The sequence below is a fragment of the Oceanithermus desulfurans genome, assembly GCF_014201675.1.
Taxonomy (GTDB): Bacteria; Deinococcota; Deinococci; order Deinococcales; family Marinithermaceae; genus Oceanithermus; species Oceanithermus desulfurans.
The window spans coordinates 54748-111474 of the sequence record NZ_JACHEZ010000009.1 but is presented as its reverse complement, the minus strand read 5'-3'; the positions used below and the strand labels follow the sequence as shown (position 1 = coordinate 111474).

49 protein-coding genes, 1 tRNA gene, 1 pseudogene and 1 CRISPR repeat array (2 of these 52 cut by a window edge) are annotated in these 56727 nt (G+C 68.0%); of the genes and pseudogenes, 26 read left to right on the top strand and 25 right to left on the bottom strand.

The features are described from left to right. Nucleotides 1–50, bottom strand: the beginning of a protein-coding gene (locus HNQ05_RS10960) for a nitroreductase family protein (RefSeq protein WP_147148581.1). Its footprint begins 613 nt before the window's first position; 50 of the gene's 663 nt are visible here — the first part of the coding sequence; the start codon lies at nt 48–50; the stop codon falls past the left edge of the window. A gap of 83 nt (nt 51–133) precedes the next feature. Between HNQ05_RS10960 and ispE the strand changes: the two genes are divergently transcribed. Genes ispE through HNQ05_RS10945 form a run of 3 tightly spaced genes read left to right on the top strand, consistent with a single transcriptional unit; the run spans nt 134 to nt 2648 of the window. Then, the gene (gene ispE, locus HNQ05_RS10955; RefSeq protein ID WP_371862337.1) at nt 134–976 is read left to right on the top strand and encodes a 4-(cytidine 5'-diphospho)-2-C-methyl-D-erythritol kinase; all 843 of its coding nucleotides are present in this window, start codon (nt 134–136) and stop codon (nt 974–976) included. Further along, the gene (locus HNQ05_RS10950; protein ID WP_147148576.1) at nt 973–1368 is read left to right on the top strand and encodes a hypothetical protein; all 396 of its coding nucleotides are present in this window, start codon (nt 973–975) and stop codon (nt 1366–1368) included. Before ispE ends, HNQ05_RS10950 begins: the two co-directional genes overlap by 4 nt. Continuing rightward, entirely contained in the window at nt 1368–2648 is a 1281-nt protein-coding gene (locus tag HNQ05_RS10945; protein ID WP_147148574.1) for an MATE family efflux transporter, read from the top strand. The genes HNQ05_RS10950 and HNQ05_RS10945 overlap by 1 nt, the downstream gene beginning before the upstream one ends. A 48-nt stretch (nt 2649–2696) precedes the next feature. Here the strand turns inward: HNQ05_RS10945 and HNQ05_RS10940 are convergent, their stop codons facing one another. Both HNQ05_RS10940 and HNQ05_RS10935 read right to left on the bottom strand, forming a co-directional pair. After that, nucleotides 2697–3212 carry a hypothetical protein gene (locus HNQ05_RS10940; RefSeq protein WP_147148572.1) on the bottom strand — a complete coding sequence of 172 codons (516 nt, stop codon included), beginning with the start codon at nt 3210–3212 and terminating at the stop codon, nt 2697–2699. Between the two features lie 32 nt (nt 3213–3244). Beyond that, nucleotides 3245–3394 carry a branched-chain amino acid ABC transporter substrate-binding protein gene (locus HNQ05_RS10935; protein ID WP_147148570.1) on the bottom strand — a complete coding sequence of 50 codons (150 nt, stop codon included), beginning with the start codon at nt 3392–3394 and terminating at the stop codon, nt 3245–3247. 179 nt (nt 3395–3573) lie between these two features. On the opposite strand from HNQ05_RS10935, the gene HNQ05_RS10930 reads away from it, so the two are divergent. The 7 genes from HNQ05_RS10930 to katG all read left to right on the top strand — a co-directional run bounded on the left by HNQ05_RS10930 (nt 3574) and on the right by katG (nt 11634). Then, entirely contained in the window at nt 3574–4032 is a 459-nt protein-coding gene (locus HNQ05_RS10930; RefSeq protein WP_147148568.1) for a hypothetical protein, read from the top strand. Between the two features lie 56 nt (nt 4033–4088). Continuing rightward, nucleotides 4089–6755, top strand: a complete 2667-nt coding sequence (locus HNQ05_RS10925; RefSeq protein WP_147148566.1) for an ATP-binding protein — start codon at nt 4089–4091, stop codon at nt 6753–6755. A gap of 34 nt (nt 6756–6789) precedes the next feature. Then, on the top strand, nt 6790–6969 hold the full coding sequence (locus HNQ05_RS10920; protein ID WP_147148565.1) for a hypothetical protein: 180 nt from the start codon (nt 6790–6792) through the stop codon (nt 6967–6969). Nucleotides 6970–7061: 92 nt separating this feature from the next. After that, the gene (locus HNQ05_RS10915; RefSeq protein WP_147148588.1) at nt 7062–7490 is read left to right on the top strand and encodes a ferritin-like domain-containing protein; all 429 of its coding nucleotides are present in this window, start codon (nt 7062–7064) and stop codon (nt 7488–7490) included. Between the two features lie 63 nt (nt 7491–7553). Next, the gene (locus tag HNQ05_RS10910) at nt 7554–8027 is read left to right on the top strand and encodes a Fur family transcriptional regulator (RefSeq protein ID WP_183677814.1); all 474 of its coding nucleotides are present in this window, start codon (nt 7554–7556) and stop codon (nt 8025–8027) included. Nucleotides 8028–8074: 47 nt separating this feature from the next. Then, the gene (gene nhaA / locus HNQ05_RS10905; protein WP_147148561.1) at nt 8075–9328 is read left to right on the top strand and encodes a Na+/H+ antiporter NhaA; all 1254 of its coding nucleotides are present in this window, start codon (nt 8075–8077) and stop codon (nt 9326–9328) included. A 101-nt stretch (nt 9329–9429) separates the two neighbouring features. Then, entirely contained in the window at nt 9430–11634 is a 2205-nt protein-coding gene (gene katG / locus HNQ05_RS10900; RefSeq protein WP_147148559.1) for a catalase/peroxidase HPI, read from the top strand. A 530-nt stretch (nt 11635–12164) separates the two neighbouring features. Here katG and HNQ05_RS10895 read toward each other — a convergent pair. The 5 genes from HNQ05_RS10895 to HNQ05_RS10875 form a co-directional block, all read right to left on the bottom strand. Continuing rightward, complete coding sequence (locus tag HNQ05_RS10895; RefSeq protein ID WP_221266970.1) at nt 12165–12809, bottom strand: response regulator transcription factor; 645 nt, start codon at nt 12807–12809, stop codon at nt 12165–12167. Between the two features lie 8 nt (nt 12810–12817). Next, entirely contained in the window at nt 12818–14878 is a 2061-nt protein-coding gene (locus tag HNQ05_RS10890; protein WP_147148555.1) for a sensor histidine kinase, read from the bottom strand. A gap of 64 nt (nt 14879–14942) precedes the next feature. Continuing rightward, the gene (locus HNQ05_RS10885; RefSeq protein ID WP_147148553.1) at nt 14943–15425 is read right to left on the bottom strand and encodes a hypothetical protein; all 483 of its coding nucleotides are present in this window, start codon (nt 15423–15425) and stop codon (nt 14943–14945) included. A 4-nt stretch (nt 15426–15429) separates the two neighbouring features. Continuing rightward, the gene (locus HNQ05_RS10880; protein ID WP_147148551.1) at nt 15430–16017 is read right to left on the bottom strand and encodes a hypothetical protein; all 588 of its coding nucleotides are present in this window, start codon (nt 16015–16017) and stop codon (nt 15430–15432) included. A gap of 9 nt (nt 16018–16026) precedes the next feature. Next, nucleotides 16027–16785, bottom strand: coding sequence for a cytochrome c (locus tag HNQ05_RS10875; RefSeq protein WP_183677813.1), 759 nt, complete (start codon nt 16783–16785; stop codon nt 16027–16029). A gap of 429 nt (nt 16786–17214) precedes the next feature. Between HNQ05_RS10875 and HNQ05_RS12275 the strand changes: the two genes are divergently transcribed. Genes HNQ05_RS12275 through HNQ05_RS10865 form a run of 3 tightly spaced genes read left to right on the top strand, consistent with a single transcriptional unit; the run spans nt 17215 to nt 18654 of the window. Further along, the gene (locus tag HNQ05_RS12275; protein ID WP_260148099.1) at nt 17215–17349 is read left to right on the top strand and encodes a hypothetical protein; all 135 of its coding nucleotides are present in this window, start codon (nt 17215–17217) and stop codon (nt 17347–17349) included. 54 nt (nt 17350–17403) lie between these two features. Continuing rightward, complete coding sequence (gene rbsK, locus HNQ05_RS10870) at nt 17404–18324, top strand: ribokinase (RefSeq protein WP_147148548.1); 921 nt, start codon at nt 17404–17406, stop codon at nt 18322–18324. Nucleotides 18325–18381: 57 nt separating this feature from the next. Continuing rightward, on the top strand, nt 18382–18654 hold the full coding sequence (locus tag HNQ05_RS10865) for a hypothetical protein (RefSeq protein WP_147148546.1): 273 nt from the start codon (nt 18382–18384) through the stop codon (nt 18652–18654). Nucleotides 18655–18673: 19 nt separating this feature from the next. On the opposite strand, the gene HNQ05_RS10860 is transcribed toward HNQ05_RS10865, so the two are convergent. Together HNQ05_RS10860 and HNQ05_RS10855 are read right to left on the bottom strand one after the other, a co-directional pair. Then, nucleotides 18674–18895 carry a hypothetical protein gene (locus HNQ05_RS10860; RefSeq protein WP_147148545.1) on the bottom strand — a complete coding sequence of 74 codons (222 nt, stop codon included), beginning with the start codon at nt 18893–18895 and terminating at the stop codon, nt 18674–18676. Between the two features lie 23 nt (nt 18896–18918). After that, a pseudogene (locus HNQ05_RS10855) lies at nt 18919–20396 on the bottom strand (chloride channel protein). A 212-nt stretch (nt 20397–20608) separates the two neighbouring features. On the opposite strand from HNQ05_RS10855, the gene HNQ05_RS10850 reads away from it, so the two are divergent. Further along, nucleotides 20609–20932 (top strand): hypothetical protein, encoded by a 324-nt coding sequence (locus HNQ05_RS10850; protein WP_147148543.1) that lies wholly within the window; start codon nt 20609–20611, stop codon nt 20930–20932. 478 nt (nt 20933–21410) lie between these two features. On the opposite strand, the gene HNQ05_RS10845 is transcribed toward HNQ05_RS10850, so the two are convergent. The 13 genes from HNQ05_RS10845 to HNQ05_RS10785 all read right to left on the bottom strand — a co-directional run bounded on the left by HNQ05_RS10845 (nt 21411) and on the right by HNQ05_RS10785 (nt 37568). Beyond that, entirely contained in the window at nt 21411–22154 is a 744-nt protein-coding gene (locus tag HNQ05_RS10845; RefSeq protein ID WP_147148541.1) for a hypothetical protein, read from the bottom strand. 37 nt (nt 22155–22191) lie between these two features. Next, a complete protein-coding gene (locus HNQ05_RS10840; protein ID WP_147148539.1) occupies nt 22192–23163 on the bottom strand; it encodes an Ig-like domain-containing domain in 972 nt (323 codons plus the stop codon). A 44-nt stretch (nt 23164–23207) separates the two neighbouring features. Beyond that, a complete protein-coding gene (locus tag HNQ05_RS10835; RefSeq protein ID WP_147148538.1) occupies nt 23208–23888 on the bottom strand; it encodes a hypothetical protein in 681 nt (226 codons plus the stop codon). A 100-nt stretch (nt 23889–23988) separates the two neighbouring features. Next, nucleotides 23989–24213: a DUF2283 domain-containing protein gene (locus HNQ05_RS10830; RefSeq protein ID WP_147148536.1), complete on the bottom strand. Its 225-nt coding sequence runs from the start codon at nt 24211–24213 to the stop codon at nt 23989–23991. 197 nt (nt 24214–24410) lie between these two features. Beyond that, a CRISPR array of direct repeats spans nt 24411–28052; the repeat unit is 29 nt; unit sequence CGGTTCATCCCCGCATGCGCGGGGAAAAC. Nucleotides 28053–28072: 20 nt separating this feature from the next. Further along, nucleotides 28073–28468 (bottom strand): type I-E CRISPR-associated endoribonuclease Cas2e, encoded by a 396-nt coding sequence (cas2e, locus tag HNQ05_RS10825; protein WP_147148534.1) that lies wholly within the window; start codon nt 28466–28468, stop codon nt 28073–28075. Continuing rightward, on the bottom strand, nt 28422–29387 hold the full coding sequence (cas1e, locus tag HNQ05_RS10820; protein ID WP_147148533.1) for a type I-E CRISPR-associated endonuclease Cas1e: 966 nt from the start codon (nt 29385–29387) through the stop codon (nt 28422–28424). The genes cas2e and cas1e overlap by 47 nt, the downstream gene beginning before the upstream one ends. Before the next feature lie 2 nt (nt 29388–29389). Continuing rightward, nucleotides 29390–29992, bottom strand: a complete 603-nt coding sequence (gene cas6e / locus HNQ05_RS10815) for a type I-E CRISPR-associated protein Cas6/Cse3/CasE (protein WP_147148532.1) — start codon at nt 29990–29992, stop codon at nt 29390–29392. Then, nucleotides 29983–30705 carry a type I-E CRISPR-associated protein Cas5/CasD gene (gene cas5e, locus HNQ05_RS10810; protein ID WP_147148530.1) on the bottom strand — a complete coding sequence of 241 codons (723 nt, stop codon included), beginning with the start codon at nt 30703–30705 and terminating at the stop codon, nt 29983–29985. Before cas5e ends, cas6e begins: the two co-directional genes overlap by 10 nt. Next, nucleotides 30705–31853: a type I-E CRISPR-associated protein Cas7/Cse4/CasC gene (cas7e, locus tag HNQ05_RS10805; RefSeq protein ID WP_147148529.1), complete on the bottom strand. Its 1149-nt coding sequence runs from the start codon at nt 31851–31853 to the stop codon at nt 30705–30707. Before cas7e ends, cas5e begins: the two co-directional genes overlap by 1 nt. Beyond that, a complete protein-coding gene (casB, locus tag HNQ05_RS10800; protein ID WP_147148527.1) occupies nt 31850–32350 on the bottom strand; it encodes a type I-E CRISPR-associated protein Cse2/CasB in 501 nt (166 codons plus the stop codon). Before casB ends, cas7e begins: the two co-directional genes overlap by 4 nt. Beyond that, nucleotides 32334–33842 (bottom strand): type I-E CRISPR-associated protein Cse1/CasA, encoded by a 1509-nt coding sequence (gene casA, locus HNQ05_RS10795; RefSeq protein ID WP_147148525.1) that lies wholly within the window; start codon nt 33840–33842, stop codon nt 32334–32336. Before casA ends, casB begins: the two co-directional genes overlap by 17 nt. A gap of 12 nt (nt 33843–33854) precedes the next feature. Next, complete coding sequence (gene cas3 / locus HNQ05_RS10790; protein WP_147148523.1) at nt 33855–36566, bottom strand: CRISPR-associated helicase Cas3'; 2712 nt, start codon at nt 36564–36566, stop codon at nt 33855–33857. Between the two features lie 9 nt (nt 36567–36575). After that, nucleotides 36576–37568, bottom strand: coding sequence for a helix-turn-helix transcriptional regulator (locus tag HNQ05_RS10785; protein WP_147148521.1), 993 nt, complete (start codon nt 37566–37568; stop codon nt 36576–36578). 60 nt (nt 37569–37628) lie between these two features. On the opposite strand from HNQ05_RS10785, the gene HNQ05_RS10780 reads away from it, so the two are divergent. The 8 genes from HNQ05_RS10780 (at nt 37629) to HNQ05_RS10745 (ending at nt 49394) form a co-directional block, all read left to right on the top strand. Beyond that, a complete protein-coding gene (locus HNQ05_RS10780; RefSeq protein ID WP_147148519.1) occupies nt 37629–38099 on the top strand; it encodes an S-ribosylhomocysteine lyase in 471 nt (156 codons plus the stop codon). Between the two features lies 1 nt (nt 38100). Further along, on the top strand, nt 38101–38802 hold the full coding sequence (locus tag HNQ05_RS10775) for a 5'-methylthioadenosine/adenosylhomocysteine nucleosidase (RefSeq protein WP_147148517.1): 702 nt from the start codon (nt 38101–38103) through the stop codon (nt 38800–38802). Between the two features lie 18 nt (nt 38803–38820). Then, nucleotides 38821–39741: a ribose-phosphate diphosphokinase gene (locus HNQ05_RS10770; protein WP_147148515.1), complete on the top strand. Its 921-nt coding sequence runs from the start codon at nt 38821–38823 to the stop codon at nt 39739–39741. Between the two features lie 166 nt (nt 39742–39907). Continuing rightward, nucleotides 39908–40546: a 50S ribosomal protein L25 gene (locus tag HNQ05_RS10765; RefSeq protein WP_147148513.1), complete on the top strand. Its 639-nt coding sequence runs from the start codon at nt 39908–39910 to the stop codon at nt 40544–40546. Nucleotides 40547–40644: 98 nt separating this feature from the next. Further along, nucleotides 40645–41256 carry an aminoacyl-tRNA hydrolase gene (gene pth / locus HNQ05_RS10760; RefSeq protein WP_147148586.1) on the top strand — a complete coding sequence of 204 codons (612 nt, stop codon included), beginning with the start codon at nt 40645–40647 and terminating at the stop codon, nt 41254–41256. A 1363-nt stretch (nt 41257–42619) separates the two neighbouring features. Then, the gene (locus HNQ05_RS10755; RefSeq protein WP_147147920.1) at nt 42620–43591 is read left to right on the top strand and encodes a D-alanine--D-alanine ligase family protein; all 972 of its coding nucleotides are present in this window, start codon (nt 42620–42622) and stop codon (nt 43589–43591) included. Then, entirely contained in the window at nt 43588–46026 is a 2439-nt protein-coding gene (locus HNQ05_RS10750) for a helicase HerA domain-containing protein (RefSeq protein ID WP_147147922.1), read from the top strand. The genes HNQ05_RS10755 and HNQ05_RS10750 overlap by 4 nt, the downstream gene beginning before the upstream one ends. Nucleotides 46027–46232: 206 nt before the next feature. Further along, nucleotides 46233–49394: an ankyrin repeat domain-containing protein gene (locus HNQ05_RS10745; RefSeq protein WP_147147923.1), complete on the top strand. Its 3162-nt coding sequence runs from the start codon at nt 46233–46235 to the stop codon at nt 49392–49394. Here HNQ05_RS10745 and HNQ05_RS10740 read toward each other — a convergent pair. Further along, nucleotides 49379–50635 (bottom strand): glycosyl hydrolase family 8, encoded by a 1257-nt coding sequence (locus HNQ05_RS10740; RefSeq protein WP_147147925.1) that lies wholly within the window; start codon nt 50633–50635, stop codon nt 49379–49381. The genes HNQ05_RS10745 and HNQ05_RS10740 overlap by 16 nt on opposite strands. 54 nt (nt 50636–50689) lie before the next feature. Between HNQ05_RS10740 and HNQ05_RS10735 the strand changes: the two genes are divergently transcribed. Then, a complete protein-coding gene (locus HNQ05_RS10735; protein ID WP_147147927.1) occupies nt 50690–51787 on the top strand; it encodes an ankyrin repeat domain-containing protein in 1098 nt (365 codons plus the stop codon). A gap of 64 nt (nt 51788–51851) precedes the next feature. Here the strand turns inward: HNQ05_RS10735 and ftsH are convergent, their stop codons facing one another. Further along, nucleotides 51852–53708, bottom strand: a complete 1857-nt coding sequence (gene ftsH / locus HNQ05_RS10730) for an ATP-dependent zinc metalloprotease FtsH (RefSeq protein ID WP_147147929.1) — start codon at nt 53706–53708, stop codon at nt 51852–51854. Nucleotides 53709–53806: 98 nt separating this feature from the next. Between ftsH and HNQ05_RS10725 the strand changes: the two genes are divergently transcribed. The 3 genes from HNQ05_RS10725 to HNQ05_RS10715 all read left to right on the top strand — a co-directional run. After that, the gene (locus HNQ05_RS10725; protein ID WP_147147931.1) at nt 53807–55162 is read left to right on the top strand and encodes a Tfp pilus assembly protein PilF; all 1356 of its coding nucleotides are present in this window, start codon (nt 53807–53809) and stop codon (nt 55160–55162) included. A gap of 58 nt (nt 55163–55220) precedes the next feature. Then, nucleotides 55221–55297, top strand: a tRNA-Pro gene (locus HNQ05_RS10720). Between the two features lie 76 nt (nt 55298–55373). Beyond that, nucleotides 55374–56727 carry the 5' portion of a hypothetical protein gene (locus HNQ05_RS10715; RefSeq protein ID WP_147147933.1) on the top strand. Its footprint extends 35 nt past the window's final position, so the window shows 1354 of its 1389 coding nt (coding positions 1–1354); the start codon lies at nt 55374–55376; its stop codon lies off the right edge, out of view.

Here is a 56727-nt window from a genome sequence, read left to right as displayed (position 1 = left end):
TCTCCGGGTTCGGGCGGGGCGTAGGCCAGCGGCTGGAAGCGGGCGGGCATGGCCTTATTAAAGCAGAGCCCACCGGCGCGGTGTGGACCGGCGTCACATGCGAGCGGGTGACATACTGAAAGGCGTGGACGGAATCCTCGAGCGCGCCTGCGCCAAGCTGAACCTGGGCCTTGCGGTGCGCGGCCGCCGGCCGGACGGGTACCACGAGCTGCACACGCTCTTTGCGACGGTGGACGTTTGCGACGAGGTACGGCTCCGACCCGAGAGCCGCGGCGTGACGCTGACCGTGGGCGGCGAGTTCGAAGCGCCGCAGGGCCCCGAGAACCTGGCCTGGCGGGCGGCCGAGGCCTACCTGGCTGCCGCGGGCGCTCCGGGCGGCGTGGCGGTCGAGCTCGTCAAACGTGTGCCCGCGGGGGCGGGCCTGGGCGGGGGCTCGGCCGACGCCGCGGCGGTGCTGCGGGGGCTTAGGAAGATCTATCCTGCGGAAGTCGACCTTCTGGCGCTGGCGCGGGAATTGGGGGCGGACGTGCCCTTTCTGCTGCGCGGCGGCCTGGCCGAGGGGCGGGGCGTGGGCGAGGAGCTTACGTTCTTGGAGCCGCTGGAAGCCCACTTCGTTCTGGTGAGGCCGCCCTTCGAAGTACCCACGGCCGCGGCCTACGCCGCGCTGGTGCCGGGCGACTTCGGCGGCGACCTGGACGTGGCCGGCATTTTGGACGCACTGCGCCGGGGCGCGCCGCCGCCCTGGCGCAACGACCTGGAACGGGCGGTCTTCTTCGCCTACCCGCCGCTCGCCGACCTGAAGCGCTTGCTCGAGGAGCACGGGCTCGCGGGCGCGTTGATGAGCGGCAGCGGCAGCACCCTCTTCGCCCCCGTGGAAAGCCGGGAGAAGGCCGAGCGCTACGCGGACGCGCTGGCGCGGCGCTACCCGGGGTTCTGGGTGCGGGCGGCCTCGCTGACGCCGGGGGAGGGGGCTTGAGCCTCGAGCGCGTCTGGTCGTTCGCGTCGGACGCGTTCGCGCCCGCACCCGACGAGGTGGAGCTGGTCAACCCCGGTCTGGGAGGGCGCGGGCTGGCGGAGTTTCTGGCCCGCGGGCTGGCGGACCTCGGGGTAAAGGTGAACCGGCCCGTTCCCGAAGACTGGGGCTGGCGGCTGGAGCTCGTCTTCGAGGGGCGCCGATTCTGGATGGGGTGCGGCGCGGTCAGCGGCGAACCCGGCCGCTTCGTGGTGTTTCTCAAGACGCGGCGCGGTCTCGGCGGCCTGCTGGCCGCGGCCGTCTGGCGGGAGAGCTTCGAGCGTCTGGCGGACGCCGTAGAGAGCTTTTTGCGCCAGAGCCCGGGGGTCCGCGAGCTGGAAGTGGAGGGTCCCTGATGCGGCTGGGCGAGCTCGACCGCGAGATCGTGCGGCTGGCGCTGCCGGCGCTGGGGGCGCTGGCCGTCGAGCCGCTGGTGAGCATGACGGACACCGCCTTCGTGGGGCGGTTGGGGGCCGAGCCGCTGGCGGCGCTGGGGATCACCACCGCGCTCTTGAGCCTCTTTTTCGTCGTCTTCAACTTCCTCTCCTACGCCACCACCCCGCGGGTGGCGCGCTCGCTGGGCGCGGACGGCAGGGGCGCGGCGATGGAGCAGGCGGGGCACGCGCTGTGGCTGGCGCTGCTGCTGGGGCTGCTGGCCACGGCGGTGCTCGAGCTGCTGGCCCCCTGGCTGGTGCGGCTGATGGGCGCAGGGGGCGCGGTCCAGCCGCTGGCGCTCGGCTACCTGCGGCTGCGGGCGCTGGCGGGGCTCGCGATTCTGTGGCTGATGGCCGCCCACGGCATCTACCGCGGCCTCCAGGACACCCGCACGCCCTTCTGGGTCACCTTCTGGGTCAACGCCGCCAACGTGGTGCTCGACTATCTGTTCATCTTTCCGCTGGGCATGGGCCTTTTGGGCGCGGCGCTGGCCAGCGTGCTGGCCCAGAGCGCCGGCGCGGTCTGGTTCTACCTGAACCTCAAGCGCCTGGGGGCGGTGCGGCCCTGGCCGGGCGCGGCCCCGCTGCGGCCCTTCCTGAAGGTGGGCGGCGAGATGCTGGTGCGCACCCTCAGCCTGGTGGGGGCGATCACCCTGGCGGCGGCGGTGGCCGCGCGCGTGGGTACGGTGGCCGTGGCGGCGCACCAGGTGGCCTGGCAGGTTTGGCTCTTCATCGCCATGTCGGTGGACGCGCTGGCCATCGCCGCCCAGGCGCTGGTGGCGCGCTACCGTGGCGAGGACCCGGCGCGGGTGCGCGCGGTGGCCGACCGCCTGCTCGCCTGGGGGCTGGCGGTGGGCGTGCTGATCGCGGCGCTGCTGGCGCTGGGCCGGCCCTGGATCCCGCGCGTCTTCACCGACGACGCCGAGGTGCTGGCCGCGGTGGGGGGCGTCTGGGTGCTGCTTTGGGCGCCGCAGCCCCTCAACGCCCTGGTCTTCGTTTGGGACGGTATCTTCATGGCCGCCGAGCGCTTCCGCTTCCTTGCCGCGGCCATGCTGCTGGCCGCCGGCGCGGGCGCGGTGGAGATGCTGCTCGTCGTGCCCATGGGCTGGGGGCTCGCAGGGGTGTGGTGGGGGATGATCCTGATCAACGCGGTGCGCGCTCTTACGCTGGCGTGGGGGTACTGGCGGGCGCGTATGGTGTGATCGCCGGCCCCCGCGGACCGGGTCCGCGGGGGCCGGTGCGGCGCCGCGTCAGCGCACGATGGTGATGTAGAAGGCCGTGTCCGTTGCGGTGCCGTCGTAGTTGAAGCAGTTGATCGTGACGGTGTCGGTGCTGCTCGCGATAGGACTGTTGGTGCAGATCTGGGGCTTGGTCGAGTCGACGACAGCGAGCATCAGGCTAACCTGGCTCAGATCGAGGTTCTCGAAGGTGACCCGGTACGTTCCGGTGGCTTCGTAGGTTACGCTGACGTTGCCACCCGTGGAGTTAAAGGCGTAGTAGAGGTTATTCGCCGGAGCGTTGTTGTCGACGTAAGCGTAGGCGAGCACGCCGGCGTTCGAGGGCAGCGCCTTCTGCGCCGCCTGTACCGCCGAGAGCTTGGCTTCCAGCACGGTTACCGCGTCGGCCAGGGTTTGGAAGTCCTCGTTGATCTTGGCTGAGCTGATCACGTCCCCCTCCCGGAAGGTGTGGGGAACGGTAAGCGCCACGGCCCAAAGGCCGAGGAGCACGATGAAGGCTCCGAGAAATACGTACTTCAGCTGCTTCATGCTTCACCTCCCCGTTGTTCGCCCATGCGGGTTCAGGGCCCGAAGACGGTGCCGGGGTCGTCGAAGACGCAGCTCGGATGGTCGAACTCGGCGGGTTGCGGGCACCCCTTGCTCGTCGTCGGCCCGCCGCAGGCGGCGAGCACGATCGCCAGGGCCAGCCAGATCAGCGACCTACTACGCATCGTTCTCACCCCCTCATTCGTCAAGGTAGACAGCCAAGGTCACAACACCGTCACAAGCCGCGATGCCGATGGCGACGGGCCGAACGGCCGCTGCCGCCGCGAACCGGCGCGTACCTTTGCGGGGTATCTCACCTGTAAGGCGATGCGGACGTTTTACACTGGATTGGAAAAGAGACCGTATGCGACGTATCGTTTGGGTGCTGTTGCTGGCCGTTGCCGGCGGAGCCGGGGCCGTTGGCGGCGCGGGGCTGTACGGAGGCCGGCCCGAGGTCTTCGGCATCCAGTTCGTGACCCCCGAGGGGTGGCGCATGAGCGTGGGCCTGGCGCCCGGGCGGGCCGACCCCACGCGCTACTCGGTGGCCGTCTCGCTGGACCTGGTGCTGGCCGCGGGCACGCTCTACTCCGACGGCGGCGAGGCGGTCGACCTTGCCTACTACGCGGGGGCGGGGGCGACGGCTAGCCTGCTCAGGGCCGACCCCGAGGTGAACGGGCACGCGATGCTGGGGCTCGAGGCCTACTTCACCGCGATGAAGAGCGTGGGGCTGTTCGCGGAGATGCAGCTGGGTCAGCGCTTCTGGTTCACGCCGCTCGCGACCCGGCCCTACCTGGGGTTCCGCCTGGGCGTTTCCCTGCGCTAGAAGCGGAACAAGGGACGTTTGACCCGGGCGGGGCCGCGTCCGTAGAATCAGGCAAGGTGAGCCAACCGGGCGAAGTACGCTTGCTGGGGCCGCCGGAGGTGCGCGTGGGCGGTGGCTGGGTGCCGCTGGCGGGGCGCCGGCGGCCCGCGATCCTGGCCTACCTGGCGGTCGAGGGTCCCAGCGAGCGCACCCTGCTGGCCGAGTTGCTTTGGGGCAACGAGCACGCCATGCGCAACCTGCGCGTGGAGCTGCACCGGCTCGAGCAGCGCTTCCCGGGGCTGGTCGTGCGCCGCGGCTCGCAGCTCGCGCTGGGGGCCGCCGCCGACGTGCAGGCCTTCGAAGAGGCCCTCGAGCGGGCCGACTACGCCCGGGCGCTGGAGCTTTACCGCGGCCGCCTGCTCGAGGGCACGGCCGCCGACGTGCCGTCGGCGTTCGAGGACTGGCTGCTGATCGTACGCGAGCGCCTCGAGGAGCGCTACGTCGACGCCTTGGTGGCCCAGGCGGAGCGGCTGGCGGGCCGCGAGCCCCGGGCGGCGCTGGCGCTGCAGCGGCGGGTGCTCGAGCGCGACCCCCTGCGCGAGGCGTCCTGCCGGGCCGTCATGCGCCTCTACGCGCAGCTGGGCGAGGTGCGCAAGGCGCTGGAGTTCTACGAGGAGTACGCCGCCTTCCTGGAGCGGGAGCTGCAGCTGCCCCCGGTGCAGGAGACGCGCCGCTTGGCCGAGGAGCTGCGTACCGGCAAGGTGCAGGTGCGCCGCTGGAAGCGCGCCCCGCTGGCCGGCCGCGAGCGCGAGCTCGAGCGCATGGGGCAGGCCTGGCGCGAGGGGCGGCACGTGGTCCTGCTGGGCGAGCCGGGGATCGGGAAGACGCGCCTGCTGCACGAGTTCGCGCGCTCCCTGGGGCGGCGGCCGCTGCTGCTGCGGGGGCGGCCCGAGGACCACGCGGTTCCGCTGGCCACGGCGGCGCGCGGCCTGCGGGTGGTGCTGGAGCAGCGCGACCCGCTGCCGGACTGGGCGCGGCAGGAGCTGGCGCGGGTGCTGCCCGAGCTGGGCGAGCCGCCCTCGGCACCCTCGCCGCAGCGCTTCCTGGCCGCGATCGGCGAGCTGCTCGCTCCCTTCGACGACGTGGACTGGTTCTGGGCGGTCGACGACCTGCAGTTCTTCGACGAGGGCAGCCTGGAGCTGTTGATGCAGCTGCGCTCGCTGGGGCTGATGCGCCCCCTGGCCGTGGCCTACCGCAGCGGCACCCTCAGCCCCCGGGCGCAGGCCTGGATCCAGTCGCTGGTGGAGCGGCAGGGGGCGGAGCTCGTCGAGCTCGAGCCGCTACCGCTCGACGCCGTCGCCCGCATGTTCGGCGACGGCGCGAAACCCGAGGACGCCTGGGTGCGGGCGGTGCACCGCTTCACCGGTGGCAACCCCTTCTTCATCGTGCAGCTCTCCGAGTCGTGGCGGGCCCGGGGGCGGGAGCCGCCCGAGGGGGCCGGCCCTGCGCTAAGCGACCGCCTGTACGCACTGCTGCGGCAGCGCATCGGCGCGGTTCCGGCGCGGGCGCGCAGCCTCTTGCGGCTGGCGGCGGTGGCGGGCGAGGCCTACTCCCCGCAGCTCGCGGGCACGGTGATGGGGCTGGCGCCGCTGGAGGTGGCCGAGGCGGCCGACGTCCTCGAGTACCAGGGCCTGTTCCGCCGCGGCCGGCTCGCCCACGACCTGGTGCGCGAGGCCACCCTGCGCGACCTCGACCCCGAGACGGTGCGGGCGCTGCACGCCCAGGTGGCCGAGCAGATCAAGGACCGGGCCGCGCCCGGTCTGGTGGCGGCCCACTACGAGCAGGCGGGGATGCCCGAGCGGGCGGTGCCGCTGCGGCTGGAAGCGGCCGCGGGGGCGATCCGAGGCTTCGCCTACCTGGAGGCCTTCGAGCAGTTCCACCGCGCCTTCGAGCTCTCGCAGGGGAAGGCGCGCGCCCGCCTGATCGCCCAGACGCTGATCACCCGCTACCGCATCGGCGTGGCCACCGGCGACTGGCCGCGGTTGGAACGCGAGCTCGACCTGACCGAGGAGGCGGCGCGCGAGCTCGGCGACGACTACACCCTCAAGAACGTCCGGGTCGGTCGGGTGGACCTCAACTTCCGCCGTCTCGACCTCGACCGGGCGGTGCGGCTGGGCCGGCGGCTGCTCGCGGAGGGCGGGTTGACGCCCGACCAGGAGGCGATGGCGACCTACGCTCTGGCCCAGGCCCTCTTCTTCCGCGACCCCGACACCTACCCCGAGGTGGCCCGCCTCTGCCGCCGCGCCCTCGCGCTCACCGACGAGAGCTGGTACATGTGGGGTTGGCCGTTCACCACGCTGGCGCTGTGCTGCATCAAGGGGGGCGAGCTCGAGGAGGCGGAGGGCTGGTGCGCCCGGGCCGAGGCCCACTTCGGGGCCGCCGACGACCTCGCGGGGCTGGCCACGGTGCAGCGCACCCGGGCGCTGATCGCCTGGTGGTGGGGCGACGCCGCCGCAGCCGCCGCGGCCGCCGAGCGGGCGCTGGAGCTGGCGCGTAAGGCGGATTTCCGCACCATCGTCTTCATGGCCCTCGACACCGCCGTGGGTCTCTACCGCGCGCTCGGCGACGAGGAGCGCGTGCGCGAGCTGACCGCCGAGGCCCAGCGGCGGGGGTTCCGCCTCGAGCGCGGCGACCTGCGGCGCCTGCGGCTCGAGCCCCCACGGCGACCTGAAACGCTGCGGTAACGCCCGGCGTGCCAGCCTGGGTTCGGGAGGCGGTATGGAACGGCGCGTGCAGGTCTTCGTGCTCAGGTTGTGGCGCGACGAGGAGGGCGTGCGCATCGAGGTTCGGGAAACCTCGGAGGGCGTGCGCTACTTCCCCAACCTCGAACGGCTGGTCGAGCACCTGCGCAGGCGCAGCGCGGTGGAGCGCGACCCGGAGGCCGCGGACGGCCCCTGACGGGTGGATCGGGAGAGCCGGCCTCGGACGAGGGGGCCCGGGGGTTGCAAAACATAGGCATAACCGTTATGATTATATTCGAGGTGATGAGGATGACCACGAAGCAAGAACTGATCGACGGACTCAACCAGGACCTGGCCCACGAGTACCAAGCCGTAATCGCCTACACGGTCTACGCCGCCGAGGTGGCGGGCCCCTTCCGCCCCGCGCTGCGCGACTTCTTCCTTGCGGAGGCGGCCGACGAGTTGAAGCACGCCCAGGTGCTGGCCGACAAGATCTCGGCCCTCGGCGGGGTGCCCACGGCCGAGCCGGCCCCGGTGGCGGGGGCCACGACCCCGCGCGCGATGCTGGAGGCGGTGCTCGCCGCCGAAACCGAGACGATCGAGCGCTACACCCGCCGCATGGCCCAGGCCGAGGAGGCCGGCGAGCTGGCCCTGGTGGCGCAGCTGCACGACATGATCGTGGACGAGACCCACCACAAGGAAGAGGTGGCCAAGCTGCTCGAAGGTTTCCCGGAGTAAGGGCCGTGAAAAGAAAGGGGGCTTCCATTGTGGGGCCCCTGTTTTGTCATAATGGAAGTGTTTATGGCCTGTAACCGCGAGCAGTTGACCCAACTCATCGAGCAGAGGCACCTTCGGGCCACCGAGGCGCGTTGCCGCATCCTCGAGCTCCTGCACGAAACCCACGAACATTACACCCCCGAGGAGATGCTGGAGGCGCTGCGCGAGCGCGGCAAGCCGCTCTCGATCGCGACCCTCTACCAGAACCTGGCCAAGCTGGCCGAGGCGGGCCTGATCTCCCGCTTCGTGGGCCCGGACGGGCACACCCGCTACGACGTCAACACCGAGCCCCACCACCACCTGGTCTGCAAGATCTGCGGGCGCATGGTCGACGTGGGGGTCGCGGGGCCGCTCGAGCGGCTGCGCCCCACGGCGCTCTTCGAAGAAGAGGAAGACGAGGTCGCGGCCTGGAGCGTGAGCGACGTGCACCTCGAGTTCCACGGGGTCTGCCCCGCCTGCCGGGCCAAGATGGCCCACGAAGAAAAACGCACCGCGTGAGCCCGGCGACGTCCGCTTTCCTTCGATCTGCGGGGTAACCTGTAGCCATGCGTCCGATCAAACGACTGGTTGAACAATTCCTGGAAAGCGAGGCCAAGGGCGGGATCCTGCTGTTCAGCACCGCCCTGGTCGCTTTTCTGCTAAGCAACTCCCCCTGGGCCCAGGCCTACTTCGACCTCCGCGACGTCTACCTCAAGCTGCAGGTGGGCGACTGGGTGCTGAAGAAGAGCCTGCTCCACTTCGTCAACGACTTCCTCATGGCCTTCTTCTTCCTGCTGGTGGGGCTCGAGCTCAAGCGCGAGCTGCTGCAGGGCGAGCTCAAGAACCCCAAGCAGGCGGGGCTCGCCGTCGCCGCGGCGCTGGGGGGGATGGTCACCCCCGCGCTCATCTACACCGCGCTCAACTACGGGGGCGTGGGGGCGGCGGGCTGGGGCGTGCCCATGGCCACCGACATCGCCTTCGCCCTGGGGGTGCTCTCGCTCCTGGGCAAGCGGGTGCCGCTCTCGCTCAAGGTCTTCCTGACCGCGCTGGCCATCGTCGACGACCTGGGGGCGGTGCTGGTGATCGCGCTCTTCTACACGAGCAACCTCGACCCCGCCGCGCTGGGCATCGCGGCGCTGGTCTTCGGCTTCGCCCTGCTGCTGGGGGCGCTCAGGGTGCGCTCGCTGCCCGCGTACATGCTCGTCGGCCTGGTGCTTTGGTACTTCGTGCTGCTTTCGGGGGTGCACGCCACGATCGCCGGGGTGCTGCTGGCCTTTGCCGTGCCCATCGGCCGCAGCCGGCCGCTGCCCGCCCACGAGGACGGCGCCGCTGCGGACCCGGAGCTGCAGGAGGCGCGGCTCGAGCACCTCGAGGACGCGGCGCGCGCGGCCCAGTCGCCGCTGCACCGGCTCGAGCACATCCTGCACCCCTACGTGGCCTACTTCATCATGCCCGTCTTCGCCTTCTTCAACGCCGGGGTGGCGCTCGAGGGCACCCAGGTGGGGGCCGTGGCCCTCGGCATCTTCCTGGGGTTGCTGCTCGGCAAGCCGCTGGGCATTCTCCTCTTCGCCTTCCTCGCGGTGCGCCTGGGCCTGGCCAAGCTGCCCGAGGGGGTGAGCTGGCGCGCCATCGGCGGCGTGGGGCTGGTGGCGGGCATCGGCTTCACCATGGCCCTCTTCATCGCCGGCCTGGCCTTCGACGCGGCGCTTCTGGACGAGGCCAAGCTGGGCATCCTCTCCGCCTCGGTCACCGCGGCGGTCCTGGGGGTCGCCGTGCTCTGGCGCACCGGCGGGGGCGCGGCCTCCGGGGCGCGGGCCTAGGCGGAGCAAAAGGGTCCCTGCTCACACTCGCAGGTCGGGGCGGGGGCTATAGTGTAGCTACATATTCATAGCGGTAATGAATATGTACCAAGGAGGACACGATGGCTAGCGAAGCGGAAAGCAAGTGCCCGGTCACGGGCGACGCCTACAAGCACACCACCCTGGGGGGCAGCCTGGTTCGCAACTGGTGGCCGAACCAGCTCAACCTGAAGATCCTGCAGCAGAACCCGGCCGAGCTCAGGCCCACGGACCCGGACTTCAACTACGCCGAAGCCTTTGCGAAGCTCGACCTCGAGGCCGTCAAGCAAGACCTGCGCGAGCTGATGACGACCTCGCAGGACTGGTGGCCCGCCGACTACGGCCACTACGGTCCGCTCTTCATCCGCATGGCCTGGCACTCGGCGGGAACCTACCGCGTCTTCGACGGCCGCGGCGGCGGCAACACCGGCAACCAGCGCTTCGCCCCGGTGAACAGCTGGCCCGACAACGTCAACCTCGACAAGGCGCGGCGGCTGCTCTGGCCCGTCAAGAAGAAGTACGGCGACGCCATCTCCTGGGCCGACCTGATGATCCTTGCGGGCAACGTCGCCCTCGAGTCGATGGGGTTCAAGACCTTTGGCTTCGGCGGCGGTCGCGTGGACATCTGGGAACCCGAGGAGGACGTCTACTGGGGCCCCGAGTCCGAGTGGCTGGCCGACGAGCGCCACCCCGGGGGCGAGCTCGAGAAGCCGCTGGCCGCCGACCACATGGGCCTGATCTACGTCAACCCCGAGGGCCCCGGCGGCGAGCCCAACGTGCTCGCCTCAGCAGGGCACATCCGTGAGAGCTTCCGCCGCATGGGCATGAACGACGAAGAGACCGTGGCGCTGATCGCCGGCGGGCACACCTTCGGCAAGAGCCACGGCGCCGCCAGCACCGACCACCTGGGCCCCGAGCCCGAAGCGGCGCCGCTGGAGGAGGTGGGCCTGGGCTGGAAGAACAGCTACAAGAGCGGCAAGGGCCCCGACACCATCACCAGCGGCCTCGAGGGGGCCTGGACGCCCACCCCCACGAAGTGGGACAACAGCTTCCTCGAGCTCCTCTTCAAGTACGACTGGAACCTGGAGAAGAGCCCGGCCGGGGCCTGGCAGTGGGTGGCCGCCAACCCCGACCCCGAGGACATGGTCCCCGACGCCCACGACCCCGAGAAGAAGCACCCCCCCTTCATGCTCACCACCGACTTGGCGTTGCGCATGGACCCCGAGTACGGCAAGATCAGCCGGCGCTTCCTCGAGGACCCGGACGCCTTCGCCGACGCCTTCGCCCGCGCCTGGTTCAAGCTGACCCACCGCGACATGGGACCGCGCGCCCGCTACTTGGGCCCCGAGGTGCCCGACGAAGAATTGATCTGGCAGGACCCGATCCCGCCCGTGGACCACGAGCTGATCGACGAGTCCGACGTCGAGGAGCTCAAGCGCCGCCTCCTGGCTTCCGGTCTCACCGTGCCCGAGCTCGTCTACACCGCCTGGTCCGCGGCCTCCACCTACCGCGACTCCGACAAGCGCGGCGGGGCGAACGGAGCGCGCATCCGCCTGGAGCCGCAGCGCGGCTGGGAGGTCAACCGGCCCGAGCGGCTGGCGCGGGTGCTCGAGGTGCTGGAAGGCATCCAGCAGGCCTTCAACGGCAAACAGCAGGGCGGCAAGCGCGTCTCGCTCGCCGACCTGATCGTGCTCGGCGGCGTGGCCGCGGTGGAGAAGGCCGCGCGCGACGCCGGCTTCGACGTCCGCGTGTCCTTCGCTCCCGGCCGCAGCGACGCCAGCCAGGAGCAGACCGACGTCGAGTCGTTCGGTTACCTCGAGCCGGTGGCCGACGGCTTCCGCAACTACCTCCACCCCGCGTGCAAGCTGCCCGCCGAGCAGGCGCTCGTCGACAAGGCCCAGCTACTCACGCTGACCGTGCCCGAGATGACCGTGCTCGTGGGCGGCATGCGGGCGCTGGGGGCGACCTACGCCGACAACCCCCACGGCTACTTCACCGAGCGCCCGGGGACGCTCTCCAACGACTTCTTCGTCAACCTGCTCGACCTGGGGCTCGAGTGGAAGCCGGCGGACGAGGACGGCCAGGTCTTCACCGGCCACGACCGCGCCACCGGGGCGCTGCGCTGGACGGCCACCCGGGTCGACCTGGTCTTCGCCTCCAACTCGCAGCTCCGGGCCCAGGCCGAGTTCTATGCCGAGGACGACAAGAAAGAGAAGTTCGTCCGCGACTTCGTGCGCGCCTGGGACAAGGTGATGAACCTCGACCGCTTCGACCTGCGCTGGCGCTGAGCCGCGCCCCTAGGAAACGGCCCCCGTGGGGGCCGTTTCTGCTTACCATGGGGCATGGAACCCGGAAGCGTGCTGGTGGTGGGCAGCCTCAACATGGACCTGGTGGTGGCGGCGGATCGATCTACCGATTAGGAGATCGGATACCTTCCAGTGCTTGGTTGGGGTATTTCCGGATATGCCTAAACTGCGCTTAGGATCGAAAGAGGTGGACTGTAAACCATAAGGATGCCAACTTTCGTTTTTACGTGTGTAAGGGAGTAACGAACTCGACAGACCGGTCAACGCACCGGCAGCCGCGAGGGGATTGCCTCTCGAGGTAAGCGAGTTAAAAAACGGGACCATGCCGTTTACTTCAAGGTGGAGTTGGCAGCAACAAACCCTGGTGATCGGGCTTGCACCTGGGGAGGGCTATGCACAGAAAAAGACATTGACTTTCGCCTGTTTTTTCAAATTATAAAATTTAATTTCTGCCGATGCCACTTATCGCTTGCCGCTCCACCGGGAACGTTTCGCGCGAAATATGGCACAATTCATTGAGGCTCTCCACCAAGCCCCGCGGCCCTTGCACGGATCATGGCTTCCGACCGGTCCACAACTTGAAGCTTGCTGAAGATGCTGGACACGTGGTTGCGCACCGTTTTCGGTTGAATGTCGAGTGTTTGGGCGATGCGCTTGTTGCTGAATCCTCGGGCAATAAGCTCGAGCACTTCATGCTCCCGCTTCGTGAGCTCCGGAAATGCGTCGGCGGGGCTCGGGGCGGCCTGCGCGAACAAGCCGGCCAGGCGCGCCGCCACCGCGGCGCCAAACAGGGCCTCGCCCCGGGCGACGGCGCGGATCGCGCGCAGCATCTCCTCCTGGCCCGCGCCCTTAAGGACGTAGCCCCGGGCCCCGGCCCGCATTGCGGCAAAGACGGATGCGTCGTCCTCGAACATCGTCACCGCAATAACCCCGACCTGCGGGCAGCGCCGCACGATCTCGCGCGTGGCCTCGACCCCGTCCATACCTGGCATCTCGAGGTCCATGAGCACCACGTCGGGTTGCAGGGCCAGGGTCTGGGCCACGGCCTCCGCGCCGGTCGCGGCTTCACCCACGACCTCCGTCTCCGCGAGCGAGTTCAAGAGGGCGCGGAGCCCGTCCCGGAAGAGCGCGTGATCGTCCGCGATCAGGAGTCGCACCCGATCGCTCATCGCCGCGCCTCCCCGAGCGGCAGCTCCGCCCACACCCGCGTGCCCCCGCCCGCGGGCGTCTCCACGCCGAACCGGCCGCCGAGTTCCCGGGCGCGCTCGCGCATCGACGTCAGGCCGACGCCTTGCCGGGGGGCGTCGGGGAGGCCGACGCCGTCGTCGGTCACCTCGACGCGCAGGCGGTCGTCCCTCTTCGACAGGCACAGGCGGCAACGCTTGGCGAGGGCGTGGCGCACGACGTTCGTTAGCGCTTCCTGGGCGATGCGAAACGCCGCCGCCTCGACGGCGGCCGGTAGATCGCGTAGATCGCCGTCGGCGTGCACCGCGATGCGCGGGCCTCCCCGCCCGCTCAGCGAGGCCGCGTACGTCTTGAGCGCGTCGACCAGCCCCAGGGCGTCCAGCGCCGGGGGACGCAGGGCGTAGACCAGGCGCCGGACGTCGGCGATCGCGTCCTGAAGCTCCGCCCGCAACCCAGAGAGCAGGCGGTCGGCGGCCGGCGGGTCCCCGTTCAGGTGGTTGCGGGCGGCGTCCGCCATTAGCGTCAGGCTCGCGAGCCTGGGGCCGAGGCTGTCGTGGAGGTCGCGCCGGATCCGGCGGCGTTCCTCTTCCCGGGCGTCGAGGAGCCGCCGGTGCATGCGGCGCAGATCGAGCCGTAGGCGCACCGACTGCGCGATCGCCCCCGCGTGGTGCGCGATCATCGCCAGCGACCGATGGTCTTGCGGCGTCAGCCTCTCGCCGGGGCCCCGCTCCGCGACGTGCAGCTCGCCGATCGTCTGCCCCTGGTACACGAGGGGAAATGTGCGCGTGGCGTTTTGCGCCGTTCCATGGCTCGCGATGGCGTCGCTTCCCTCGCCGAGCGCGATCGCGACGTACGGGAGCTTCAAAGCCTGCGCCAGCGTATCGACAATGCCCTGGAGCGTGCGCTCGGGAGACTCCGTTCGTTGCAGGCGCTCGCCGAGCCGCAACAGCAACCCGGCAGGATCGTCGCGCTCGCCGTACATGGCCCGGTTCACCAAGGCTTGAAGACGCTGGCGTACGGGCTGGAAGAGCGCGGCGGCCGTGCCGGTGGCGAGCAGGGACGCAAGCACGCTGTCCTGGTGCGGGAGCAGAGCGCCGATCGTGCCCACGACGACGACGTAGAGCAAGAGGATCGCGAGCGTCAGGGACCCGTAGACCAGCGCGCGGTTGATGAGGACGTCGACGCCGTAGAGCCGGTAGCGCAGGACCGCGGCGGTGATCGCGGCGAGCGGAGCGATCGCCAACCCGAGCAGGAGAAGGTCCGCGAACGGGCCGGACAGGAACCCGGCCACACCTGCGAATGGGACGATGAGGGAGGCGACGACGAGCCACCGCAGCTGCCGGCGCGTCACCTCATCCCGGGCGGTGCGGTAGCGTGCGACGAGCGACGCGGCCGCCCCGAGCATGAGGAACATTCCCGTGGCCGGGACGACGCCGCGCGGATCGAGCCGCCCAAGCGGCCACGCGCGCAGGGCGTCCCACCCGAAGGGGTTGGGCAGGTCGGCGTGGTTCGGCAAGGGGCCGGGGTGGAGGACCATCCATACGGCTCCCAACGCGGTCCAGGCCACCCCGAGCCAGACCAGCGGCCGCCAGTCCCGGCTCAGCAAACGGCCATCCGGAAAGTACAGGGGGATGAAGATGGCGATCGCAGCATAGCCAAAGATCCACCACCAGTGGAACACCCCGGCTAATGGCGTGGCGAGGGGGAGCCACTCGGGCTCCACGTGCTTGGCGTAGCGCGCGAACGCCTCGCTGAATCCGGTGAGGGCGGCCGACACCCCTGCGATGAGCAGCATCCAGCCGATGGGATGACGGGGGTGGCGCCGGGCGATGAGGGCGCCGTTCGCGGTTGCGGCGATGCCCATCAGCGACTGAAACCCCCAAAAGCCCCAGCGTTCGGACCCGGGGGTGCTTCCCGTTAAGTACAGGAGGACCAGGCTGGCGAAGGCAAGGGCCATCCCGGTGACGACCACGGCAAACGCGAGCCGGGCGAAGCGGTGCTCCCTGGCCTGACCGGCATGGTGCGCGCGGGCGCTGGACATCGATCGATCCAATCCTGCGAAGTACGATCATGATACTCGATCGCGCAGGGGTATGAGGTATCGGCTAGATCACCATGCCGATCAAGGCGAGGAGCATCAGGATCGTCTCGAGCTGGCCGCCGCGGCCAAGCCGGGCCTTTAACACGGCGGCCGCGCGGGCTTCATCCGGGGAGAGCGGTGCGCCGTTCGCCGTCGCCTTGGCGTAGAGCTCCAGCAACTTCGCGCCCGTCGGTCCCTGGAAGAATACGCCAACGAGCAAGGCCAACAGGCCGGCGAACGCCCCCAGCGTCAAGGGGAGGCGGGTTTCGAACATGAGCTTCAGGTCGAAAGCGCTGGTGTGTAGAGCGTAGAGCCCAAGCCCAGCGAGGATCGTAACCAGCCCAGCCACGGTCATGGCCCGGTGGATGCGCGGGATGAGCCGGACCATCACCTCGCCGTTCTTCGCGCCGAGCCCCGCGAGCACGGGCTCGAGCACGAACCCGAAGAAAAGCGTGCCGCCCATCCAGAAGATCGCTGCCAGTACGTGCACCAACAAAAGAACGAACATACGGCTACCTCCCGTGCCCTAGAGCGCTGAGCGCGCCTGCAAGGCGCCAGCACCAGACGAAGTAGAGCAGGATGCCCGACGCCGTCGCCAAGTAGAGCCCCCAGGTGGCCGGCGCCGGGACGACCCGCAGGCCGAGGTCCGGCCCGGCGATCAGGCCGAGGCTCATCAGGGCCCCTGCGGTCGTGCCCAAACGACCTAGGCCTCGCATCCAGGTCCCTTTGCTCCCGTGCGATGCGCCGAGCAACCAAGCGCCGAGCAGGCCGTACCCGAACCCCGTGACCATGCCCCCGGTCGTCCAGTGCAGGACACCAAGCGCAACCGGTAGTGCACCGAGGATGAGAGCAAGCCCGCCGGCGCTCCCCAGCCCTACGAACAGCCCGGGCTTGGTCGGACCGAGGAAGCCGTGGAGCTGACGAACGAGCAAGAGGCTAAAGAGGCCGATGGTCGCGTTTGCCAGGTCGTTCAGCGGGCCGGCGACGGGAAGTCCGGCGTAGAGCAGGCCGAGTGTGACCAGGGACACCCCGGCCGCGTACACGATCGCCCGCGCCGTCCTGCGAATACCCACCGTGCGATCCACCGTTACCTTCGTCATCTTCCCCTCCTATTGAGCTGACGTCCCGTTCATCGCGCTTTGCAGGTAGGCGTAGATCGCAGCGAGATCGTCGTTGCTCAGCCGGGCGTAGTCCCTCCAGGGCATGTAGCGGGGGTCTAGGGCATGTCCCTCCGGGTTGACCCCCGTGCGCATGGTTGCGATGAACCCTGCTTCCCCCCATTCGGCGAGGTGCTTTCCGGTGAGGCCCGGCGCGAAGGGCGCTCCGGGCTCCGGTGGTCTTCCCCCGGTGAGCGCCGCCCCGTGGCAGAGCCGGCAGTCGCCGACGTTAACAAGGTAGGCCCCATAGGCCGGGGTGACGCCGGGGGCCGGCGCCGCGGGCCGCTTGGCGTCGTGAACGATGCGGTTGGCCGCGAACTCGAACAGGCCGAGACCGACCAGAATTCGCCCGAGCGGCCGGAGCTCGGCCTTGGCGACCCTTCGATCGACCGGAGGGGCGCTTTTGATGAACGCGATCAGGGCGCCCAGGTCGTCGTTGCTGAGGTGCCAGTACGCCTGCGACGGCATGATCGCCAGCGGCGTCCCGTCCGGGCGCAGCCCGTGGCGTATCGCGCGAACGTAGTCCAGGTCGTCGTAACGTTGTCCAACGCCTCCCGCGCCGGACGTCAGGTTGGAGGCGGCAATGGAACCAATGGCGGGGTCATCCAGGATCACATTCCCCGCAAGGTCAAGGCCGTGGCAGCCAGCGCAGAACGCGCTGAAAAGGTAGCCGCCCCTTTGACGCGCCTCAGTCCCCTCGGGTACCTCCACGGGGACAACGCGCACGGTAAACGTCCGGTTGACCTTCGCCGTGCCCCGAAGGAACAAGAACCCTGCCGCAAGGCCCGCAACTAGGACGCTACCAACTATGAGGCCTAGGAGCCATTTAACCAATCTCTTCACTGCTCACCTCCGGAAATGCTTTCCACCAGTGGACGGTGGGGAACGTCCCGTTGTCATGAGGCCGTGGTCCCAAGCACCGGGATGTGGTGTCCTATTTCCTATGCCTGGCGAACGTCTGCCCGGTGAATCGAATAGAACCCGCGGCCCACCGGATGCAACAGGTCGTGGCGCTCAAGCTGCTCCGTGAGTTTGTAGGCGAGCGACTTGTCCAGTTTGGCGCTGCTGCGCGCTCGAACACCCCGTTTGCTCAGCGGTGTTGGAGAGAGCCTTCGTGGTGAATATTGGCGATTGGCGCCTATGCCCGGCGTGCAGCTGCGGGCCCAGGCCGAGTTCTACGCCGAGGACGACAAGAAGGAGAAATTCGTCCGCGACTTCGTGCGCGCCTGGGACAAGGTGATGAACCTCGACCGCTTCGACCTGCGCTGGCGCTGAGCCGCGCCCCCAGGAAACGGCCCTCGCGGGGGCCGTTTCTGCTTACCATGGGGCATGGAACCCGGAAGCGTGCTGGTGGTGGGCAGCCTCAACATGGACCTGGTGGTGGCGGTCGAACGCCACCCCAAGCCGGGCGAAACGGTGATCGGCGGCGACCTGCAGCGTTTTCCCGGCGGCAAAGGGGCCAACCAGGCGGTGGCCGCGGCGCGTCTGGGAGCGCGGGTGCGGATGGTGGGCCGCGTGGGGGCTGACGCCTACGGCGCCGAGCTCAAACGGGGCCTTGAGGCCGAGGGGATCGAGACCGCGGAGGTGGCCGAGATCGAAGCGCCCACCGGCGTGGCGCTGATCAGCGTGAGCGCCGACGGCCAGAACGCCATCGTCGTCTCGCCCGGGGCCAACGCCCGTCTGCGGCCGGAAGACCTGAACCCCGAGCGCTTCGCGGAAGCCGCGGTCGTCGTCCTGCAGCTGGAAACGCCGCTCGAAACCGTGCGGCGCGCCGCCGAGCTGGGCCGGGCGGCGGGGGCGCGGGTGCTGCTCAATGCCGCCCCGGCGCAGGAGTTGCCCGCGGAGCTGCTGGCCGCCGTGGACGTGCTGGTGGTCAACGAGTTCGAAGCGGCCCGGGTGGCGGGCGCGCCCGAGCCCGAAACTCCGGAAGAGGCGCTCGCGCTGGCCCGCGAGCTGGCGCGGCGGGTGCCGCTGGCGGTCGTCACCCTGGGCGCGCGCGGCCTGGTCTGGGCCGGAACCGAAGGCGAGGGAGCGCTGCCGGCCTTCAAGGTGAAGCCAGTCGACACCACCGCCGCAGGCGACGCCTTCGTGGGCGGGCTGGCGGCAGCGCTGGCCGCGGGCGAGCCGCTGGAAGCGGCACTGCGCTTCGCCAGCGCCGCCGGGGCGCTGGCGGCCACCCGGCCGGGGGCGCAGCCCTCGCTGCCGACGGCGGACGAGGTGGCCGGGTTGCTGAGCCGTCGGGCAGGGTGAAGGCCGCAGGGGAGTGCCTTTCTTGCGGCCGCGAGTCCGCGCGCCTAAGATATTAACGTGGAAAATGACCAAAACGCCCTCTGTGCGGCCGGATCCGGCGAGGTGAAAAAGCGCGAAGCGCAGATCGCGCGGTTGCTCCGGGCCATTGGCCACCCGGAGGCCTGGGTAAGCGACGAAAGCTGGCTTTCTGACTTTTGCATGACCCGGCGAGAGGAGCAGGGATTGATCGCCGCGGTGCGCCGTGAATACGGCGTCGGTCTGTCCGAAGGCGACCTGGACGTCCCGCTTTGGGTTCTGGTCGACGAGCTCGAGCGCCGGCCGCGGGCGTAACGCCAGCGCTCGCGGTTAGTTACACGTAGAGCTCGCTCACGTCCAGCGTCAGCCGCCCCAGCTCCGCGGCGGAGACCACCCCCACCACACCGCCGTTCGTTCCGCCCAGCACGAGCGCTACCGGAGCGCCGTGGCGGCGCATTGCGGGAACGAGGTTGAACAGCCGGCGGCGTTCTCCCGCCAGTACGAAGTCCCGTTTCAGGTAAGCGGCGACCCGTTCTTCGGGGTCGGCCTCAAGCACCAGCTCCAGCGCGTCCTGCGGGCTCAGGTAGCCCTGCGGCCGCCCCTCTGCGTAGGCCAGAACCAGTGCGTTGCCAGTTGCTCGCGCTGCGCGTCCAGGAAAGCCGCGACCGCGGTGTCGGCCTGGAGGCGTGCCACCCGCTGCTCCATGATCTGGGCCACCGGCTGCATGTAGGCGAAGTTGGTCTGCAGCGCGTCGGGCATGGGGTGGCCGCGGCGCTCGAGCTTCATGGTGTAGATGCTCTCCGAAAGCAGCGCCTTTCGCAGGCCGTAGCTGTCCGCCACGGTGATCGCCATCGGCAGCACGGCGCTGTAGTCCAGGGTCATCTCAAAGATGATCACGATCGCGGTCACCGCAGCGCCGGTAGCTCCGCCGATGACCCCCGCCATGCCGGCTACCGCAAAGGCCGGCGGGCTGAGGTTCAGCGCGGGGAAGACCTGCGCGAGGATCAGACCGTAGGCGCCGCCGAGGGCGGCCCCATGAAGAGCCCGGGCGAAAAGATGCCGCCCGATGCGCCGGAGCCCAGGGTCAGACCGGTGGAGACGAGCTTGAGGACGAAGAGCAGCAGCAGGAAGCCCCAGACGTCCAGACGCCCCATCAGCACGTCCTGCACCGTCGCGTAGCCCACGCCCTGGGTGTAGTAGTGGCCGGTGGATCGCGCCATGAGAACGAAGATCACGCCCACCAGCGTCATCCCGAGCGCGTGGCGCAGGTAGGGCCGGAGGCGGAAGCGGCGGTGGAAGAAGTCTTCGAAGCCGTAGATCGTCCGGATGTAGAGCGCGGCGGCGGCGCCCGCGAGCAGCCCCAGCCCCAGGTAAGCGAAGAGCACCCAGGGGTTGGCGAGCTCGAAGTACGGGGTCTCGAAGCTGGGGATGACGAAGGAGGGGTGGGGCCCGAAGAAGAGCTGGCCCAGGTAGGTGGCGGTGGCCGTGGCCAGCGCCACCGGTACCAGGGTGCGAACGCTGACCTCGTGCAGCAGGATCTCGAGCGCGAAGAGCACGCCGCCGACCGGGGTGTTGAACGTCGCGGCGATTCCTCCGCCGGCGCCCGCCGCAATCAGGGTGATTCGCTGCGGCAGCGGCAGCCGCAGGCAGGCCGAGGTGATCGAGCCGAAAGCAGCCCCGATCTGGATGATCGGCCCCTCCCGGCCCACCGACCCGCCGCTGCCGATCGAGAGCGCCGAGGCCAGCGCCTTGATCACCGCCACGATAGGCCGGATCCTTCCCCGCTGGTAGTAGACGGCGTCCATCACCTCGGGTACCCCGTGGCCGCGGGCTTCGGGTGCGTAGTTCTGGGTGAGGAAGACGACGAGCAGCGCCGCCAGCACCACCGCGGCCAAGATGCCGAAACCCAGCGTGCTCAGGGCGGTGTGCTGGTTGGCGTCGTAGTAGGTGGAGAAGCGCCCGGGGAAGACGAGGTTGTGGACCAGGGCGATGAGCGCGCGAAAAACGACGGCCCCCAACCCGGCCACCACGCCGATGACGATAGAGGTCAGGGCCATGGCCAGCGGGTGGAGGGAACGTTCGTTTGTCACACCGGGCCTCCCTTTCCACCCTAGCACCGCCCCGCGCGGACGGGCGTCCTAAAAGCTCATCTACGCGAACTTTGCGGACTTCGAGCCCCAAGTCCAACCGGCCTTTTTGGGCCGGAGCCGGACGTGGCTTGCGAAGAGAGAGGGTCCGGAGTAGCATACGAACCATAATGGATATGCAAATGATTCTCTTTCTACACCTTGCTTTTGCCGCTGTCTGGGTCGGTGGGTGGTTTGTGCTGGCTCACGGCAATCGTACCGGATGGCTCGTGGCGTTTGGTCTGGTTTCGGCGGCAGCCATGTTGCTGACCGGCGGGCACCTGCTCTTCAGCAGCCGACCCGATCTGCTGAGCCAGGGGCTGTTTCACCTCAAGCTCGCAGCCTATGCCGCTATGGTGTTGCTGGCGCTCGTGGCCTGGATGCGCCCTCGCTGGCATCGGCGCGTGGCCTGGGCCGGATTTACTTCGGGGTTGCTGGCCCTGTACGCAATCGCTGCGCTTCCGTAGTCGCAGAACTTTCTGGTCTGGACGGGGCAACGCAGCCACCGCTTTGGTAGGGGGCTGCGGGCCCTCTTCCGGAGCGGTATCCACCGCGTCCCCTTACCCGTGGAACCAATGCCGTAGCGTCGGGCCTTGATCGGCCAAGCGAAAAGATTACGGTCTCGCGAGCCCCGTTGACGGCGCAGGTCGTTCTGGCGTCCTCTGCCACCCGTGGGTCGAGCGCTCGACGTGGTTCCGGGTTGCGCGAAATTCGTGGTGTGCTTGCCTGCGGCGACGGCCCGACTCCTCTCTCCGGACGAGCAGAGCGGGATACGGGGACCCGCGGGTGCAGGCGGCCTGCTTCCCGCACGGCTTCCTGATGTCGCAAAGAACCCCAGTGAGTATGACCATGCCGCAAGTGCGGGTGAGACCGTGCCGAAATCGAGAAGAACCCGGCGGTTCTCACCGCGGATCCGGCTGACATCGCCAGCGCGCTTAAGCGACCTTATGCTTTGTGGCTTTCACCGGGGATGCGGCCTTGGTAGAGCTCCCGGACGGGCCGGTTGAGCCGCCGGCCCTTGCTCAGGTGCCAGAGGTAGAAGCGCAGGTGCCACAGGGGGTGGGCCAGGGTGTGTTCGGCGTGGACGCGCAGGTGGCGGCGGACGTGCGCGAGGGTGTCGCCCGGCTCGAGCGGCTCCAGGCCGGTCTGTTCACGGATCCAGTGGGAGGCCTTCTCGTGCAGGGCCTCGAGCTCGCCTGCGCCCTTGCCGGGGAAGACCTGCGCGGGGAACCGGGGCGGACGTGGCACCACCGCGCCGTCGGGGTGGTTGGAGGTAGTCAATTCGTACTCGGGCCGCCCGGGCTCGCGCCCGAAGGCGGTGTCGAAGTCGTGGAAGACCTTGCCCTCTGCCTCGGTGATGGAGTAGACGCAGCGCTTTTCGGGGTGCCACCAGAAGGCCGATTTGACCCACCAGGGGCTGCCGTCGGGGTCGGCGTGGCCGTGGGTGCGAACCAGGTCTTCTTCGGAAACCAGGGAGAAGTGAACGATCTCGCGCCGGTGGTAGCCGTGCTCCACCGCCCAGGCGTCGGCCTGCCGGTAGGCGGCGACGAAGCCGTCACCGACGGGAAAGGGGAGTTCGCGCACGGCGTTTGCGCCCTTCAGCATGGTAAGCGTGGTCTTGCGGGCGCTCTCGGCGATGAAGTAAAGCACCAGGACGACGAGCAGCACTCCAATGGTTAACCAAAGCATAGGTATTACTTTACTTTAACTAAACCTATGGAAAGGTTTAGGGGCCGTAGTACACGACCTCGAGGGTGGGGGGACGGCTCGCGTCGTCGCCCGAGTAGAACATGACCGAGTCTTCGGAGCCGTTGCCGTCGGTGTGGATGGCGAAGCGGAGGCGGAACTGGCTGCGTCCGTTGCGCTCGAGCCAGTGGTCCACGTCGTCCTGCACGGCCACGGCCTTCCAGCAGAGGAAGAGTGAGCGGGAAACGTCGGTGAACGCGCAGGGAGGGTCGGGCGTGAGCGGCGCGAGCTCGAGCGCCCTGGCGCCCAGGCGGCTCAGGCTGGGGCCGAAGTAGACGTGTTCGACGAGCAGGTCGCCCAGGTTCTGGCTGGGGTGGCCCATGACCAGCTCCTTGGTGAGCGAAAGCTGGGAGGTGACGATTTCGACGGGGTCGGGGTTGAGCTGGCTCAGGTCGAACGAAAGGAAGGCGTGGGCGTACTCCCCGTTCGGACCGTCGCCCGCGCCCAGGTCCCGCCCGGCGGTGTCCACGCGGCCGGTGTTGAAGACGTAACCGTCGATCGCGGCTTCGCTGGTGAGGGTGCCCTGTAGCTTGCGCAGCACGTAGAAGCGCACCACGGTTTGCGCGGGCAGGGGGTTGCCCGCAAGGTCGCAGGCGGTCTTGTGGATGGTGAAGGTGTAGACCTTGTCGTTCGCGTCGTCGCTGTAGGCGAGCGGGTCGTTCGGGGTGATGACCAGCGTTTGCGCGTCCGGCCAGCTAAAGGTCACCTCACCGGGTTGCAATCCCGCGTCGTAGGAGCCGTAGGCGTCCTCGGTGCAGCTTGGGTCCATGGGTTCGCTGAAGTGCACCTTGAGCACCACGTCTTTGAGCACGCCGCGCGCCCCATCGGCGGGCTCGGTGAAGAGCACCGTGGGCGGGGTTTCGTCCGGAGGGGGCGGCGCGCCGCCGCAGCCTCCCAGCGCCAGCATCAGCCATGCGGCCGCTACCATGACGAGCATGAGCCTGTGCGCCATGATGACCTCCAGCCTCAGGATGCACCGGCCGCGTCACAACCGCGTCACAAACGTGGCGGTTCGGGAAACGCCGCCGGGCCCGGCCGCTTTCGGGGCGCTTGGGGCGGATTGGCCGCCTGCCCGGCTTCGTGATCCGGGCGAACCGGGTTGGCAACGATGCTGGGGTGCGGCTCCATCCGGTATGCCCGGGGAAGACCGGCATGACCCGCTGGGCGGCGCGTCCCTGCGGTCCACTGCCGCATGCACGGGATAAACAGGCTCCCGCCTACGAGGGAGCGGCGAGGAGTAGGTTCATCCCTGCATGCGCGGGGAAATTGGAGCTCGACGCCCACGAGCGCGAGCAGGTCTTCGGCGACGTGGAAGCCGGCGACGGCCATGGTGCCGAGGCCGGCGAACTTCGCCATCTTGTCCTTCGGGCCGATGTAGACGGACGCGCCCGCGAGGGCCAGGCCCGTCTTTGCCAGTAGCCGCATGATCGGAGCAATCTCCAGCGGGTTCTCGGGGTCGGGATTGCCGCTCGCTTCGGGGGCCACGTAGACGGTGCGGCCGTCCTTCTCGATGGCGTACCCGAAGAGGCCGCGCATCGAGCTAAAGAGCAGCTTTTCGAGCGCCACAGCGGCGCCCGCCCCGAGCACCGCCCCGTAGCCTTCCGGCTTGGAGAACTCGCCCGCGGCTTTCTGGACGGTCTGCGTAGAGATCCCGCCCAGCGCTAACGTTTGTGCCATAACGCCTCCTTCACGCCCCCAGCGTTAACGGGGCGAGGTCGGAGACGCTACAGTAAACCCCGCGCGGGGTTTACGCGCGGGGTTCAAGAGTGAGGGCCGATCAGGCCGTCTTCGTGGCGTAGGCGAGGCGCAGAATCCTGTCGGGCAGCTTCAACTCCCCGCCCTTCGTGTACTTGCTGACGCCAAGAACCTCGATTCCGATCGGGTTTCCCAGCCGGTTGTAATCGACGAAGACGCCCCGCTGGACCTCGCGGGTTTCCACGACCCGACCGTCTTTGAGGCGCAGGTAAAGCGCATCGGCTTCTTGATCGAATTCGAGCTTCATCGCCTCATTCTACCCCTTCCCCAGCCGCGCGTGCGGTAGACGGTGATTACTAAAACAATCGTCTCCACGCCGTATTCCTCGCGAAAATACACCCTGAGGATGTTCCCGCGGTCGGTCTTTCGCTTGGCTACTTGTAGGCTAAAGTCCCAATACAGGCGGTCGCGCATTCTCCGCGGGGCGCGCTGGGGCGCCTCGAGCGGCTCATCCCCGCATGCGCGGGGAAAACGCAGCTCATCAGCAGCGACGTTCGTTCGGCACCGGTTCATCCCCGCATGCGCGGGGAAAACGTCCGCGCCTTCGATGATAGCCTTCGTGGCGCCCGGTTCATCCCCGCATGCGCGGGGAAAACCTACGCAATTTACCCTTCCTAGCAACATGCAGACGGTTCATCCCCGCATGCGCGGGGAAAACGGCGGCCAGGATTTTCTGCACAATGTACGCTGGGGGTTCATCCCCGCATGCGCGGGGAAAACTATTTGCCGTGTCAATGAGGCGCTTTTTCGACGGTTCATCCCCGCATGCGCGGGGAAAACGTCATCATCTCTTCCCCCCTAAAACGCCCACTCGGTTCATCCCCGCATGCGCGGGGAAAACGTGACGGCCATCCGCACCAGCTACGGCAACGTCGGTTCATCCCCGCATGCGCGGGGAAAACATGACGGGCGACCTCAAGCCGTGGCGCGCCGCCCGGTTCATCCCCGCATGCGCGGGGAAAACCACCGCCTTCCAGGCGCATGCCCAGATGATGGTCGGTTCATCCCCGCATGCGCGGGGAAAACCTGACGCCGATCTTGACGGCGCTCGAGCCTGCCGGTTCATCCCCGCATGCGCGGGGAAAACGATGTGCGTGAGCGGGCAGCAAGGTAGCCATGCCGGTTCATCCCCGCATGCGCGGGGAAAACGAGGCGGCGCGGCGGGAGCTGCCGGAACTCGTCGGTTCATCCCCGCATGCGCGGGGAAAACGTAGTTGGAAACGACGATGGGCGAGGGCACCTGGTTCATCCCCGCATGCGCGGGGAAAACCCGATTGTATGAGTTGCACGTAATCCTTAAATCCGGTTCATCCCCGCATGCGCGGGGAAAACGATGACGACCTCCACCTTCTCGCGCCCAGCGTCGGTTCATCCCCGCATGCGCGGGGAAAACGCTCCGAGGCCGGCGACGGCGGGGCCAATCACCGGTTCATCCCCGCATGCGCGGGGAAAACGGGCGTGCGCGGGGTTCTCTCCGCCCTCAACCCGGTTCATCCCCGCATGCGCGGGGAAAACGTGCAGTCCCGCGAATCCTTTCGTGACGTGGCGGTTCATCCCCGCATGCGCGGGGAAAACTGAGGGCGGAGGATGAAACCGTGACGGCCCTCGGGTTCATCCCCGCATGCGCGGGGAAAACGCAGGAACCGCACCCACGCCGCCGCCCACGTCGGTTCATCCCCGCATGCGCGGGGAAAACGGCGTGCTGCGCGACCTGGAGTGAGAAAACGCTCGGTTCATCCCCGCATGCGCGGGGAAAACCCGACTGTGGTAACGGCTTTCAGCATCCCCAAACGGTTCATCCCCGCATGCGCGGGGAAAACTGACCTGGCGGACGCTTTGGCGCTGGCGGTAGCGGTTCATCCCCGCATGCGCGGGGAAAACGGATGGGCACCAGCGACACGTCCAGCAGCTCGCGGTTCATCCCCGCATGCGCGGGGAAAACGAAACCGTGTTCACGGCAATCGTAGCCGGTAGGGGTTCATCCCCGCATGCGCGGGGAAAACACAGAAAGTGGCGAGTTTGCGGTCACCATCGACGGTTCATCCCCGCATGCGCGGGGAAAACGGTCTGTACCCAGCTATCAAACCCAGGCATACCGGTTCATCCCCGCATGCGCGGGGAAAACATGGATACAGCCGACGGCATGACGTTGCCCATCGGTTCATCCCCGCATGCGCGGGGAAAACGTGGCGGTAACGGCGAACTCTGCGCCGAAGAACCGGTTCATCCCCGCATGCGCGGGGAAAACGCTCACCGCATTCGCGGGTGTTGGGGCGTTGCCGGTTCATCCCCGCATGCGCGGGGAAAACGATTCCTCAGGAGCAAAGATCGAAACTCCCTCCGGTTCATCCCCGCATGCGCGGGGAAAACTTTGGGGCTGCCACCGAACCGCTCGAGCCACTCGGTTCATCCCCGCATGCGCGGGGAAAACGTTCGTGGTCGGAAGGGCCATGACATTCGTAACCGGTTCATCCCCGCATGCGCGGGGAAAACATACCTCCCGGGGGCCGTCCACCTTGGGCTTACGGTTCATCCCCGCATGCGCGGGGAAAACGTGCGCGGGTCGTAGCGGACGATGTAGTCACCGGTTCATCCCCGCATGCGCGGGGAAAACTCAGGTTGGCTCGGATGGTCTCGGCCCGGGTCGGTTCATCCCCGCATGCGCGGGGAAAACGGGTAGACGAGGTACATCGTCTACCCCTCCTTCGGTTCATCCCCGCATGCGCGGGGAAAACGGTGCCGGTCGCGGAAGCGGATGCGGTACCCGGGCGGTTCATCCCCGCATGCGCGGGGAAAACACGGAGCCGGGTGTAACTAAGAAGGCGGTAAACGGTTCATCCCCGCATGCGCGGGGAAAACGGGGCGTCAGGAGTTTCGCGAGGGTCCCTCCTACGGTTCATCCCCGCATGCGCGGGGAAAACGTAGACGCCTGGAAGAGTGGGCTTACCGGCGCCGGTTCATCCCCGCATGCGCGGGGAAAACGTAACACGTTCCACGTCTGGACTGGGTGGCGACGGTTCATCCCCGCATGCGCGGGGAAAACGGTACTCGCCCGCCCGGAGCTCGCGCGTCTCCGGTTCATCCCCGCATGCGCGGGGAAAACGTTACATGGCCGAGCATGCCCAGCCCGGGGAAACGGTTCATCCCCGCATGCGCGGGGAAAACATGGGGTGCTTGGCCTCGTACTCGGCCAGGGCCGGTTCATCCCCGCATGCGCGGGGAAAACGGCGTGAGCAGTTTGAGGGCCGGGGCGAGCACCGGTTCATCCCCGCATGCGCGGGGAAAACGGCTCGGCTACCTCCTACGGGCCCCGGTACGACGGTTCATCCCCGCATGCGCGGGGAAAACGTTCAAGACCGTCGACGTCGAGATCGGCGACCTCGGTTCATCCCCGCATGCGCGGGGAAAACGCGGATGGCCGGGTCGACCAGGCGCGGGGCGGCGGTTCATCCCCGCATGCGCGGGGAAAACCCGCGCCTCCTGATCCAGCTCGCGCACCTGTCCGGTTCATCCCCGCATGCGCGGGGAAAACGTGGCGGCTCTACACCAACCCAGAGAACACCTTCGGTTCATCCCCGCATGCGCGGGGAAAACGGCTCTACGGCCTCGCCGGGTGTTGCACCGCTCGGTTCATCCCCGCATGCGCGGGGAAAACGACTGGGAAGACTGGGACGAGGAGGAGTGCGGCCGGTTCATCCCCGCATGCGCGGGGAAAACGCCTTCCACGCGGATGTTCTCGAGCCCGCGCACGGTTCATCCCCGCATGCGCGGGGAAAACAGCGTCGATGAGGCCGTTGATCTCGAAGGGCGTCGGTTCATCCCCGCATGCGCGGGGAAAACGGCGGCTTCGAGCCGCCCCGGCGCTTCGGCGTCGGTTCATCCCCGCATGCGCGGGGAAAACTTAGCGGGATGCCTACCTGCTGGTACTGAGCGCCGGTTCATCCCCGCATGCGCGGGGAAAACCGCGTCCACGCTGGGCTCGGTGCCCGTGTAGAGCGGTTCATCCCCGCATGCGCGGGGAAAACTTGGGCTTTGGACGCCTGGGGACGGCGGGGAGCGGTTCATCCCCGCATGCGCGGGGAAAACACTTGATTCCCTCGAACAGTTTACCGCCCCGACCCCTCGGAAGGGTCGAGGGTTTTCTTGTCAAGATCCCCGACCGGGCCCTCGACCAAGCCGCGCCGTTTCAGCCAGCGCAGGTGCTGATTCCACACCTTTTTCCACTTGGCGTTGCGCACGGCCACCAGCTCCACACCGTCTATTGTATGTACGCACCGGTCCTCGTGTCCGTGAATTCGGATTCGAAACCCTTGCTCATTGGCGGTGTTCCAGGCCATGGTACAACGACCTTCGTCCGCCTTTTCCACCACCTTCTTCCAAAGCAGCTCGCGCACGCGTGCGCTGACGCGCCCTACGAACACACCGGTGTCAAGTTCCACCAGCCAGCGGGTCAGCTCACCCCGCAGACTCCGGCTCACCTTCTCCAGGGTGATCACCACCATAAGCCACGCCGCCTTCCACTTCGCCGCACGGGTCCCAAAGTGCGGTCAGAGGGTCCAGTTCCTCTTCTCCTTCGGCATCCAGCTCTTTCGACAAGCCCGTAAACAGCCTGTGCACGTCCGATACCGCACGCTGCAAGACCTTTTGTTCTCTGAGCGTTTCCTTTAGCCGCGCGCGAACCCGGCTTTCCACCTTGTGTTCCGACTCGGCCACCGTGTAGAACGCTGCGGGAATGGTGGTGTCGGCCTTGTACAGATCGGCTACGTCGTAGACGAATGAGGTCTGCTTGCCCACGTGGATAAAGCCGAGTGCCGGACTGTATCCCGCAGAAACAATGGCCGCATGAACTACTCCGTACAGGAAGGCCGAGGCTGCCGAAAGTGCGCGGTTCACCGGATCGGCCGCACCCCAGTTGCTGCGGTCGTAGTTGCGGCCATGCCAGGGCACGCCTGTTTCCTTGCTGAAACGGGCGTAGGTGTCACGCACGCGCACCCCTTCGTAGCCGCGGAGCTGGTCGAGCGTCAGGTCGTCGGGTAGGGGTTCGGGAAATCGGTAGCGGTAAAGACGCCTCACGACCTCCATGTGCAGCCTTGGGTGCGCCCATATGCGGGCCTGCTTCATCAGCCTGCGCGCGGAACGGGTTTCCCCCAAGCCCTGAGCATAAAAACGGCCGTAGTCTTCACCCACCCACAGGATGCTTACACCCGAGGCGGCCAGGGTACGCACGGCGGCGTGGGTAATGCGTGTTCCAGGGCCCAGGGCCAGCACGCCCAGATTGGCCACGGGTACGAGCACCGAGCCCTCCTCGCGAAATACCGCGATCGCCCGCGCCTCCTGCTCGATCACCGCGTGCTCCACGTACAGGTACGAAAGCCCGTCGCTGAAGCGCGGCAACTCCTGCAGGTTCTGAAGCTGGCTCATGGTTACTCTCCGTAGCGCGCAATCGAGAGCAGGCCAAGACCAAAAGCCTTTCCGTGCCCGATGCCGTTTTTCAGCGCGACTATAACTCCGGACGGATCGGACACCTGCAAGACTCCGTCGAACTGGGCCACAGCCAGCACTACGGTCCCGCCGTCCTTGGGGATCCTCAGTTTTCCCCGGCGGCTCACCAGCACCTGCCGCGGCGCTGCGCCCGCCGCCCCCAGGCGTGTTGCAAGCCATTCCAGCTGCTCTTCTTCACGGTAGAGTCCGTGCCGCTTGCCTTCCCGGGAGACGGTGGGGTTGGCGTAGAGGCGGAAACGCAGAAGCTGCCCTTCGTGGAGGGAAGGTTCGTAGGGTTTGGGCGTACCGGCCGCGGGCTCGGCGTAGCCGGGGAAGCGGTCGGATAGCGCCCGCCAATCGGGCCGACCGGAGGTTTGCACGAGCAAGCCGTAGTCGTCGAACCCCGAGCCGGTTTCCAGACGCCAGAGGAAGCGCGGCTCCCCATCCAGTACCCGCGCCAGCGTCTGGTGCATGCTGTAGGGGTTGGCCACGTCCTTACGGACCTGCCGGTGACCCAGGTTTAGACGGAGCAGGCTCAGGTACATTGGGGCACCTCCCCCCAGGGCAGGGCGATCTCCCCCACGAGGCGGGCGCCGAACCTCCGTTCGGCGAACGGCGCCAGGGGTTGATCCCACAACTCGCGCACCTGCCAGGGAAGGCTGGCGCGACACCCGGGATCAAGCTCGATGGCGTAACGCACGTGGGTCCCCTGTTCGCTCGGATCGATCAGCAACGGGCCATAAGCCAGGGCCGTTTCCAAACCGTCTTTGGCCACCCCCCCTTCGGGGAAGTAGACGGGTTCGCCCGGAAGGTAGCCTTTGCGACCCAGGAAGAGGGTCCAGCGGGGGTTGTGCAGGGCCAGCTCCACCTTTTCTAGCAACCCGGCGTCCCCTTCCAGCCCTACCAGGAACGCGGCATCGGCCAGGTAGTGCCTGCGGCTCACGACGGTGTCCTGGGTGCCCGTGGTTTTCCTTTTTTCACGTGCACGCCGCCACTGCTCGCGGGTAACGCTCGCTTTGATGACGTTTTGAGCGGTCTGGTAGTCGGTGGCGGGGGTTCCTTCGCGGTCGACCCGGACGCCCAACCTTAGCTGCGCCAAGTCGTCCACGGGCTCCGAGCGGTCGCGCCCCAGGGCCGCGGCCACCAGCCCGAGCACCCCCGACTTGGTGGGTTCGCGCTCGGTGTCGCGGTGGTCGAAGCGGCTGCGGGAGCCCCAAGACTGGATGGGGCCCACCAGCTTGAGCAGGAGCGTGGCCATTACGTTACCTCCACCAGCTCCTCCACGTCCTTCATGACGGCGTCCAGCAGATCGGTCAGGCTGGGGTGCTCCCTGCCGGCGCGGCTCGGCTTGGCCGTGGAGAGGTTGAGGAAGTGCGCGGAAGACTTGGTTCCACCGTATGCGCGGTTGATCTTCCCCATGTATTCGTCGAGGGCCGCCACAGAAGACGCGACCAGCCCTTCGCGCCCCCGCCACACGGGTTTGGCGAAGGCGTTGGCGAGGTTGCGCGGGCCCCCCTCGCGTACGGTTACGACGACGAAGTCGGGGGGGTTATGCGCAGCGAAGGTGTTCTGCTTGCCCGAGGGCAGGGTGTCGACGAAGGATTGCAAGAAAGCCCGTAGGCCCCGCAGCACCAGCTCCCGGTCGCCCTGAAGGTTCTCGGCCAGCTTTTCCAGGTTGACGTTGGCGTAGCGGTAAAGGGTGGCCGAGTAGAACTCGACGTCACCCATCATGCCCGCACCGGTTTCGTCTTTGGGGCTCAGGTCGTCCACCGCGGTGTAGAAGTCGAACTCGCGGTCGACCTTGTGGGTGCTTATGGCGTGGGCCACTTGAGCCGCGGCGTCGACATTCCACTCCGGGCGATCGGCCAGCATGCGCCCGAAAAGCGCAAGGTCGATGGCCCGTCCGCCATCGAATACGGACTCAAGCGCCTTCTTGAGGGCATCGGGCACTTTGGCTTTGGCGGCCTTTTTCTTGGCCTTGCCCTCCTCGCTGGAGCTTTGTCGGCCCAATTCTTGCAGCTCGTCCCAATATTCGAGAATAAGGTCAGCGATACGATCGACCTCTTCGTTACCGATGAACAGCAAGTACTCCGTGCTGTCGTTCTTGATGCCCAGCCCCACGCCCTCGAGAACTGCCTTAGCCGCAACCTTGGCGTCTTCTTCGGCCTTGCCGTGCGCCGCAAGTTTTTCTACGAGCTTGCTCAACAGCTTCTTGGTCCGCACCGCTAAATTGTCCACAGGGAGATGCCCCGGGAACGCCTCGCGCACGGCGCGCTTTTGCGACTGGCTGCTCACCCTGGCCCTGCGGAAGCCGCCAAACATCGCGCTCTTGGGGCTGCCCGTGTCGTCGCGGTTGAGGTTGGCCGGGGCCACGTTCTGTAAGACGTGCACTTCCACTACTTTCATGCTTGTTCCTCCTTCTCGGTCTCTTCGCCTACGCCGTAAAACTCCTTTGCCCACTTCACCTGCACCCAGCGGGTGTCGCTGTTCCAGTGCGCTACGTCGAAGATGAGTTGCGCCCAATCGAGCGGTTGTTCGCCTAGCAGGAAGACGATCTGGCGCAGCTTGTAGCCCAGCTCGTCCTCTTCGGCATCGAGCAAAGCCAGAAAGCGCTTCTCGATGCTTTCGGAGTCGCGCGCTTTCTTAGCGCGGGCCAGCGCCTTGGCGAGGGTGTGGCCCTCGCCATGCTTGCGGTTGTGCGCGAAAAGTCCTGCGCCCAGATAGAAGGCCCGGCGCGCAGGGTCCTTCAGACCCGCCGTCCAAGGTTCGACGTAGGGAAAGCTGGGCGGGTACGTACCCGGTGCAAACGCCAAGCTGCGCCGCAAAGCGGACAGGGCGGCGCGATCCTCGCGCACGGCAAGCTGTATCAAGCGGTTTACGAAGCCTTCAACCCTTTCTTTCACGTCTCGCCTCCTTTGCCAGGCAGGTTCGCCATGTCTTTTCGGCCTCCTGCACGGCCTTGAGCTGCCTTGCTTCGGTGCCCACGGTGTTTATGGTCACCGTCCACGCTACTTCGGATATCTCTCGCACCCGCGCTTCCCAAGCGCCCCACGCTTCGTCGGGGTTCTCGTCCAGCTTTTCCAGAAAAGTGCTGAAGGCGTTGCCCAGCTGGTTCCAGTAATAGGGCAGCAAGGGGAAGCTGTCGAGCAGGGCTCGCACCTCTTGTTTGTCGGGATCGCGGGAGAGCGAAAGCAGCAGCCTCGCAAGCTGCCACCCCCCGCTTCTCAAGCACGTAGCTCTTGCGTCGGCAAGCTGGGTTGCCCGGGGGACGAAGATGCGCAGAGCGTGTTCTTTGGTGTGAGTGGGCAGCGGGTAGATTTCGCGACGGATCTCCATCACCTTGGCCTGATCGGTAACCTGTCCTGCAACCTCAATCCGAAGCACGCGCCTCGTTCCGGTTTGCTGCTGCAGTTGGCGGGCGCTCTCGAGGGTCTGGGGGCTGAGCCCCGCGTCTTCTTCGGGGAACAGCGCCGAGAAATCCCTCCAGAAGGCTTTGTCGGCTCGCAAGCGAATGGGGACGAGGTTCCCGGTTTTAGCCTGTTTTGCGTAGGCGACCATGGGGTCCTGGTAAAAGCGATCGGTCAGCGGGTGCACCCCGGGGCCGTAGGCCATGTAGCGCACGCCGCTGCCCTCATTCAGCAAGCGAACGCCGCGCGAGGGCCAGGTGTAGGCGCGCGTGCGTCCGAACAAAGGCACCTTCTTGCGGGGTTGTTTGTTCTCGTCGCCTTCCAGCTCGCTCAGAACGACAGGGTCCGTTTCCCAGATAGGGCGGTCGTCGCTCTCGTCGTAGGGGACCAGCGCTTGGGTCAGGGTGTGGAACAGGTTGGCCCCAATCGCGAAGAAAGCGGCGCTCACGGCGAGCGGCGCCCCCACCCCCGACTGAACGCCGTAGCGGCGGATGAGACCGCCGGGTGTGAAGGTCTGGTGTGCCACAAGCGATCGGGCTGCTTCGGCGAAGGATGCGTGGGGAGGCGTGTCGTCGTAGGTATGGTCGAACAGCGTGGGGTTGTTCCCGGCGGCAAACTCTGGGCGCAGCTTGGTCCATGGAAGCGGATCGTCCCCCGGTAGATCCGGCACCTGCCAGAAGGGCGCGGTGTGGTGGAAGAGCCAGAAGCGGTCGCGCCAGCGGTCGAGGTAGGCGGTAACGACACCGGCGTCGAACCGGCCTTTTGCTAAGATCTGAGCCTGCTCCCGGGCAGACTGCGGCCCCTGGTACGCCCGGTGGAGCACGGCGAGCAGCAGCCGGGTAAGCGCGACCTCGACCAGCGGCGAAGCCGCTTCGATGCGCTCAAGGCGGTGCGCTTCGAGGAGCGCTTCGCGAAGCCCCACCTCGCGCACCGTAGTTCCGCTGCGAACCGGTATCCAGGGCTCTTCGATCAGGTTAAAAGCCTTCATGCTGGCATCACCCTATCCCTCCTTTGCGTCATCTACTGTCGTGTATTGCAAGCCAAGCTCGGGGTCGAGGCGTACCACGGTTTTTCCAAAGCGCGCGGCTCCGTTCCCGCCCAGCTCCAAGACGCGCCAGCTCCGCAGGATGCTGCTCGTCCTCCAGGCCGCGGGCGGGGGCGACTTGACGAGCACGTGGTATACGCCTCGCCTGCTTATACGGACGGAGCGCGCCGCCACCTCGAGCACCTCTTCTTTGGTGAGCCTTCCTTTGGTGCGTAGCGGTATGACCCGCTCCTGGTCGAGGAAGAGCTCGTTGCCCATGCGGTACGCGGGTACCACCGTGATCGAAGGCTCGCCCAGGCGGGTCAAGGCGACCTGCGGTAGATCGGACTCTTCGTCGTCGTCCAGGCCGAGGTTGCTGTGCAGGCTGGCGAGCTGCTTTTCCAGAAGCCGCGCGGGTGGATCGAGCACGGCTTTGTGGGCCACGGCGCCGTCTCTGGCGGTTTGTTCTTTCAGGGCGGCCAGGGCCTTCGCCGCGACGTTGCGCAGACCCTCGGGGAAGCGGTCCAGGGTACGGGCGTCGTAGGCCGCCTCGACCAGAGGTTCGATGTCGTCGGGCAGGGTCAGCCGGTCGCGGGCGTGCAGGAGCAGCCATGCGGAGAGGAGCGGGTAGGCCATGTACGGGCGTCCCCAGCCTTTGGGCAAGGGCGCTGGGGGTGCCTCCCCCAGTCCGGCCACGTGGAGTACGGGGAGGACGTGCTGCGGGGGTCGCGTGCGGTCGGGATGGCGGTGCAGGCGACCGGCCCGCTGGAGCAGCAGGTCGAGTGGGGCGAGATCGGAGAAGGCGACGTCAAAGTCGAGGTCGAGGCTTTGCTCGATCACCTGGGTCGCGATAACAAGGGCTTTCCTTGGGCGGCGCCCGCCCTTGCCAGCAACGCCGAGTACCGTTTTCTCGCGCAGGCTGCGTTCGATCGAAGGGTAGCGCGCGTGGAAGAGATAGACCTCGAGGTCGCCGATTCGCTTGCCCACGGGCCGCCCCTCGTTCGCGATCGGTTCGCCGGGGCCCAACGCAAGGTAGGCTTGCTGGGCCCGGTCCACGGTGTTGACGATGAGCGCAGCCACACCGCCGGAGCGAACCGATTCCGCGGCTGCCCGCGATAGCGCCCCAATCTCGGTCGGGGCAGCTTCAAGCCCCACGGTCTTCCGTTCGTCCCAGGAGAAACCCAGAGATTCAAGCCCGTTTTGCGAGTAGACGGTGACGCGCGGATATGCGGCTTCCGATTCAGGAAGGCCTGCATCGCAGGCGGCCGCAAGCTGCGCGCGCTGGTGGCGCGTGAGCGTGGCACTCATGATGATTACGGAAGAGCCCAGTTCCCACAGCCAGCGAACGAGACCGGCGATGAGGCGGGAAGTGTAGGCGTCGTAGGCGTGCACCTCGTCGAGCACGACGGTGCGGTTGCCCAAACCCCAGAGGCGGACGAAATGGTGCTTGACCCGCAGCACACCCAGCAGCGCCTGGTCCACGGTGCCCACGCCGTATTCGCTGAGCAGGGCTCGTTTCTTGGCCGAGAACCAGGCGGCGGCATGCACCGCCCCGTCATCGCCGGGCTCCCCCACGTTCTTGAGGCTCAGATAGTCGGCGTTCAGAAGGCTGGCGCCGTGAACGAGCTGGAGGTCGTGCGGGCGATCGCCAAACTTGTCGAGCAGCGCATTCTTGACGCGCTGAAACATCGCGTTCCCGGTGGCGGTGGTGGGCATGGCTACGTACAGGCCGCGGTGGCCGTTGCGGGCTTGCAGCACGGTATGGGCGTAGAGGGCGGCTTCGGTTTTTCCGCCGCCCATAGGGGCTTCGATAACGATCAGGGCTGGGCCCCGAGCCCGGTCCAGCGCCGTGACGACCTGCTGTTGCAGAGGGTTCGCGCGGAAATCCGGGAAAACCTCTTCGAAAGAGACGTCTTTGGTGGCAAGGGCGGTACGGGGTAGCCAGCCGATGCGGTCGAGGGCTTGGTTCGCCAGTTTGCAGGCCAGGCCAAGGTAGTTGCTGAGGTCGCTCAGGTCGCGCCCGTAGGGGAAGTGTTCGGGGCTGGAGGCCACCCAGTCGGCGAAGCTGGCGAGCGCCATGACGCGCAGGGTCGCCTGCGGCGAGAGCACGTGCACCGTCGGCGGCTCCGCGCCCAACGTTCGCCACAAGGTGCCGACGAGCTCCTCGCGCAGGCGCTGCCAAACTTCGTTCTCCAGGTCGAGTGCGTCGCGGGCGTGGTCCACCTCTCTGGGGCTGGAGACAAAGCCATGATGCGCCCCAAGCGCAACGGCGACCTGCGATGCCGCCTCGTCCGGCACCCCAAGCCCTACCAGAAGCGGTGGGGCGAGCACCTCGGTCAGCACGCCGTGCGCGGCCCAGGCCTTGTCGCCCCTGCGGGGCAGCCACCGGTCCATCCAGTCGAGCCCCTGTTCGCGTAAGCGTGCGGCCCCGTCGGGCCACTGAACCTGGAAGATGGCCGTGGCCTTGCCCAGGTCGTGCAGGGCTGCAAAGAAGGCGGCCAGCCGCAGGGCGCGATCCTCGTCGAGGCCAAAATCGCCGGCGTAGTGCCGGCGGGTACTCGCGGGTTCGCGCAGGAGCAGCGCCCGGGCCACCATGGCCGTATCGAGCATATGAGCCATCAAAGGATGCCCTTCGGGGTGTTTAGCGTCCCCGCTTTTGGCCCAGAAGATGCGATAGTCGTGGTCCATGCGGTGTTTCTACCCTCCCGATGCGTCAAGTGGTGTCGCGAAGCGACGGTGCATTTCTCGGATCTCGGAAAGCCAGCGCTCGCGCAACGGCTTGGGTTCCAGTACCTCGACCCGCGGTCCCCAGCTTTGGATCCAGGGAAAGATCTCGATGGGGAAGCCCTGGTCGTCCACACCCACCTCCACCCTGGCCACGACGGAACCGTCGGCCGGCTGTTCGATGATTTCCAGGCCCACGATGTCATCTTCGAGAACCCGCGGAGCGGCCTCGGGCGTGAAGCGGAGCTTGACGAGGGCGCTTCGCTCGCGCCTCCCCATCAGACCCCAGGCGCTTTGCAGGTAGGCGTTGGGCGAGAAATCGTGAGGGATTTCGTAGCCGTCGGCGAGCAGGTGGACGTTGCGCATGCGCGCAAGCTTCCAGGTGCGCACGGCTTTGTGGTAGCTTCGCTCGTAACCGATGGCGTAGAGCGAGAGGTTGTTCCGGTTGACCTCGACGAAGAATACGGCCACTTCTTTGGGGCGGTATCGGCCGCTGCCGTGGGCTGCGCGGTATTCGAAAGCGATGTAGCGCTGCTCGAACCAGGCGCGGGCAATGAGCTCGAGCGTGCGATCGTCGCCGGTCTTGCGCAGAGGACGGATGCTTTCGATCGCGAGGCTGCGGGCGGGTTCCGGAAGCATGGCGGCGAGCTTGTCCAGAGCATGAATGTAGTGCCGGTGGGGGGCCGGCGTTTGATGATAGAGGAGGCGGGTAGCGGCATGTACCGCCAGCGCTTCCACGGGGTTGAGGGGGCGGGGTTTGGGGTCGATGGCGTAGATGCCGCGCCTGACCCTCCGAACCCCCTCGCCGCTCTCTTCGAGTAGCCGGAGGTCACGCTGCAAGGTGCGCACGGAACAACCCAGCCTTTGCGCCAGCTCGCCGACCCGTTGGGGGCGTAGCTGCAGCAGCTCCACGATCTGCCGGAGCCTGTTGGCCCGGCCGAGCGCACGGCCCGCCGAATTTGCCATGGGTTCAGTGTAGCCGGCTTACGGCGCCGCGATGGTTCACCGCCGCACTACAATGGACCCATGGCCAAGGTTGCCTCGTTCGATCTGGATCACACCAAAGTGCGGGCGCCGTACGTGCGCCTGGCCGACCGTAAGCACACTCCCGGCGGGGAGGTGATCAGCAAGTGGGACCTGCGGGTGGGCCAGCCCAACCGTGAGGTGATCGGCACCGGGGCGATGCACACCTTCGAGCACCTGCTCGCCATGAAGATGCGCGACCACCTGGAGGGCATCGTGGACGTGAGCCCGATGGGCTGCCGCACCGGGTTCTACGCGGTGATCATCGGCGAGCCAAAGCCCGAAGCGGTGATGGAAGCTTTTGCGGGGGCGCTGGCCGACATCGTCGCCCACGAGGGGCCGGTGCCCGCGGCCAACCCGCTCGAGTGCGGCAACTACCGCGATCATGACCTGGAGGAGGCCAAGTTCTGGTCGCGGCACGTGCTGGAGAAGGGCCTTCACGTCCAGGAAACGGTCCTGATCGAGGGGCGCTGACGTGGAAGGGCCCATTCTGCTCCTGGCCGCCGAAGGCGAAGAAGCCGAGGCGGTGCTCGCGCGCATGCAACGCCCCGAGAAGCTCGAGGCGCCCTGGCCGGCGTTCGCCGGCGAGCTGGGCGGCCACCAGGTGCGGCTTTTGGAAAGCGGCATCGGCAAGGCGGCCGCGGGCGCGGTGGTGGGCTGGGCGGCGGCCCGCTACGCCCCGTCCCGCGCCGTCTGGCTGGGGGTGGCGGGCTCGCTGAACCCCGAGCTTTCCACCGGCGACGTCCTCATCGCCGACGACGCGGTGCAGTGGGACATGGACCTCACCCCGCTGGGTCGCGAGCCGGGCGAGCTCGACAGCGGCGAGCGCTTCATCCCCGCCGACCCCGCGCTAACGGACGCGCTGCACGAAAGCGCCCGGCGGCTGGGCTACCACCACGTGCGCGGCCGGGTCGCCAGCGGCGACAAGTTCGTGGCCGACCCCGGGACCGCCCGCTGGATCCGCGCCACCTTTGGCGCCGACGCGGTGGAGATGGAAGGGGCGGCGGCGCTGTGGGCGGCGCGCCGGCTGGGGGTGCCGATGGCGCTGGTGCGGGCCGTCACCGACGCCGCCGACACCGCCGCGCCGGGGGCGTTCGAGGCCTTCCTGGTGGAGGTCTCGCAGAAGCTGGCCGCGCTCGTCGAGGACACCCTAGCCCACCTCGACCGGGTAGATTGAGGAGCGAGGGGTGGGGCTATGAAGCTGTTTTCGGGGAACGCCAACCGGACGCTGGCCGAGAAGATCGCCGGTTATCTGGGGTTGCCGCTGGGGGAGTCGCTGGTGCAGCGCTTCCCCGACGGCGAGGTGCGGCTGCAGCTGGGGGAGAGCGTGCGCGGCAACGACGTCTACGTGGTCCAGCCCACCGCGCCGCCGGTCAACGAGAACCTGATGGAGCTCTTGCTCTACGCCGACGCGCTCCGGCGCTCGAGCGCCGGCCGCATCAACGCCGTGGTGCCCTACTTCGGCTACGCGCGCCAGGACAAGCAGAGCATCGGGCGCGAGCCCATCAGCGCCAAGCTGGTGGCTGACCTGATCGAGCGGGCGGGGTACCACCGGGTGATCGCCATCGATCTGCACGCTCCCCAGATCCAGGGCTTCTTCAACATCCCGGTCGACCACCTGCGCTCGGTGCGCCTCTTCGCCGAGTACATCGAGCGTGAGGGGCTGGCCGACGGGGCGGTCGTCGTCAGCCCCGACGCCGGCCGCGCCGAGGAGGCGCGGCGGCTTTCCAACCTGCTGGGCCTGCCCATGGCCATGCTGGCCAAGCGCCGCACCGGCCCCACCGAGACCGAGGTCACCTACGTGATCGGCGACGTGGCGGGGCTCAGGCCCCTCATCATCGACGACATCGTCTCCACCGGAGGCACGATCCGCCGCGGGGTGGACGCGCTGGTGGCTGCGGGGGCCCGGCCCGAGGCGGTGGTGATGGCCACCCACGCGGTGCTCGTGGGCCCGGCGCGCAGCAACCTCTCGCACATGGGCATCGAACGGGTCGTCTTCACCGACACCATCGCGCTCGACGCCGGCGAGGGGTACGAGATCCTCTCGACCGCGCCGCTACTGGCGCAGGCGATTCGCGCGGTGCACACGCACCAGTCGGTCTCGGCGCTGATATAATCTGCAGCTCGTGATGGGTGGCCTGTGGCTTTCCATAGGGCACAGAGACCACGGGCCCGGGGCCGGGTTTGCTTGACCCCGGGCCCACCGTCCGCGTACAATCGGGTTTGCGTGCCGGAGTGCCGGCGCCGTGTGCCCCCGCCGCGCACGCGGCCTAGGAGGAAGCATGGAGTATAAGCTCAAAGCCTATTACCGCGAGTCGGAAAAACCCAAGGTGCTGCGGCGTGAAGGCAAGCTGCCCGGCATCATGTACAACAAGAACGTCAACAAGAAGCTCTACGTCCAGCTGGGCGAGTTCGACAAGGTGTTCCGTAACGCCGGCGTGCACCACGTGATCACGCTCGAGCTTCCCGACGGCGAGACCGTCGACACCGTGGTCCGTCAGGTCCAGCTCGACAAGCGCCGCCGCCGTCCCGAGCACGTGGACTTTTACGTGCTCACCAAGGGCCAGACCCTGGACATGTACGTCAACCTCAAGTTCGTGGGCGAGGCCAAGGGCGTCAAGCTGGGGGGCGTGCTCTCGACGCCGCTCACCGACCTGGAGGTGCGGGTGCTGCCGCGCAACATCCCTCAGGGTATTGAGGTGGACGTCTCGGAGCTGGAGATCGGCGACGTGCTCCACGCTTCGGACCTGGCCCTGCCCGAGGGGGTCGAGCTGCTCACCGACCCCGAGGCCGTGGTGGCCACGGTGGTGCCGCCCGAAGACGTCGAGAAGCTCGAGGCCGAGGCCGCCGAAGCCGAGGGCATGGAGGCCGAGCCCGAGCTGATCAAGCGCGGTAAGGCGGAAGAGGAAGAGGCCGAGTAGCCCGAATCCGGCCACGACGGGGAGGCTGCGGCCTCCCCTTTTCGTAGACTGGGCGGGTGGACTGGGGGAAGCTGAAACGCTGGCTGGCCGGGTTCGCCATGCGGCCCGACGTGGAGCTGGACGAGGGGGATCCTGACGTGAGCGCGCGCTTTCTGGTGGTGGGGCTGGGCAACCCCGGACCCCGCTACGCCGAGACCCGCCACAACCTGGGGTTTTGGGTGGTCGACCGCCTCGCCCGCGAGGAGCGCCTCGCCTGGAAGCAGCAGGGCCGGGCCTTCACCACCCGCTGGGGGAGCGGCTGGCTGATGAAGCCCACCACCTTCATGAACGCCTCGGGCGAAGCGGTCGCGCCCTTCGTGCGCTACTACAAGATCGACCCCGAGCGCCTGCTGGTGGTGCACGACGACATGGACCTGCCCCTGGGTCGGATGCGGCTGCGCCGCGCCGGCAGCGCCGGGGGGCAGAAGGGGGTGCGCTCGATCATCGAGCAGCTGGGCACCGACCGCTTCGACCGCCTGCGCCTGGGCATCGGCCGGCCGCCGGCCGGCTGGGACGCGGCGGGATGGGTGCTTTCGAAGTTTTCGCCCGAAGAGCGCCGCGTCGCCGACCGGGTGGTGGCCGCGGCCGCCGAGGCGGTGCGGGTTTGGCGCGACGAGGGGCTGGAGGCCGCGCAGCAGCGCTTCAACGGGCTGGACCTGCGGGAGGGGTAGCTGTAACGCCCCAAGAAGTGGTTCGCTAGAGCCGCCGGAGGGGGGTACGGGCGGCGTAGTGCGCAGTACGTGATCGGTGGTGAATGGGTTCTAGGAAGTAGGAAGTGGGAAGCGGGGTGTGGGTGGCGGTGCGCCGCGGACCGACGCCGGACCTCCGGCTCATGCGGCGTCCGTAACCCCTCCCCAGCCCTCCCCCAAGAGGAGGGCGCTTGAGGGGACGGCGGCCGACCGCCGGTGTCTTTTTGCTCGACTTCAAGAAAATCCAGGTCCACCCCGGTTGGCTTGAAGCAGGTCATGGTGTTTCCGCAAGCCACAGGCTACAAGCCACCCACCGCCTTTCCCGATTCCCCGGGCGAGGCCATGCCGGCCGAGACCCGGGGCCCGCGCAGCGGGCGACGTCTACGGCGGGTCTACCCGCAACAGGCTAACCATGGGGTACGAGTTACAAGCCGTACGCCTCTTTGGCCTCCTCCGCCGGGGGAGGTGGCCGCAGGCCGGAGGGGGGTTGTTGGACGGGAGGTGGGGAGCGGGGTGGGGGGGGTGCCGCGTAGTACGTGGTGGGCGGAAGGAGCCAAGTGCGTCATGCGCGTGCATTACGAACCTTCCACGACAGGCTACAAGCCGCTTTCCAAACCCCCACCCCGGCCTTCCCCGAAGGGGGAGGCAGTTTTCTTTGCTGCAAACCGCAAGGCGCAGGCGTTTTGTCGGCTACGAACCACAGCCTACAAGCCACAAGCCACCCATCACTTACCGCGCTTCTCGATTCCCCAGACGCGGCCGGCCGGCCCGGCCGAGATCCGGGGCCCATGCATGAAGAGAAGCCGGGGTGCGGCCGCCGCCGACGTGCCGACGCTGGAACGCGGGGGGGGGGGGGGGGGGAAACCCTCCCTCTGCCGCTGTTTGCCGAAGGCTGGGCTTGGCGCTTCTTCCGGCCGCGATACGAGCCAAGGCCACCGCGTCACCATCACCACGCACCATGAACCTATAGGGCGGACCCGCGGGTCCGTCCCTACGACAAGACGACACGCACCACAAACTACAAGCCACAGGCCACGGATCTCCCTTGTCTCCTTCTTTTGAAAAAGGCTGCCACGGACCGGTTTGGTCATTCCAGCGGGGCGCGCCGCGAGGTTCTCACGCTCTGGAATCCAGACCGGCGTCCTCCCCGGCGTGGATGCCGTAGGCCGCGACGATGACGCCATAGCGCCTTTTCCACGGCTTTTGGCTCGGCCCTGGAACCGGCCCTCGCTTGGGCAACGTCGGGGGTACGGCTCGCGGCGACGGTGTCGTGAACGACGCGATTTGACCGCACGGCTGGGCGGCCCCGTCGCCGTGCGCCTCCGGTGCGGAGTATTCTGACGGTGTGAAGCCGAAACGCATTCTGCTCGTGGCCGGGGGGCGCTCGGGGGAGCACGAGGTCTCGCTGCAGTCGGCCCAGGGGGTGCTCGAGGCCCTGCCCTTCGACGCCGACCCCGCCGTGATCGCCAAGGACGGCCGCTGGCTGCTGGGGCGGCTGGCGCTCGACGCGATCGAGGTCGGCCACGCTCCGAGGGGCGACCACCCCTTCCCGCCGCCCGTCGCCTGGTACGACTACGACGTCGTCTTCCCGCTGCTGCACGGTCGCTGGGGTGAGGACGGCACGATCCAGGGGTTCTTCGAGATGCTGGGGGTGCCCTACGTGGGCGCCGACGTCACCGCCAGCGCCGTCTGCATGGACAAGGACCTCTCGAAGCGGATTCTCGCCCAAGCGGGCCTGCCGGTGGTGCCCTGGGAGGTGCTGCGCATGGGCGAGCCCGTCTTCGTGGGGCTCGAGCCCCCCTTCTTCGTCAAGCCCGCCCGCGCCGGCTCCAGTGTGGGAATCGCCAAGGTGCGGCGCTACGCCGAGCTGCGCCCGGCCCTGGAGGAGGCCTTCCGCCACGACGACAAGGTGGTCATCGAGCAGGCGGTGGCGGGGGTGCGCGAGCTCGAGGTGGCCCTGCTGGGCAACGTCGAGGCGGAGGCCAGCGTGGTGGGCGAGGTGCGCTACGAGGCGGAGTTCTACGACTACGCCACCAAGTACACCGCGGGGGCCGCCGAGCTGGACATCCCCGCCGCCCTCGACCCCGGCACCCAGGAGACGGTGCAGGAGATGGCGCGGCGTGCCTACCGGGTTCTGGGCGTGCGGGGGATGGCGCGGGTCGACTTCTTCCTGGCCGCGTCCGGCGAGGTCTACCTGAACGAGCTCAACACCATCCCCGGGTTCACCCCCTTCTCCATGTACCCCAAGCTGTGGCAGGCCTCGGGCCGCACCTACCCGGAGCTGCTTACCCGCTTGGTAGAATTGGCACTGGAATGAAGCGACATTTCTACCTGGGCCGCCTCTACGACGACGCGGCCGGCGACCTCGGCGAGACACCGTTCACCTACGACCCCGACGACCTGACGACCCACGGCGTCATCCTGGGCATGACGGGTTCGGGCAAAACGGGTCTGGGCATCGGGCTGCTCGAGGAGGCGGCGAGGAAGCGGATTCCCGCGCTGATCCTCGACCCCAAGGGCGACCTGACCAACGAACTGCTGCACTTTCCGCGGCTGGCCCCGGAGGACTTCGAACCCTGGGTCAACCCCGACGAGGCCCGGCGTGCGGGCAAGACGACGGCCGAGCTGGCCGCTGAGAAGGCGGCGCTGTGGCAGAAGGGCCTGGCCGGCTGGGGGCTGGGCCCCGAGCAGATCCGCGAGCTGGACCGCGTCGGCTACGCCGTCTACACCCCCGGCTCCACGGCCGGCCTTCCCGTCTCCATCCTGGCTTCGCTGCGCGCCCCGGCGGGCGACTGGGGCACCCAGGCCGAGGAGCTGCGCGAGCAGGTGGCCAGCACCGCCACGGCCCTGCTGGGCCTGGTCGGCTACGCCGACCTCGACCCGGTCACCAGCCGCGAACACATCCTGGTGGCGCGCATCCTCGAGGCGGCCTGGCGCGCGGGGCGCGACCTCGACCTGGGCGAGCTGATCATGCAGGTTCAGAACCCCCCCTTCGAGAAGCTGGGCGTCTTCGACACCGACACCTTCTTCCCGCCGCGTGAGCGCTTCGGGCTGGCCATGCGCCTCAACAACATCCTGGCCGCGCCCGCCTTCCAGGTCTGGACCGAGGGCCAGCCGCTCGACGTAGGGGCGCTCCTCTACGCCGCAGACGGCACCCCGCGCCACAGCGTCTTTTACATCGCCCACCTTTCCGACGAGGAACGAATGTTCTTCGTCACCCTGCTGCTCACAGCGCTGGAGAGCTGGACCCGCAAGCAGTCGGGCACCACCGCGCTCAGGGCGCTGCTCTACTTCGACGAGATCTACGGCTACCTGCCGCCGGGGGCGAACCCGCCCAGCAAGGGGCCGCTGCTGCGGTTGCTCAAGCAGGCGCGCGCCTTCGGGGTGGGGCTCCTGCTCGCCACCCAGAACCCGGTGGACGTCGACTACAAGGCGCTCACCAACGCCGGCACCTGGTTCATCGGCCGCCTGCAGACCCAGTACGACAAACAGCGTCTCCTCGACGGGCTCGAGGGCGTTTCCGGCGGCCTCGACCGCGAGGCGTTCGACCGCCTCATCTCCAGCCTGGGCAAGCGCGTCTTCCTGGCCAAGAACGTCCACGAGAAGGCACCGGTCCTCTTCGGCACCCGCTGGGTGATGAACTACCTGGCCGGGCCGCTGACCCGCGAGCAGATCCCGGCGCTCAACGCGCTGGCGGGGGCCGGGGCGACCGCTCCTGCGCCGGGAGGCGTGCGTGAGGAGGCCGCCCCCGCCGCCCGCAATCCGGAGGCCGCCGAGCTGCCCGGGTTCGCCACCCGCCCGGCGGTGCCCGCGGGGGTGGAGGAGTACGTGCTGCCGGCCGCCCTCGCCTTCGCCGAGGCGGCGCGCCGGGCCGGCGTGCAGGCGACCGATCCCGACGGGATCCTCTACCGGCCCGAGCTGCTGGCCCAGGCCGAGGTGCGCTTCGCCCGCCGCAAGTACGGGTTGAACACCGTCCTAAAGACCGCGGCGCTGGTGCCGCCCGATGAGCTCGAGGGGCTGGTGCGCTGGGAGGACCACGCCCGCGAGCCCTTCGACGAGGGCGTGCCCGACACCCGCCCCGCCCCGGACGCCCGCTGGGAGGAGCTGCCCGCCGAGCTGGCCGCCGCCCGGGGGCTGGCCAAGCGCGCCCGAGACTTCAAAGACTGGATCTACCAGTCCGCGAGCGTCGAGGTTTGGCACAACCCTCACCTCAAGCTCTACGGCGGCCCTGAGCTGGGCCGGGAGGCGTTCCTGGCCCGCTGCCGTAAGGAGGCCGAGTGGAAGGCGCGCGAGGAGGCGGAGAAGCAGCGCAGTAAGTACGAACGCCGGGTCGCCACCCTCAAGAAGAAGCTCGAGCGCGAGCTGCGCGAACTGGCCGAGGACGAGGCCGAGCTCTCGCGCCGCAAGATGGAGGAGATGGGCGGCTACCTCGACACCGTGATCGGCCTCTTCGGCGGCCGCAAGCGCGCGCTCACCGGGGCGCTCTCCAAGCGGCGGATGACGGCCCGGGCCAAGGAGGACGTGGAGGAGTCGAAGGCCGAGATCGCCGCGCTGGAGAAGGAGATCCAGGACCTCCTGGACGAACTGGAAAACGAGGTCGGCGCGATCGAGGACCGCTGGGAGGAGCTGGCCGCGGACGTCGAGCGGATCCCCGTTACCCCCTACAAGAAGGACATCGCCCTCGAGTACTTCGGTGTCGCCTGGGTGCCCTACTACGTAGCGAAGGGGCGGCTCTTGCGGGCTGTCGGCTAGCTCCGCCCCCTGGTGCCGTCGGAAAAACGTTTTCTCGCTCGAGGTGCCAATTGGGTCGAGCCGGCCGCCTTCGCGCTTCGGGATCCTCAACAAAGACCGCCGGGGAGCGACCGCGCAGAAGGCGGTATGCCACAATCGGCTCCCGGATGGGATCCGTGTATGTTTGTGTAAAATAAGTATATTGTGTATAATACACATGATACACAATGAAACGGATTTTATTCCTCCTTTGTTTTCTGGGCGTAATGGCTCTGGCGGAAGAATACGTACCCTGGCAGCCGCTCGAGTCGGGTTGGTACGCGGGTTCGTTTACGGTGTACGACGACCTGACGGATCCCTACGAGAGGCGATCCGCATACAGGGAGGAACAATCCCTCGATCCGGTCCTGGAACTGGCGCGTGACCCCGCGGCAGCCGCAGAGCATTTTCGCGAGCTGGTCCAGCAGGGCCACAGCCTCCAGGTTCGAACAAAAGAAGGCGCTACCGTACTGCACGAGTTTGCCAAGTACAACCGCAACCCCGACGTCGCCCGTGTCCTGGTTGATTTGGGGGCCGACGTGAACGCAAGGGACAAGAAGGGCTTGACGCCGTTGCATTACGCCGCCATCTGGAGCGAAAACCCCGAAGTCATCAGAACGCTGGTGGCCCTGGGGGCCCGGATCGACGCGCGGGATAACTATGGCGAAACGCCTCTGCACAGCGCCGTAACGTACAACCCCTTCACGCCGGTTTCCATGGCGTTGCTCGAACTGGGGGCCGATCCACGGGCCGAAGACCATCTTGGGTACTCTGTTCTGTCACGCGCCGTCCGGAACTCCAGTAACCCCTTGATCGTAGCCGAGTTGATTCGGCGTGTGGGTTGTGAGGGTCAGGCGTGCCTGCGTATCGCTTCCATGTCCAACAACCTCTTCACGCTCGACCTGCTGCTGCGCCGGTCATTGGGTTCGCTTCCCGGACCCCGTCTGATGCGGGAGGTTGGCGGCGACCCCTTTGTTTTGTTCCGAGACGAAGACCAAACCCCACTCGACGGTTTGCTGCGCACGCTTTGTCGCTATGGGGTCAACCTGCAGGCGAAGGACAAATCCGGCCTTACGCCTTCGCAAACCATACAAACTATAAGCCACCGTATTGTCGGCGGATTCGATCGCACGGCTTACCGCCTGATTACAAACCCAATAAGTTGTAATGAAAGCAAACATCCCCAAGCCGACCTAGCCACCGGAGTGAAGGTGCTCGATCCCGCGCTGGTGCTCGATGGGCTCCAGCACGGCGCCCGCCCCAAAGGGTTGCCTAAGTTGTTCCAGCCCTTTACCGAGGATTATTTCAATTACACCCCCGATACGTACGACGGGCTCGCGATCCTGTGGTTGCTGGTCGAGTACGGAGCGGACATTGACGAACGCGATGCTGGCGGCTACACCGCCTTGCACGTGCTGGCGAGCGCCGTCCAGCAGGGTGTGGGACACGCGGACGCGACCCTGGATAGCGCCAAGCTCCTTTTACTTGAGGTGCTGGGTTTGGGCGCCGACGTGAACGCACGCGGAGGGCGCGGTTATACGCCCCTGCAGCTGGCCATGTGCAACCGCCACTGGCCCGAGTTCGCCACCCGGGTCCTGCTGGCACACGGGGCCGACCCCAACCTCTACAACGAGCTGGGCCGGAACGCCTTGCACTACTGGGCACTTAATAACCCGCAACCGCTGAAAAAGTTGGTGGCCTACGGCTTGAACGTGAAGGCCGCCGTCAACCACGCCGACGCGTGGGGCGATACGCCGCTGCTCCTGATGCTGCGGTACGGTCAGCCGTCTCTTCTTCTCGACGAGCTGCTGGCCTACGGGCCCGACCCGCAGGTGGTAGACAAGGACGGCTACGGGGCGATCCTGATGTGGGCGGCCGGCAACTCCGGAGAGGACGTCCTGGAGCGTCTGGCTGGATTGGGGGTGCGGGCCGTTCGCACCGACCGCTACGGCGCCAACGCACTCCACTACTACCTGCGGTCCGTGTCTTCGTCCGAGTTGGCCAACCACGCTCCTATGAGCTATGACGACACGGCGCCTTGGCTGCCGGTGTGCGGGTGGGCTCCGGAGCGCAGCGACATTTCGGCGGGGGTTCTCGAGCGCCTGGTCGAACTCGGGGCCGACCCGACCCAGCGCGACGAGCGCGGGCGGTTGCCGATCCACTACCTGGCGATCGCAGCGAGGCATTCACTCAAAGATTTCGACTTTGCCCGTGCGGTAACGGTGCTGGCCTCCGACAAGTCCCTGATCAACGCCACCGACCTGGAAGGCTTTACACCGCTGCATCTGGCTCTCTATTCAAGGACGAAAGCGTTGTACACCGAACTCTTGCGGTTGGGTGCGGACCCCCGGATCAAGGACGGATTCGGGCGTGACGCGCTACACCTCGCGATGGACATCCGGCTCAGGCCGGAGCAAAAAATCCAGCTGATCGAGCTACTCGAAAGCTACGGAGCCGACATTCGCGCCAGGGACGGCTCGGGGCGCAGTCTGCTGCACCACGCCCTTTCCAGCGAGGTGGCTGACTTCCTGCTGGGCCGGGGTCTCGACGTGGACGGCCGCGACTATCTGTGGCGCACGCCGCTGCATTATCAAAACTCCTTTGTTCCATCCAGCTACACAGCCGCGTACCAGCTCATTGAACGGGGTGCCGACGTGAACGCACGCGACGTTTGGGGGCGTGTGCCGCTCCATTACGCGAAAAATGCGCCCCTTGTCAACCTACTGGTCGTTCACGGCGCTAACGCGAACGCCCGCGACAACGAAGGCTTGACCCCGCTCTTCCTGGCCAACTGGCAGGCAGCCGCCGCTTTGCTGAAGATGGGGGCAAGCGCCAGCGTGCGTGCCAATGATGGACGCACACCACTGCACCGGGCGGATCTGGACGAAACCACCGCGAAGCTCCTGCTCGCGGCCGGGGCCGACGTGAACGCCCGCGACGAGCGGCGACGTACGCCTCTGCATATCGTGAACCGCGAAGCGGTGGCGGCCCTCCTCATGCGGGCGGGAGCGAAGGCCAATGCGGCAGACGCTGACGGCCGTACCCCCGTGCACCTGCACCCCATGAACGCGAGCACCTACCTGGCGTACTGGGCCGATCCCAACGCTCGTGATAGGATCGGTGACACCCCCTTGCATGCCTTACTGAAAATGCCCGGGTCGTGCCGCATGAAATACGATTCAGCGGCTGCCCTACTCGCCGCCGGGGCCAATCCCCAGGTCAGGAACAACCAGGGGATTACCCCGCTCGATCTTCTGAAAAAGCCCGCGAACGCCTGCCTCGCGAGCATCTTTGAGTTTTACGGTTCCGGAGACGCCGGTGCGGCCTCATCCGCTCAGGGCGCCCAGTAGTTGTTGCTCAAAAGGAGCAGGTTGAGCAGGGTCACCGAGTCTTCGTAGTAGTCCTCGTGGCGGTCGTGGACCGCCTCGTAGAGCGCGTCGAGCCAGGCCTGCTGGTCGGGCTGGGTCATGGCCGCGGCGGCCAGCGGAGCGGCGAAGAAGACGGTGAAGTAGGCCTGGCCCTCCGTCGGGGTGCCGTCGAGGTGGTAGCCGGCATTGAGCCGGTACGGGTCGCCGCCGGTGGCGCGTTCGGCCCAGTGGCTCAGCTTGTCCATGCGTTCGCGCCAGAACGCGTCGTCGTAGAGCAGCACCGCGGTGCTCGCCCGCCAGGGGTAGCGTCCGGCGTTGTAGTCGTAGTCGCCGTCGTGGGGGCCCTCCAGGAAGCCGGGCTCCACCGGCTTGAGCGGAAAGCCCATGTCGTGGACGGGGCGGGCGAAGTCGGGCATCAGCCCGGTGCCGGGACTGTAGCCTTCCTCGAGGCCGCTCACCGCGCGCTCGACGGCCGCTTCCACCTCGTCCCAGAGGGGGTCGTCCGTGGAGGTGCGGAAGGAGCGGAAGTGGGCGGGCATGAAGTCGGAAATTCTGGGCGAGAACTCGGTGTACTTCAGGCCTTCTTCGAAGCGGCCCCCGGGGTCCACCCAGTCGCCCAGCATGGGAAGCCGCGAGGCCGGCCCGACGACGCTTTCGGCGAGGGCGCGAATGCGTTCACGCGCGGCGGCGGCGTAGTCGATCGCGCCACCCGAGCCCCACTGGCGGTCCGCCAGCAGCAGCGCGTAGGCGATGTCGGCGTCGCCGTCGAAGGCCGAGTCGTTGCCGTTTCCGTCGGGGGGCTGGATCCAGCCCATCAGACGGGGGTCGACGTCGGAGGGGTGGGCCTGCACGTAACGGAAGAGGCCGTCGAAGAGCGCGCGAGCCTCGGGGTCGGCACCGGCCAGGTAGGCGACGATCATCATCCCGTAGCCCATACCCTCGCTAACCGTTTCGTCCGGCTTTTTCAGCGAGTGGATAATGCGGTAGAGCGGCTGGCCGACGGCGTCCTGCCCGGCGGCTTTCAGGTAGCGGCGCTTCCACTCGGAGTAGTAGGCGCGCGCGTGCGCGTCCAGGTCCTCTTGGGTGTAGCGGCTGGGGCGGGTCTGCTGACCCGGGTAGGTGACGTGCTGGGGAAAGGGGTGCGCGGTACCGGATGGGGCCCCGCGGCCGCAGCCGGCGAGGCCCAGGGCGGCGAGGACGAGCAGCCAGCGGAAGACGCGCACACGTCAGTTTACCCCGTGCAGTGCGTAACGGATCGGACATGGTATAAAGCCGGTATGGTCAAGGTTGGGATGATCGCACGTGGGGTAGGGCTGGCGTGCCTGTTCGCATTGGCGACGCTGGTCTGGGCGCAGCCCGGCGGCGCTCAGGGGGCGCGCTTCGACCAAGCCTACTGGCAAAGCGCGGACTACCCGCGCGTCGCCCGCGACTTCGACACCCCCGCCAAGGTGCAGATGCGCTTTCCGGGCGGCAACACCGTCCTTCACTATGCCGCGGCCTTTTCTCGCGACCCGCGGGTGATCCGCTACCTGGTGCAGCGGGGTGCCGATCCGAACCGGGCCAACGCTACGGGCCAGACCCCTCTGATGTGGGCCGCGGCCCATAACGTTACCCCGGCGGTGGTGCAGGCCCTGATCGAGTCGGGTGCCCGGCTGGGCCTCGCCGACGACCACGGGCGCACCGCGCTGCACTACGCTGCGGCGCTCTCGCACACGCCGGCCGTGCTGCAGGTGCTGGCCTACTTCGGGGCCGACGTCGGCGCCCGCGACCAAAACGGATGGACCCCGTTGCACGCGGCGGCGGCGAGCAACGCCGACGTTGCCGTCTTTCGGAGGTTGCTGCGCCTGGGGGCGCGGATCGAGGAACCCGACGCTACGGGCCTGCCGCCGCTGGCCACCGCGATCCTCGCCGGCAACGCCGCCGGGGTCAAGGTGCTCCTGAAGCTGGGCGCGGACCCGATGCTGGGTGACCGGTTGGAGCGCTCGGCGCTGTACCTGGCCGCCCAGGCCACCCGCGAGCCCGAGGTGATCCGGGTGCTGGTGCGTTGGGGGCTGGACGTGAACCGGCGGACGGCCACCGGCGACCGGCCGCTGCTCATCGCCGCGCGCGACAACCAGGAGCCCGCGGTGATCGAAGCGCTGATCGACGCGGGGGCCCGCGTCAACGCGGCCGATCCCCTGTGGAGGACGCCGCTGATCTACGCCGCCTGGAAGAACCCCAACCCCGAGGTGGTGCTCACCATGCTGCGCAGGGGGGCCGACCCACGGCACCGGGACGCCGCGGGGATGACCGCCCTCGACTACCTCCTGGCGAACAACGCTGCGCTGCAGGGGAGCGAGGCGGAGCGGGCGCTGCGGCGGTTCGGCGGGCGCTGAAGTTGCGCAAGTGCGGAAGGAGCGCAAGCGCGGCCCCCCCCCGCCGCGGAGGTCGGTGCCGGGTTCAGGCTTCGGCGGCCTCGCCGCCCGTGGGCGGCTCGCTGTGCAGGATTTCGCGGACCCGGTCCCCGGGGATCGTCTCCTTGGCCAGCAGTTCCTCGGCGATCTTGTGCATCGCCTGGTCGTGCTCCTCCAGAATCTTGCGGGTGCGTGCGTAGGCCCCGTCGAGGATCTTGCGCACGTCCTCGTCCACCAGCTCGGCGGTGCGCTCGGAGAAGTCCTTGCGCCGGGCAATCTCCTCGCCCAGGAAGACCGGGCCCATGCCCGCGTCCCAGGCGATGTGCTTGAAGTGGTCGCCCATCCCCCATTCGAGCACCATCCGCTTGGCCGTCTCGGTGGCCCGCTTGAAGTCGTCGGCGGCCCCGGTGGTGATCGTTCCGGTGAACAGCTCCTCGGCGGCGCGGCCGCCCATGAGGACGGAGAGCTCGTCCATCAGGTGTTCGTAGGAGACGAGGACGCGCTCTTCCGGCTGGTGCCAGGTCACGCCCAGCGCCATGCCGCGCGGCACGATCGAGACCTTCTGGGTCTTGTCGGCGTTGGGCAGCACCTCGCTGACCACCGCGTGGCCGGCCTCGTGGTAGGCGATGGCGCGTTTCTCCTTGTCCGAGAGCTTGAGTGAGCCGCGCTCGAGCCCCAGCACGATCTTGTCGAGCGCGGTCAGGAAGTGCTGCTTGTGGATGCGCGGGCTGTCCTCGCGCGCCGCCTGAAGCGCCGCTTCGTTGACCAGGTTCTTCAGGTCGGCGCCGCTGAAGCCCGGCGTCATCTGCGCCAGCTCGTCGACGTCCACGTCGTCGGCGATGGGTTTCCCGCGCATGTGAACGAGCAGGATCGCCTTGCGCTCTTCCAGGCTGGGCAGGCCGACCATGACCTTGCGGTCGAAGCGACCGGGACGCAGCAGCGCCGGGTCGAGGATGTCGGGGCGGTTGGTCGCGGCCATGACGATGACCGAGGTGTCCTTCTCGAAGCCGTCCATCTCGGCCAGGATCTGGTTCAGCGTCTGCTCGCGCTCGTCGTGCCCGCCGCCGATGCCGGCGCCGCGCTTGCGGCCGATCGAGTCGATCTCGTCGATGAAGATGATCGCCGGCGCGTTCTTGCGGGCCTCCTCGAAAAGGGTGCGCACGCGGCTGGCGCCGACACCTACGAACATCTCCATGAACTCGCTGGCGCTCACCGAGAAGAAGGGCACCCCCGCCTCGCCGGCGACGGCGCGCGCGAGCAGCGTCTTGCCGGTGCCCGGCGGCCCCACGAGCAGCACCCCTTTGGGGATCTCGGCGCCGATGGCCAGGTACTTCTGCGGGTGTTTGAGGAAGTCCACCACCTCCACGAGCTCGCGCTTGGCCTCCTCGTGGCCCGCCACGTCCTTGAAGGTGGTGCTGACCTGCTGCTCCTTGCCGTACATGCGCGCCCGCGACTGGCCGAACTGCATGACCCCGCCCCCGCCGCCTGCGGCGGGTCCGCGCATGAAGAAGAACCAGAAGAACCCCACGAGCAGCAGCACCGGCAGGAAGTTGGCGAGGATGAGCAGCCAGGGCGAGGTGGTCTTGAAGCTGAACTCGACGCCGTGCTTCTTGAGCAGCGCCGGCAGCTCCAGGTCGGGCACCTGGGGGATCGGGGGCGTGGTGACGAAACGCTTGGTGGTGATGACCTTGTCCTTGCTGGTCACCCGCTCCGGGCTTTTGAAATCGCCGGTGATGCGGTCTTCGGCGATGAGCACCTTCTGGACCTTGTTCTCGGTGACGAAGCGGACGAAGGTGTCGTAGCTGATGGGCGGTGCGGCGCCGGCGTTGCCCATCAGCGAGTAGAGCCAGAGCCCAAAAATAAGGAAAAGGACGATCGTCCAGGGGTTGATCCGGTTTGGCAAAGCGACCTCCGCTTCCGGGCGGCGCGCGCCCTGAGCCCTAACAGTTTATACGAACGGCGGCTGAGAGGGTCTTGAGGCGGGCGTGCTATGCTTTGGGCGTGACGCCCCGTATCGAGGAATGGTTACACCAGGGCGAGTACGACCGCGCCTACGACGCCCTCGTCGCGGCGGCCGAGCGCCGTTTCACCACCGCGGCGCGCGCGGCCGAGGCCCTCGTGGACCTGGCCGAGTTCTACAGCCTCTACGGCGAGGCCGAGGCCGAGGCCTGGCGGGCGGCCCTCGACGAGGCGGAGGCGCGCTGGTCCGCGGCCGCGCGCAACGAGCGCTACGCCGCGCTGCGCTTCGAGCTGGAGGCGCTGACCGGCCAGGCGGTGGAGCCGCCAGAGGTGGAGCAACCGCGTGCGGCCTACCACGTCGCCCAGGGCCTGGCCTACCTGGGACGCATGGAGGCGGCGCTGGCGGCCCTGCCCGATCCTGAGGCGCTGCCCCCCTTTTTGGAGGCGCGGGCCTGGGCGCTTTCCGGCCGGGTCCACGAGTCGCTGGGGCGGCTCGACGACGCGGCCCGGGCCCACGAGCGGGCGGCCGCGCGTTCGTACGGCAAGGAGCGGCTATGGAGCCTGCTCGACGCCGCGGCGCTTTGGCTGGAAACCGAGGCTGCGGAGCGCGCGCAGGCGCTGTTGGCCGAGGCGGAGCCCCTGCTCGGCGAGGGGGAGCTTTCCGACCGCGCGACCTACCGCTACCTGCGGGCGCGGGTCGAGCTCCTGCTGGGGAACCCCGAGCGCGCCGCCGAGGAGATCGTGCAGGCCGAAGGGCTGGAGGCGGCGGGGGCCGGGCTATCGCACGGCACCGCGATGGTGCGGGCCCAGGTGCACCAGCAGAGCGGCCGCCTCGAGGCCGCGCGCGCGGCCTACCAGGACGCCGAGAAGCGCGCCGCGGCCGGCGACCTGCCCTTCGTCTGGCACGAGTGGGGGCTGTTCGAGCTCGACCACGGCGACCTAATCCGCGCCGAGGCCTTGCTGCGCAAGGTCGCGAGCGACGAGGCCTACCCCCATCGGGCGCACGCCCTCGCCGACCTGGCCGAGGCCTACTACCGGCTGGGCGACGGCGCCGCCGCCGACGAGGCGGCGCGCCGGGCGCTCGAGCTGGGTACGGTGCCGGCGGCCCACCTGATCCTGGGCAACCGCGCCTACGACGTGGGGGCCTGGGACGAGGCGCTGGCGCACTACCGCGCCGCCGCGGCGGCGGCGCGCGAGGGCGACCGCGACTGGGTGACGGCCACCGAGATGATCGTGGACGTGCTGGCGCAGTCGGGCTATCCCAACCCCGCCGAGGTGGCCGAGCTGGCCGAGCGGCTGCTGCCCTACCTGCCCCCGAGCGACGAGTGGCGCGAGACGCTGCGCGGCTACGCCGACCGCGCCCGCGAACTGGCGCTCAAGGGGCGGCTGCTCAACTGAACCGCGGCGGGGGCTTCGTTGACAAGGGTTTTGCCCCCGGCTAAACTAAGGGACGCTGCGGGGCGTAGCGCAGCCAGGAAGCGCACCTGAATGGGGTTCAGGTGGTCGGAGGTTCAAATCCTCTCGCCCCGACCAGTACGAACAGGCCTGCAAGGGCCTGTTCGCTTTTTCTTGAAGCGAGGGTCGTTCCATTTTAGATTGTTACCTAACGATGCGTTGGCTTATACCCACCCTTTTACTATCCTTCACCCTCCTCCTCACCGCCTGCCCCGGGCCCCAACCGCCCGGCGGCGGCGGTGGGGCCCCCGTCCCCGACGTCAACTTCTCGGTCCACCCCCTCTTCATGATCGACCGCCCCTTTGCGGTGCGCCCCGGCGGCTGGACCGAGGTCTGGCTCTCCATCGTCCCCGAGCCGCGACGGGACGTATCCGGGGACCTCGACTGGAGCGGTTTCTTTTCGGCCGTGTATGACCAAAGGGTCCGCGTAACCCTCGACGACCCTCCGCCCTGGATCACCGGCTGGTCGGCTGAAGGCGTCGTCTACCTCACCGACTACAGCGGCCTGCCGATGTGGCTCGACGCCTGGACCTACGCCGTCCGCCTCGAGCTGGCCCCGGACGCGCCCGCCGGCGACTACCGGCTGCGCTTCACCGTGCACGCCCCCACCCCCAGGACCGGCGAGGTCACCCTGCGTGTCGTCGACGTGAGCGGCGCCACCTGCGGCGTACCCGGCCCCGGCCTCCCCGACGACCCCGGGTACTGGCGTTACGCCCCGGTGCCCGACACCTACTTCCAGTACGACCTGGGGGGCTTCATCAAGTCGGGCACGCTCCCCCCGGTGGGCCCCGACCGCCCGCTCGTCTGGGCCTGGGGCCTCGAAGAGGCCTGGGTGCGGCTTCCGGACGGCTGCGACCCCGTCTACGTCGTCGCCCCCGACACCGGCGGCCCCGACGCCCGCATCTTCTGGAGCCGTGACTTCGACGTCACCACCCCCTACCCCCAGGTGGAGACGATGCCCTACGCCCTGCGCCCCGACGTCACCGGCGCCTTCGCCCCCATGGACTGGTGGCTCAGCCTGGGTTTCAGCCTCGACCTCGACAACATGGCCGCGCCCGGCTACCCGCCCAACTTCCTGAACGTCTCGCAGCAGGGGCAGGCGATCTGCTCCTCGGGTAGCGACGCCATCGACGCCTACAGCGACAAGTGCCACGGCAACATCGTGGCCATGGCCACCGGGGGCACCTGGAACGACGGCTACGGCATCGCCGGCCTCTTCAAGAACGCGGTCAAGTGGATTCCAATGCGGGCGGGGCCGGAGGACAGCGCGTTCTACGGCGCGCTCCTGAACAGTACGGCCACGGACTACGCCCTCACGGGAACGCTCAGCTTGGGCAGCGACACCTTCACCTGGCCCGGCCGCACCCCCATCGTCGTGGCCGCGGGTGGCGGGCCGCCCGTCCTGGGAGACTGCAACGCCCTCGCCGACGCCCGCGCCCGCGGCCAGGTCGCCGTACTGGCGGGTGGCAACAACCTCCCTTACCTCGGGCCCCCGCCGCCTGCCCCGA

Coding starts and splice junctions, on each gene's coding strand:
- HNQ05_RS10945 (WP_147148574.1), top strand. CDS start 1,368: ATGCGGCTGGGCGAGCTCGACCGCGAGATCGTGCGGCTGGCGCTGCCG.
- HNQ05_RS10940 (WP_147148572.1), bottom strand. CDS start 3,212: ATGAAGCAGCTGAAGTACGTATTTCTCGGAGCCTTCATCGTGCTCCTC.
- HNQ05_RS10935 (WP_147148570.1), bottom strand. CDS start 3,394: ATGCGTAGTAGGTCGCTGATCTGGCTGGCCCTGGCGATCGTGCTCGCC.
- HNQ05_RS10930 (WP_147148568.1), top strand. CDS start 3,574: ATGCGACGTATCGTTTGGGTGCTGTTGCTGGCCGTTGCCGGCGGAGCC.
- HNQ05_RS10920 (WP_147148565.1), top strand. CDS start 6,790: ATGGAACGGCGCGTGCAGGTCTTCGTGCTCAGGTTGTGGCGCGACGAG.
- HNQ05_RS10915 (WP_147148588.1), top strand. CDS start 7,062: ATGACCACGAAGCAAGAACTGATCGACGGACTCAACCAGGACCTGGCC.
- HNQ05_RS10910 (WP_183677814.1), top strand. CDS start 7,554: ATGGCCTGTAACCGCGAGCAGTTGACCCAACTCATCGAGCAGAGGCAC.
- nhaA (WP_147148561.1), top strand. CDS start 8,075: ATGCGTCCGATCAAACGACTGGTTGAACAATTCCTGGAAAGCGAGGCC.
- katG (WP_147148559.1), top strand. CDS start 9,430: ATGGCTAGCGAAGCGGAAAGCAAGTGCCCGGTCACGGGCGACGCCTAC.
- HNQ05_RS10890 (WP_147148555.1), bottom strand. CDS start 14,878: ATGTCCAGCGCCCGCGCGCACCATGCCGGTCAGGCCAGGGAGCACCGC.
- HNQ05_RS10885 (WP_147148553.1), bottom strand. CDS start 15,425: ATGTTCGTTCTTTTGTTGGTGCACGTACTGGCAGCGATCTTCTGGATG.
- HNQ05_RS10880 (WP_147148551.1), bottom strand. CDS start 16,017: ATGACGAAGGTAACGGTGGATCGCACGGTGGGTATTCGCAGGACGGCG.
- HNQ05_RS12275 (WP_260148099.1), top strand. CDS start 17,215: ATGCCCGGCGTGCAGCTGCGGGCCCAGGCCGAGTTCTACGCCGAGGAC.
- rbsK (WP_147148548.1), top strand. CDS start 17,404: ATGGAACCCGGAAGCGTGCTGGTGGTGGGCAGCCTCAACATGGACCTG.
- HNQ05_RS10850 (WP_147148543.1), top strand. CDS start 20,609: ATGATTCTCTTTCTACACCTTGCTTTTGCCGCTGTCTGGGTCGGTGGG.
- HNQ05_RS10845 (WP_147148541.1), bottom strand. CDS start 22,154: ATGCTTTGGTTAACCATTGGAGTGCTGCTCGTCGTCCTGGTGCTTTAC.
- HNQ05_RS10840 (WP_147148539.1), bottom strand. CDS start 23,163: ATGGCGCACAGGCTCATGCTCGTCATGGTAGCGGCCGCATGGCTGATG.
- HNQ05_RS10835 (WP_147148538.1), bottom strand. CDS start 23,888: ATGGCACAAACGTTAGCGCTGGGCGGGATCTCTACGCAGACCGTCCAG.
- HNQ05_RS10830 (WP_147148536.1), bottom strand. CDS start 24,213: ATGAAGCTCGAATTCGATCAAGAAGCCGATGCGCTTTACCTGCGCCTC.
- cas2e (WP_147148534.1), bottom strand. CDS start 28,468: ATGGTGGTGATCACCCTGGAGAAGGTGAGCCGGAGTCTGCGGGGTGAG.
- cas1e (WP_147148533.1), bottom strand. CDS start 29,387: ATGAGCCAGCTTCAGAACCTGCAGGAGTTGCCGCGCTTCAGCGACGGG.
- cas6e (WP_147148532.1), bottom strand. CDS start 29,992: ATGTACCTGAGCCTGCTCCGTCTAAACCTGGGTCACCGGCAGGTCCGT.
- cas5e (WP_147148530.1), bottom strand. CDS start 30,705: ATGGCCACGCTCCTGCTCAAGCTGGTGGGCCCCATCCAGTCTTGGGGC.
- cas7e (WP_147148529.1), bottom strand. CDS start 31,853: ATGAAAGTAGTGGAAGTGCACGTCTTACAGAACGTGGCCCCGGCCAAC.
- casA (WP_147148525.1), bottom strand. CDS start 33,842: ATGAAGGCTTTTAACCTGATCGAAGAGCCCTGGATACCGGTTCGCAGC.
- cas3 (WP_147148523.1), bottom strand. CDS start 36,566: ATGGACCACGACTATCGCATCTTCTGGGCCAAAAGCGGGGACGCTAAA.
- HNQ05_RS10785 (WP_147148521.1), bottom strand. CDS start 37,568: ATGGCAAATTCGGCGGGCCGTGCGCTCGGCCGGGCCAACAGGCTCCGG.
- HNQ05_RS10780 (WP_147148519.1), top strand. CDS start 37,629: ATGGCCAAGGTTGCCTCGTTCGATCTGGATCACACCAAAGTGCGGGCG.
- HNQ05_RS10770 (WP_147148515.1), top strand. CDS start 38,821: ATGAAGCTGTTTTCGGGGAACGCCAACCGGACGCTGGCCGAGAAGATC.
- HNQ05_RS10765 (WP_147148513.1), top strand. CDS start 39,908: ATGGAGTATAAGCTCAAAGCCTATTACCGCGAGTCGGAAAAACCCAAG.
- pth (WP_147148586.1), top strand. CDS start 40,645: ATGCGGCCCGACGTGGAGCTGGACGAGGGGGATCCTGACGTGAGCGCG.
- HNQ05_RS10750 (WP_147147922.1), top strand. CDS start 43,588: ATGAAGCGACATTTCTACCTGGGCCGCCTCTACGACGACGCGGCCGGC.
- HNQ05_RS10745 (WP_147147923.1), top strand. CDS start 46,233: ATGAAACGGATTTTATTCCTCCTTTGTTTTCTGGGCGTAATGGCTCTG.
- HNQ05_RS10735 (WP_147147927.1), top strand. CDS start 50,690: ATGGTCAAGGTTGGGATGATCGCACGTGGGGTAGGGCTGGCGTGCCTG.